The 57,384-nt window shown below is 51.9% G+C and carries 55 protein-coding genes (2 of these 55 cut by a window edge); 6 read left to right on the top strand and 49 right to left on the bottom strand.

Features of this window, described 5'->3' with window-relative positions; genetic code table 11:
• The 4 genes from PAECUDRAFT_RS04410 to mobA form a co-directional block, all read right to left on the bottom strand.
• Positions 1-96, bottom strand: partial view of a Crp/Fnr family transcriptional regulator gene (locus PAECUDRAFT_RS04410; protein ID WP_006036904.1) — the beginning only. Its footprint begins 615 nt before the window's first position; the window shows 96 of its 711 coding nt (coding positions 1-96); the start codon lies at positions 94-96; its stop codon lies beyond the left edge, outside the window.
• A gap of 182 nt (positions 97-278) precedes the next feature.
• On the bottom strand, positions 279-1,016 hold the full coding sequence (pflA, locus tag PAECUDRAFT_RS04405; RefSeq protein WP_006036903.1) for a pyruvate formate-lyase-activating protein: 738 nt from the start codon (positions 1,014-1,016) through the stop codon (positions 279-281).
• A 52-nt stretch (positions 1,017-1,068) separates the two neighbouring features.
• The gene (gene pflB, locus PAECUDRAFT_RS04400) at positions 1,069-3,339 is read right to left on the bottom strand and encodes a formate C-acetyltransferase (RefSeq protein ID WP_006036902.1); all 2,271 of its coding nucleotides are present in this window, start codon (positions 3,337-3,339) and stop codon (positions 1,069-1,071) included.
• 94 nt (positions 3,340-3,433) lie between these two features.
• A complete protein-coding gene (mobA, locus tag PAECUDRAFT_RS04395; protein ID WP_006036901.1) occupies positions 3,434-4,039 on the bottom strand; it encodes a molybdenum cofactor guanylyltransferase in 606 nt (201 codons plus the stop codon).
• A 397-nt stretch (positions 4,040-4,436) separates the two neighbouring features.
• Between mobA and PAECUDRAFT_RS04390 the strand changes: the two genes are divergently transcribed.
• On the top strand, positions 4,437-4,862 hold the full coding sequence (locus tag PAECUDRAFT_RS04390; protein WP_006036900.1) for a hypothetical protein: 426 nt from the start codon (positions 4,437-4,439) through the stop codon (positions 4,860-4,862).
• 425 nt (positions 4,863-5,287) lie between these two features.
• Here PAECUDRAFT_RS04390 and adhE read toward each other — a convergent pair whose 3' ends face one another.
• The 14 genes from adhE to PAECUDRAFT_RS04315 form a co-directional block, all read right to left on the bottom strand.
• Positions 5,288-7,894, bottom strand: coding sequence for a bifunctional acetaldehyde-CoA/alcohol dehydrogenase (gene adhE, locus PAECUDRAFT_RS04380; protein WP_040711493.1), 2,607 nt, complete (start codon positions 7,892-7,894; stop codon positions 5,288-5,290).
• A 38-nt stretch (positions 7,895-7,932) separates the two neighbouring features.
• Entirely contained in the window at positions 7,933-8,514 is a 582-nt protein-coding gene (locus tag PAECUDRAFT_RS04375; RefSeq protein ID WP_006036898.1) for a hemerythrin domain-containing protein, read from the bottom strand.
• Position 8,515: 1 nt separating this feature from the next.
• Positions 8,516-8,902, bottom strand: coding sequence for a nitrite reductase small subunit NirD (nirD, locus tag PAECUDRAFT_RS04370; protein ID WP_006036897.1), 387 nt, complete (start codon positions 8,900-8,902; stop codon positions 8,516-8,518).
• A 30-nt stretch (positions 8,903-8,932) separates the two neighbouring features.
• Entirely contained in the window at positions 8,933-11,383 is a 2,451-nt protein-coding gene (nirB, locus tag PAECUDRAFT_RS04365; protein ID WP_006036896.1) for a nitrite reductase large subunit NirB, read from the bottom strand.
• A gap of 138 nt (positions 11,384-11,521) precedes the next feature.
• Complete coding sequence (gene ric / locus PAECUDRAFT_RS26610; protein WP_006036895.1) at positions 11,522-12,769, bottom strand: iron-sulfur cluster repair di-iron protein; 1,248 nt, start codon at positions 12,767-12,769, stop codon at positions 11,522-11,524.
• 87 nt (positions 12,770-12,856) lie between these two features.
• A complete protein-coding gene (locus PAECUDRAFT_RS04355; RefSeq protein WP_006036894.1) occupies positions 12,857-13,153 on the bottom strand; it encodes a hypothetical protein in 297 nt (98 codons plus the stop codon).
• Positions 13,143-13,478, bottom strand: coding sequence for a hypothetical protein (locus PAECUDRAFT_RS04350; protein WP_006036893.1), 336 nt, complete (start codon positions 13,476-13,478; stop codon positions 13,143-13,145). Before PAECUDRAFT_RS04350 ends, PAECUDRAFT_RS04355 begins: the two co-directional genes overlap by 11 nt.
• A 21-nt stretch (positions 13,479-13,499) precedes the next feature.
• Entirely contained in the window at positions 13,500-13,688 is a 189-nt protein-coding gene (locus PAECUDRAFT_RS04345; protein ID WP_006036892.1) for a hypothetical protein, read from the bottom strand.
• The gene (locus PAECUDRAFT_RS04340; protein WP_006036891.1) at positions 13,678-14,220 is read right to left on the bottom strand and encodes a QcrA and Rieske domain-containing protein; all 543 of its coding nucleotides are present in this window, start codon (positions 14,218-14,220) and stop codon (positions 13,678-13,680) included. Before PAECUDRAFT_RS04340 ends, PAECUDRAFT_RS04345 begins: the two co-directional genes overlap by 11 nt.
• A gap of 19 nt (positions 14,221-14,239) precedes the next feature.
• Positions 14,240-14,803 (bottom strand): 4Fe-4S dicluster domain-containing protein, encoded by a 564-nt coding sequence (locus PAECUDRAFT_RS04335; protein WP_006036890.1) that lies wholly within the window; start codon positions 14,801-14,803, stop codon positions 14,240-14,242.
• Positions 14,800-16,998: a molybdopterin oxidoreductase family protein gene (locus PAECUDRAFT_RS04330; RefSeq protein WP_006036889.1), complete on the bottom strand. Its 2,199-nt coding sequence runs from the start codon at positions 16,996-16,998 to the stop codon at positions 14,800-14,802. The genes PAECUDRAFT_RS04335 and PAECUDRAFT_RS04330 overlap by 4 nt, the downstream gene beginning before the upstream one ends.
• On the bottom strand, positions 16,985-18,025 hold the full coding sequence (locus PAECUDRAFT_RS04325; protein WP_006036888.1) for a hypothetical protein: 1,041 nt from the start codon (positions 18,023-18,025) through the stop codon (positions 16,985-16,987). Before PAECUDRAFT_RS04325 ends, PAECUDRAFT_RS04330 begins: the two co-directional genes overlap by 14 nt.
• 77 nt (positions 18,026-18,102) lie before the next feature.
• Positions 18,103-18,477 (bottom strand): DUF3147 family protein, encoded by a 375-nt coding sequence (locus tag PAECUDRAFT_RS04320; protein WP_006036887.1) that lies wholly within the window; start codon positions 18,475-18,477, stop codon positions 18,103-18,105.
• A gap of 35 nt (positions 18,478-18,512) precedes the next feature.
• Positions 18,513-18,875 carry a DUF3147 family protein gene (locus tag PAECUDRAFT_RS04315; protein ID WP_006036886.1) on the bottom strand — a complete coding sequence of 121 codons (363 nt, stop codon included), beginning with the start codon at positions 18,873-18,875 and terminating at the stop codon, positions 18,513-18,515.
• 217 nt (positions 18,876-19,092) lie between these two features.
• Between PAECUDRAFT_RS04315 and PAECUDRAFT_RS04310 the strand changes: the two genes are divergently transcribed.
• A complete protein-coding gene (locus tag PAECUDRAFT_RS04310) occupies positions 19,093-20,427 on the top strand; it encodes an MFS transporter (RefSeq protein WP_006036885.1) in 1,335 nt (444 codons plus the stop codon).
• A gap of 68 nt (positions 20,428-20,495) precedes the next feature.
• Here PAECUDRAFT_RS04310 and PAECUDRAFT_RS04305 read toward each other — a convergent pair whose 3' ends face one another.
• The 10 genes from PAECUDRAFT_RS04305 to PAECUDRAFT_RS04260 form a co-directional block, all read right to left on the bottom strand.
• A complete protein-coding gene (locus tag PAECUDRAFT_RS04305; RefSeq protein ID WP_006036884.1) occupies positions 20,496-20,825 on the bottom strand; it encodes a YnfA family protein in 330 nt (109 codons plus the stop codon).
• A 47-nt stretch (positions 20,826-20,872) separates the two neighbouring features.
• The gene (locus tag PAECUDRAFT_RS04300; RefSeq protein ID WP_006036883.1) at positions 20,873-21,877 is read right to left on the bottom strand and encodes an NAD(P)-dependent alcohol dehydrogenase; all 1,005 of its coding nucleotides are present in this window, start codon (positions 21,875-21,877) and stop codon (positions 20,873-20,875) included.
• A gap of 148 nt (positions 21,878-22,025) precedes the next feature.
• Positions 22,026-22,412, bottom strand: coding sequence for a MerR family transcriptional regulator (locus PAECUDRAFT_RS04295; protein ID WP_006036882.1), 387 nt, complete (start codon positions 22,410-22,412; stop codon positions 22,026-22,028).
• A 50-nt stretch (positions 22,413-22,462) separates the two neighbouring features.
• Positions 22,463-23,503: an NAD(P)-dependent alcohol dehydrogenase gene (locus PAECUDRAFT_RS04290; RefSeq protein ID WP_006036881.1), complete on the bottom strand. Its 1,041-nt coding sequence runs from the start codon at positions 23,501-23,503 to the stop codon at positions 22,463-22,465.
• 56 nt (positions 23,504-23,559) lie between these two features.
• A complete protein-coding gene (locus PAECUDRAFT_RS04285) occupies positions 23,560-24,540 on the bottom strand; it encodes an aldo/keto reductase (protein ID WP_006036880.1) in 981 nt (326 codons plus the stop codon).
• A 229-nt stretch (positions 24,541-24,769) separates the two neighbouring features.
• Positions 24,770-25,528 carry a phytanoyl-CoA dioxygenase family protein gene (locus PAECUDRAFT_RS04280; RefSeq protein WP_006036879.1) on the bottom strand — a complete coding sequence of 253 codons (759 nt, stop codon included), beginning with the start codon at positions 25,526-25,528 and terminating at the stop codon, positions 24,770-24,772.
• Between the two features lie 39 nt (positions 25,529-25,567).
• A complete protein-coding gene (locus tag PAECUDRAFT_RS04275) occupies positions 25,568-26,938 on the bottom strand; it encodes a long-chain fatty acid--CoA ligase (protein WP_006036878.1) in 1,371 nt (456 codons plus the stop codon).
• 11 nt (positions 26,939-26,949) lie between these two features.
• Positions 26,950-28,353 (bottom strand): acyl carrier protein, encoded by a 1,404-nt coding sequence (locus PAECUDRAFT_RS04270; protein ID WP_006036877.1) that lies wholly within the window; start codon positions 28,351-28,353, stop codon positions 26,950-26,952.
• Positions 28,334-29,734 (bottom strand): alpha/beta hydrolase, encoded by a 1,401-nt coding sequence (locus tag PAECUDRAFT_RS04265; protein ID WP_006036876.1) that lies wholly within the window; start codon positions 29,732-29,734, stop codon positions 28,334-28,336. The genes PAECUDRAFT_RS04270 and PAECUDRAFT_RS04265 overlap by 20 nt, the downstream gene beginning before the upstream one ends.
• 314 nt (positions 29,735-30,048) lie before the next feature.
• A complete protein-coding gene (locus PAECUDRAFT_RS04260) occupies positions 30,049-30,933 on the bottom strand; it encodes a LysR family transcriptional regulator (protein ID WP_006036875.1) in 885 nt (294 codons plus the stop codon).
• A 111-nt stretch (positions 30,934-31,044) separates the two neighbouring features.
• Here PAECUDRAFT_RS04260 and PAECUDRAFT_RS04255 point away from each other — a divergent pair, with 111 nt between their 5' ends.
• Entirely contained in the window at positions 31,045-32,433 is a 1,389-nt protein-coding gene (locus PAECUDRAFT_RS04255) for an MFS transporter (RefSeq protein ID WP_006036874.1), read from the top strand.
• Positions 32,434-32,493: 60 nt separating this feature from the next.
• On the opposite strand, the gene PAECUDRAFT_RS04250 is transcribed toward PAECUDRAFT_RS04255, so the two are convergent.
• The 6 genes from PAECUDRAFT_RS04250 to PAECUDRAFT_RS25600 all read right to left on the bottom strand — a co-directional run bounded on the left by PAECUDRAFT_RS04250 (position 32,494) and on the right by PAECUDRAFT_RS25600 (position 41,080).
• Positions 32,494-32,952 carry a DinB family protein gene (locus tag PAECUDRAFT_RS04250; RefSeq protein WP_006036873.1) on the bottom strand — a complete coding sequence of 153 codons (459 nt, stop codon included), beginning with the start codon at positions 32,950-32,952 and terminating at the stop codon, positions 32,494-32,496.
• A 14-nt stretch (positions 32,953-32,966) separates the two neighbouring features.
• Positions 32,967-34,958 carry a pentapeptide repeat-containing protein gene (locus PAECUDRAFT_RS04245; RefSeq protein WP_006036872.1) on the bottom strand — a complete coding sequence of 664 codons (1,992 nt, stop codon included), beginning with the start codon at positions 34,956-34,958 and terminating at the stop codon, positions 32,967-32,969.
• Positions 34,959-34,970: 12 nt separating this feature from the next.
• Entirely contained in the window at positions 34,971-38,261 is a 3,291-nt protein-coding gene (locus PAECUDRAFT_RS04240; RefSeq protein WP_040711489.1) for an NHL repeat-containing protein, read from the bottom strand.
• Positions 38,262-38,430: 169 nt separating this feature from the next.
• Positions 38,431-39,939 (bottom strand): malate:quinone oxidoreductase, encoded by a 1,509-nt coding sequence (locus PAECUDRAFT_RS04235; RefSeq protein ID WP_006036870.1) that lies wholly within the window; start codon positions 39,937-39,939, stop codon positions 38,431-38,433.
• A gap of 480 nt (positions 39,940-40,419) precedes the next feature.
• Complete coding sequence (locus PAECUDRAFT_RS04230) at positions 40,420-40,713, bottom strand: DUF3817 domain-containing protein (protein WP_006036869.1); 294 nt, start codon at positions 40,711-40,713, stop codon at positions 40,420-40,422.
• A 100-nt stretch (positions 40,714-40,813) separates the two neighbouring features.
• The gene (locus PAECUDRAFT_RS25600) at positions 40,814-41,080 is read right to left on the bottom strand and encodes a hypothetical protein (RefSeq protein ID WP_144266436.1); all 267 of its coding nucleotides are present in this window, start codon (positions 41,078-41,080) and stop codon (positions 40,814-40,816) included.
• An 86-nt stretch (positions 41,081-41,166) separates the two neighbouring features.
• Between PAECUDRAFT_RS25600 and PAECUDRAFT_RS04220 the strand changes: the two genes are divergently transcribed.
• Both PAECUDRAFT_RS04220 and PAECUDRAFT_RS04215 read left to right on the top strand, forming a co-directional pair.
• A complete protein-coding gene (locus PAECUDRAFT_RS04220) occupies positions 41,167-41,640 on the top strand; it encodes an SRPBCC family protein (protein ID WP_006036867.1) in 474 nt (157 codons plus the stop codon).
• 367 nt (positions 41,641-42,007) lie between these two features.
• A complete protein-coding gene (locus PAECUDRAFT_RS04215; RefSeq protein WP_006036866.1) occupies positions 42,008-42,586 on the top strand; it encodes a hypothetical protein in 579 nt (192 codons plus the stop codon).
• Positions 42,587-42,624: 38 nt separating this feature from the next.
• On the opposite strand, the gene PAECUDRAFT_RS04210 is transcribed toward PAECUDRAFT_RS04215, so the two are convergent.
• The 4 genes from PAECUDRAFT_RS04210 to PAECUDRAFT_RS04195 form a co-directional block, all read right to left on the bottom strand.
• Positions 42,625-43,005, bottom strand: a complete 381-nt coding sequence (locus PAECUDRAFT_RS04210) for a VOC family protein (protein ID WP_006036865.1) — start codon at positions 43,003-43,005, stop codon at positions 42,625-42,627.
• Positions 43,006-43,058: 53 nt separating this feature from the next.
• Entirely contained in the window at positions 43,059-43,574 is a 516-nt protein-coding gene (locus tag PAECUDRAFT_RS04205) for an SRPBCC domain-containing protein (protein WP_006036864.1), read from the bottom strand.
• A 32-nt stretch (positions 43,575-43,606) separates the two neighbouring features.
• Positions 43,607-43,948 carry an ArsR/SmtB family transcription factor gene (locus tag PAECUDRAFT_RS04200; RefSeq protein ID WP_040711618.1) on the bottom strand — a complete coding sequence of 114 codons (342 nt, stop codon included), beginning with the start codon at positions 43,946-43,948 and terminating at the stop codon, positions 43,607-43,609.
• A gap of 213 nt (positions 43,949-44,161) precedes the next feature.
• Positions 44,162-44,914: an SDR family NAD(P)-dependent oxidoreductase gene (locus PAECUDRAFT_RS04195; protein ID WP_006036862.1), complete on the bottom strand. Its 753-nt coding sequence runs from the start codon at positions 44,912-44,914 to the stop codon at positions 44,162-44,164.
• Between the two features lie 252 nt (positions 44,915-45,166).
• Here PAECUDRAFT_RS04195 and PAECUDRAFT_RS04190 point away from each other — a divergent pair, with 252 nt between their 5' ends.
• The gene (locus PAECUDRAFT_RS04190) at positions 45,167-46,903 is read left to right on the top strand and encodes a fibronectin type III domain-containing protein (RefSeq protein WP_006036861.1); all 1,737 of its coding nucleotides are present in this window, start codon (positions 45,167-45,169) and stop codon (positions 46,901-46,903) included.
• Between the two features lie 65 nt (positions 46,904-46,968).
• Here PAECUDRAFT_RS04190 and PAECUDRAFT_RS04185 read toward each other — a convergent pair whose 3' ends face one another.
• The 11 genes from PAECUDRAFT_RS04185 to PAECUDRAFT_RS04135 form a co-directional block, all read right to left on the bottom strand.
• Positions 46,969-48,231: an erythromycin esterase family protein gene (locus PAECUDRAFT_RS04185; RefSeq protein WP_006036860.1), complete on the bottom strand. Its 1,263-nt coding sequence runs from the start codon at positions 48,229-48,231 to the stop codon at positions 46,969-46,971.
• Between the two features lie 141 nt (positions 48,232-48,372).
• The gene (locus PAECUDRAFT_RS04180; protein ID WP_006036859.1) at positions 48,373-49,236 is read right to left on the bottom strand and encodes a sugar phosphate isomerase/epimerase family protein; all 864 of its coding nucleotides are present in this window, start codon (positions 49,234-49,236) and stop codon (positions 48,373-48,375) included.
• The gene (locus PAECUDRAFT_RS04175; RefSeq protein WP_006036858.1) at positions 49,226-50,185 is read right to left on the bottom strand and encodes a hypothetical protein; all 960 of its coding nucleotides are present in this window, start codon (positions 50,183-50,185) and stop codon (positions 49,226-49,228) included. The genes PAECUDRAFT_RS04180 and PAECUDRAFT_RS04175 overlap by 11 nt, the downstream gene beginning before the upstream one ends.
• Positions 50,186-50,212: 27 nt before the next feature.
• On the bottom strand, positions 50,213-51,355 hold the full coding sequence (locus PAECUDRAFT_RS04170) for an AMP-binding protein (protein ID WP_006036857.1): 1,143 nt from the start codon (positions 51,353-51,355) through the stop codon (positions 50,213-50,215).
• Positions 51,352-51,612 carry an acyl carrier protein gene (locus PAECUDRAFT_RS04165; RefSeq protein ID WP_006036856.1) on the bottom strand — a complete coding sequence of 87 codons (261 nt, stop codon included), beginning with the start codon at positions 51,610-51,612 and terminating at the stop codon, positions 51,352-51,354. The genes PAECUDRAFT_RS04170 and PAECUDRAFT_RS04165 overlap by 4 nt, the downstream gene beginning before the upstream one ends.
• A complete protein-coding gene (locus PAECUDRAFT_RS24425; protein WP_006036855.1) occupies positions 51,584-53,170 on the bottom strand; it encodes a class I adenylate-forming enzyme family protein in 1,587 nt (528 codons plus the stop codon). The genes PAECUDRAFT_RS04165 and PAECUDRAFT_RS24425 overlap by 29 nt, the downstream gene beginning before the upstream one ends.
• Positions 53,167-54,927: an ABC transporter ATP-binding protein gene (locus PAECUDRAFT_RS04155; protein WP_006036854.1), complete on the bottom strand. Its 1,761-nt coding sequence runs from the start codon at positions 54,925-54,927 to the stop codon at positions 53,167-53,169. Before PAECUDRAFT_RS04155 ends, PAECUDRAFT_RS24425 begins: the two co-directional genes overlap by 4 nt.
• Complete coding sequence (locus PAECUDRAFT_RS04150) at positions 54,914-56,272, bottom strand: glycosyltransferase (protein ID WP_006036853.1); 1,359 nt, start codon at positions 56,270-56,272, stop codon at positions 54,914-54,916. The genes PAECUDRAFT_RS04155 and PAECUDRAFT_RS04150 overlap by 14 nt, the downstream gene beginning before the upstream one ends.
• A complete protein-coding gene (locus PAECUDRAFT_RS04145; protein WP_006036852.1) occupies positions 56,269-56,529 on the bottom strand; it encodes an acyl carrier protein in 261 nt (86 codons plus the stop codon). The genes PAECUDRAFT_RS04150 and PAECUDRAFT_RS04145 overlap by 4 nt, the downstream gene beginning before the upstream one ends.
• A 2-nt stretch (positions 56,530-56,531) precedes the next feature.
• Positions 56,532-56,801: a phosphopantetheine-binding protein gene (locus tag PAECUDRAFT_RS04140; protein ID WP_006036851.1), complete on the bottom strand. Its 270-nt coding sequence runs from the start codon at positions 56,799-56,801 to the stop codon at positions 56,532-56,534.
• Positions 56,798-57,384, bottom strand: partial view of an AMP-binding protein gene (locus tag PAECUDRAFT_RS04135; protein WP_006036850.1) — the 3' portion only. Its footprint extends 670 nt past the window's final position; the window shows 587 of its 1,257 coding nt (coding positions 671-1,257); its start codon lies off the right edge, out of view — the gene reads right to left on this strand; the stop codon is at positions 56,798-56,800. The genes PAECUDRAFT_RS04140 and PAECUDRAFT_RS04135 overlap by 4 nt, the downstream gene beginning before the upstream one ends.

Below are 57,384 nucleotides of genomic sequence, written 5' to 3'. Positions count from 1 at the left end.
CTTTTGCTTCACATACATAATGCTTTGCAGCTTCTCGAAGCTATCTTGAGATAAAACCGGAGCCAAACCTTCCGCACGCTTGATTGGATTTGCCATGGCGTTCGTTCCCCTTCCGATCGTTCATTTGTATCCATCATACCTCTGCCTGCAAATTTGAACCATCGGGGAGTACACTGATCTTTGGCGGGAAAAACCCTTAATCTTATGTGAGGAAAAATACACTAGGGCTGCATGGACAAAGAAGAAGAGGCGCAATGCTGCACCTCTTCTTTCACACCTTATCGGTTGATTCCAATCTGCTTCATCGCCGTATCGATTAGCGCTCTAGCCCGATTGACCTCGCGATCGGTTGGCGTCGGAACGCCTTCGAGCGGATAAGTCCGGCCGAGCTGCTGCCATTTGTACACGCCCATTCGATGATAAGGAAGCAATTCGATCTTCTCGATATTCGCCTGCTGACCGATGAACGCGCCAAGCGATGTCAGATCCTCCGTACTGTCCGTAATTCCCGGGATTAGCACATGCCGGAGCCAAACTGGTTTATGAATCGTCGACAACCATCGGGCGAATGCCAGAATCCGTTCATTGGGCTGCGAAGTGAGCCGTTCATGCTTCGCGTTATTCATCTGCTTCAAATCGAGCAGCACCAGATCGGTATAAGTCATCAGCTCGACTGCATGGGATGGATCGCAAAAACCGGAGCTGTCCAGCGCCGTGTGGAGTCCGAATCGTTCCTTGCACGCTTTGAACAGCTGGGCAACGAACGGGGCTTGCAATGTCGGCTCCCCTCCCGTTACGGTAATGCCGCCGCCAGACCCTTTATAATAGGCTAGATAGGGTTCAATCTCATTGAGGATTTCATCAACCGTTACTTGGCGGCCCGTTGCGGGGTCCCACGTGTCCGGATTGTGGCAAAACTGGCATTGCAGCGCGCAGCCCTGCATGAACAGGACAAAGCGGATGCCTGGCCCGTCCACCGTCCCGAATGTTTCCATGGAATGGATACGCCCTTTCATGAGGGTCACGCTCCTTGCTTAAATTGGATAATGTGCGTGCAGCAGCTTCGTTTCAGATTTCACCGTGGAACGTACGATTAATGACGTCCAGCTGCTGCTCGCGAGTCAGCTTGATAAAGTTAACCGCATAGCCCGATACACGGATCGTCAGCTGCGGATAATTTTCCGGATGCTCCATCGCATCCATCAGCTGCTCACGGTTGAAGACGTTGATGTTCAAGTGATGCCCGCCGCTTGTCGTATAGCCATCGAGCAAAGCAGCCAGATTGCTGAAGCGAGCTTCATCTTCCTTCCCGAGCGCCTTCGGGATAATCGAGAACGTATTCGAGATGCCGTCCAGGCTGTGCGCATACGGGATTTTGGCGACCGATGCCAACGATGCGAGCGCCCCTTTGCGATCACGGCCATGCATCGGATTCGCCCCAGGCGCGAACGGTTGGCCCGCCATCCTGCCATCCGGCGTACTGCCGGTCTTTTTGCCATAGACAACGTTCGACGTGATCGTCAAGACCGACATCGTCGGAAGCGCCCCGCGATACGTCCTGTGCTTGCGCAGCCGGTTCATGAAGCCTTCCACCAGCTCGACGGCCAGCTGGTCGACGCGGTTATCGTTGTTGCCGTATTGCGGATATTCGCCTTCGATATCGAAGCCGATTGCGATCCCTTGCTCATTGCGTACCGGCCGAACCTTCGCATAACGGATGGCGCTCAAGCTGTCTGCGACGACCGACAAGCCGGCGATGCCGCAAGCCATCGTGCGCAAAATATCCCGGTCATGCAGCGCCATCTCGATGCGCTCGTAGCTGTATTTGTCATGCATATAGTGAATGACGTTCAGCGTGTTAATATAGAGCTTCGCCAGCCAATCCTGTACGACGTCGAACTTGGCCTTCACTTCCTCGTAGTCCAAAACTTCCGATGTAATTGGTGCGGTGACCGGGCCGACCTGCATCCCAAGCTTCTCGTCCACACCGCCGTTAATCGCGTAGAGCAGCGCTTTGGCCAGATTGGCGCGTGCGCCGAAAAACTGCATTTGCTTCCCGATCCGCATCGCGGAAACGCAGCAGGCGATCCCATAATCGTCTCCGAAGTGCGGACGCATCAGATCGTCGTTCTCGTACTGGATCGAGCTAGTCTCTGCCGAAACGCGCGCGCAGTAACGCTTGAAATTGTCCGGCAGCTTCGCCGACCAAAGGATAGTCAGGTTCGGCTCCGGCGCAGGACCAAGATTGTACAGCGTATGAAGGAATCGGAAGGAATTGCGCGTGACGCGCGTCTCGCCATTTAGCCCCATGCCGCCTACCGATTCCGTCACCCATGTCGGATCGCCGCTGAACAATTCATTGTAATCCGGCGTTCGCAGAAACTTCACGATGCGCAGCTTCATCACGAAATGGTCAACAAGCTCCTGTGCTTCGCTTTCCGTCAAGATCCCCTCGTTCAAATCGCGCTCGAGGTAAATGTCGAGGAAGCTGGAGACGCGCCCGAGGCTCATCGCTGCGCCGTTCTGCTCTTTAATTGCCGCAAGGTAAGCAAAGTACAGCCATTGCACCGCTTCCTTCGCTGTTGCAGCCGGAAGGGACAGATCATAGCCATAAGCAGCTGCCATCGCCTTCAGCTCTGCGAGGCTTCTGATTTGCTCGGACAGCTCTTCCCGGAGCAGAATGACGTCTTCGGTCATCGGCTCATTCTCTAGCTCAAGCAGCTCTTGCTTCTTGCTTTTGACCAATCGATCTACCCCGTACAGCGCGACCCGGCGGTAATCGCCTATGATTCGGCCGCGGCCGTAAGCATCCGGCAGGCCAGTAATAATTCCCGCTTTGCGGGCTGCCCGCATCTCGGTCGTGTAGGCGTCGAATACCCCTTGGTTATGCGTCTTGCGTATTTCCGTAAACAATCGCTCCAGTTCCGGATTCAGCTTATAGCCATAGGCATCGCATGCATCAATCGCCATCCGAATCCCGCCGAAAGGCTGAACGGCCCGCTTGAGGGGCGCATCCGTTTGCAGCCCAACGATCTTCTCTTTGGCCTGATTGATATAGCCGGGTTTATGGGACACGATGGTCGAGACGGTATTCACATCAACGTCATGCACGCCGCCTCGTTCGCGCTCTTCCTTCAACAGAACGCACAGTTGCGCCCATAGCTCCTTCGTATCGTCGGTCGCATCCTCCAGAAACTGCTCATCGCCTGTATACGGTGTAACATTTCCTTCAATAAATGAATTGACGTCGATGTGCTTCTGCCAATTTCCTGAGGTGAATCCGTGCCAGGCGTCCAAGACTCCTACCCGATCTTTTGCTTCGCTTTCCTTCATCGCCATGATCAAGCACCTCCGTTTTCTATCTTAAGGTTACTTGTTTCGACAGCTCCCTACTATGACATTGCTCACACTTTTACAATGAATTTGATTCGCGTCAGCCGCATTGCGAAATCTGTGTGATCAACCGTTCATGATCCTGCGCATCATGGATCGACTCGATGAATCTGCTGCTGATGCCATGCTCGGTAAAAACAGGCTCATACACTTCTGACCATTGGAGCGTATGCAGCAGAGCAGAGACTTTCATGCTGCCGCCGTCTAGCAGCGTCCCGACCTTATCCACGCATGAACGATCATAGATGCCATGCAAGGGATGGGCACTGCTGTTAATCCAAGGCATGACGGCTTCCGCCCCTTCCGGCTTCTGTGCCGCCAGCAGCAGTGCAGCGTCCGCGGAAGGAAAAGGCATATGGCAGCCGAGAATCCAGACATGGCGGTTTTTCGATAAGGACAGCCCCGCGTGAATGCCGCTTAGCATTCCTTTGCCCGCGTAGGAATCGGTTATGATCCGGATCTCCCGATCAACGGCGCGAAGGAAAGGGCGCGGATCATTCGTGACGATCGTAATCTCGCTGCAGCAGCTGCTCATTTCCCGGATTTGCCGCTCCAGCAGCGTCTCGCCATCCAGCACGAGGAAAGCGCGGTTTTCCCCGTTCGTTGCATGGTGGCTGCCTCCTGCCAGAATTACGCCAGACAGCATTCCTACCACTCCTCTCTTCTACAAAAAGGCGAATGCGCTTCGATAGCTCAATTACACCACAACTTAAGCGCGTTTCGCTGTGAGATGCATCACGGACTAACTCCGGAAGCATTGTTGCGAGGCACAACATAATGTGGTCCCGTGCGATAAAACCCGTTGTGACCAGATAGAACCCGATGGTATCAAAAAATAAAGTGTTAGACTAAGAAAATAACGTTGTACACTGGAAAAGAAAGTAGTAAAGTGGAAAAGACGTTAAGCTAGTGGACAAGCATGGATATTACAAACATTTAAGTTGCGGGTTTTTCGGCGAAACGTGTAAAAATATAACTATACGTTATATAGATTTATATGAATTACTAGTTAAGTTGATAAATCAACTGAAGCGAGGTCGCAGATGAAGCTGTTTTTATCGAAACGAAAAGCAATATTAATCGTTGCTGTGCTTACTCTTATATTAGCGATTTACTACACTTTTCTTCGAGAAAATGAAGAAATCCCGAATTACGAAAATCCGAGCAGTATTGTGGAAAGCTATTCTAAAGCAAGATTATATGCTGAAACAGACCTTGTGATTGCGTGTATAGTTCCCGAGAAGCGCTCAGAACCAATGTTAAAGCAGTTTGCTGGAGGAGTGCACAAGGATTCTCACTATTCGATTAAGATTCTCAACGTGGAGCTTAATGGGAATAAAGGGAATGTGACCTATCACGCAACTTTGAAATGGGGGGAGCCTTTGAATACAGCAGAAGAATTAAACGAGACGGCTCCCGTTGTCAAGGTTGATGGAAAATGGTACATCGATAGAGAAGAGGCTTGGTAACTAACCCAATCTAAAACTATATTTTCTTGGACAGATGGTACCTCTCCTCTCCTTGCCATGTCGTTGCACTTTATACAACGAACAAGGCATGAAAAGCCGGCCCCGAGCGTTCCCCTTGCAGTTCATGCAACGAGATACGGTCCATAAGGGACGCGTTGTGCCAAAAACAGTTTAAGCCGCCTTCCCCGTTGCGCAATATGCAATGGCATCTCCCTATTTCCGCGCTGCCGCTGATGTCATTGTACGAACTGCATTGAGCAAGCTGCAGCATGCCCCGACGCTGCGTTACATGCGAAGAAAGCACACCACAGTCCGCAATCCCGCAATCCCGCAATTCCAACGCCAACCGCTTCCAGCACAAAAAATAGGGCTGTCCCTCAGCCGTCGTGGCTTTTGGGACACCCTCTAATCACACATGGTCGAGCCTAGAATCTACCGTAGAACGCATTGCGGTAAATGTCTGCCAGTTCCGTCACGAGCGGCATGCGTGGGTTGGCGGTCGTGCATTGATCTTCGAATGCGCGATCAGCCAGTTGGTCGACGTTCGCTTCGAAATCCGCGGGATTCACGCCGAGCTCCTGGAATTTCTCTGGGATGCCGAGCGACTGATTCAGCTTGCGTACTGCCGCGATCAGGCTGTTCACGCCCTCTTCCGTCGTCTTTGCCGGAAATCCTAGCATGCGTGCAATTTCCGCATAACGCTGATCGGCAACGAAGTGGCCGTATTTCGGGAACGAAGCGAACTTGGTCGGCTTCTGCGCATTGTACCGAATGACATACGGCATAAGAATGGCATTCGTCCGCCCGTGGGCGGTGTGATATTGCCCTCCCCATTTATGCGCAAGGCTGTGGTTAATGCCTAGGAACGCATTGGCGAATGCCATGCCCGCGATCGTCGAAGCATTATGCATTTTCTCGCGTGCGAGAGGATCTGCCGTATGGTACGACTTCTCTAAGTTCTGGAAGACGAGTCGGATCGCATGCAGCGCAAGGCCATCCGTATAGTCGCTTGCCATAACCGATACATAAGCTTCAATCGCATGCGTTAGGACGTCCATTCCGGTGTCCGCTACAGCTCGCTTCGGCAAGCTATAGACGAATTCGGGATCGATGATCGCCACATCGGGCGTCAGCTCATAGTCCGCGAGCGGATATTTCGTATGCCCATCCTTCTTGTCTGTGATGACGGCGAACGAGGTGACCTCCGAGCCTGTACCCGAGGTCGTCGGGATGGCGACGAATTTCGCTTTTTCCCCAAGGCGCGGATATTTGTAGACACGCTTGCGGATGTCCAGAAACTTCTGTTTGAGCGAATGGAAGCTGGTGTCCGGGTATTCGTAAAAGAGCCACATCGCTTTGGCAGCATCCATCGGCGATCCGCCGCCAAGCGCGATTATGCAATCGGGCTGGAAGTTTTCCATCAAGGTCGTTCCGCGTTCGACCGTCTCGACCGAAGGATCGGGCTCGACATCGGCAAACACTTCGATCGATACCGGATTCGTCCGTTTGCGCAAATAATACTCCAGCTTCTCGACATAGCCGAGCTTCACCATCATCGCATCCGTAACGATGAGAATGCGCGAGATGTCCGGCATTTTCTCAAGGTACTGTGTCGCGCCTTTCTCAAAATAAATCTTCGGCGGAATCTTGAACCACTGCATATTGACTGTCCGGTAAGCAACCCGCTTGATATTGATCAAATTGACAGCCGATACATTCGAAGTCGTTGAGTTATGGCCGTACGAGCCGCAGCCTAACGTTAGCGACGGCAGATTCGTATTGTAGAGATCGCCGATCGCTCCGTGTGTCGAAGGCGAGTTCACGATAATGCGGCCGGTCTTGAGCCGGTTCGAGAACGCTTGGATCACGGCATCATTGTTCGAATGGATGACCGAGGAATGTCCAAGTCCGCCGAAGGCTACAACCTCCACTGCGCGATCGATGCCCTGCTGGGCGGTTTTGACTCTGTAGCACGCAAGGACGGGACTAAGCTTCTCGGCGGACAGCGGGAATTCCGTGCCTACCCCCTGCAGCTCGGCTACGAGAATCTTCGTGTCTTGCGGTACTTGAATGCCTGCCATCTCCGCGATCTTCACTGCTGGCTGGCCGACGATCACCGCATTAACCGCACATTTATCGGCATTGATGACAAGCTTCGAAACAGCTTCCGTTTCCGTCTTGTTCAGGAAATAACAGCCGCTATCCTTCATGAGCTTGCGTACTTGCTCGTAAACGGCCTCTTCGATGATGACGGCTTGCTCGGAGGCGCAGATCATGCCGTTATCGAACGTTTTGGACAATATGAGATCAGTCACGGCCTGCTCAAGGTTCGCCGATTGCTCAATCAGGCACGGAACATTGCCGGGGCCGACGCCCAGCGCTGGTTTTCCGGTGCTGTAAGCGGCTTTGACCATCGCGGAACCGCCTGTTGCCAATACAAGCGCTACATCCGGGTGGTTCATCAACAGCTGGGTCGCCTCCAAAGATGGGCATTCGACCCATTGGACGCAATGCTCCGGCGCTCCGCTCGCGACCGCTGCATCATGGAGAATCTGAGCAGCTAACGTGCTGCACTTCTGGGCCGACGGATGGAAGGCGAATATGATTGGATTGCGCGTCTTCGCGGCGATTAACGTCTTGAACATCGTCGTCGATGTCGGGTTCGTAACCGGCGTTACGCCAGCGATGATCCCGACCGGCTCTGCGACGGCCTTGTAATTCTCAAAGGTGTTTTCTTCGATAACGCCGACGGTTTTGTCATACTTAATGCTGTGGTAAATGTATTCGGTCGCGAAGATGTTTTTGGTGATCTTGTCTTCATACACGCCGCGGCCCGTTTCCTCCACGGCCATTTTCGCCAGCCTCATATGTTGATCAAGCCCCGCGAGCGCCATAGCATGCACGATCGCATCGATTTGCGCTTGATCCATCTGCAGGAACGCTTCCTGGGCGATTTTGGCACGTGCCACCAACTGATTCACTTCTTCTTGAGCGGAGTAACGAGCTTCTAATTTGTTTTCCTTCATTGCCATCATTCTCTCCTCCTTGGAGACATAATTGGGATCGTTATTTATGAGAATAAATAGTCGATATCGGTCAAGATTTCTTCCGCCAGCGGAAAGATCAGCTCCTCCTCCATCTGAAAATGGCTATTCAAAATGAAGCACCCTTGCGTTAAACAATGGCAGCCTTCCTTTAGTTCTTCGAAGAATGTCGGACCGATCGCCTCCTCGTCCATTGCTAACAGATTGAGCTGGGCATAGCTTGCATGCAGGAACGACTCGAAAAACTGCAGCGCCAGCTCATGATCCTTCTCAAGCACCCATAGGGAGGGTTGGATTGTCGGTTCGATCGTCTTCTTGTAATACCGCGTAAAGACCGGGAATAGCGTCTCATCCTCCCATCTGGAATGCACGGACAATTCACTAAGCAATGCAGCAGTCCGATCGCGCAGCACCGTGAGCAGGCTTTTGGCCCCCCTTCTGCTAAAGGCTGCAGCTGCCCGTATGCTTAGGTCGCACAGCTCATCGCAGTCCGCCTTCAACTGCTCGTGATCTGATTTTAACTTCTGGAACAGCTGCATATAGGCGCTTGGCCTTGCCGTATTGATCGGATCAAGCAGCAGCTTAGTGGATTTTCTGCCCATCTCCATCCTAGCGCCCTCCGCTTCGGCTATCGGATAATGCCAGCTCAGTGGACTTGTCGTGTTGCCCTATGAGCTCCACATAGACGGTGCCCGCTTCAACCTTGACGTGGAATGTTCGCACTTGTCCAGTATCCGGCTCCTGCACCATCCCATCCTCCAGGTTGATTTTCAAATCCCGCAGCGGACAGTAGATATAGTGTCCGCTTACGATCGCTTCCGCGAGCGATCCGCCCTTACGGTGAGGCGTCCGATTCTCCAGCGCATACAGATCGCCGCTGGTCGTATGGAAAACAGCCAGCTCCTCCATGCCGAGGCGTACTTGCCTCCCCAACCCTTGCGGGAAATCATCCTGCTTGCCGATTGCCGCGTAAACCCGCTTCATTTGATTGGTCATCGCTTCCAACTCCTATCTATCTTACTGTCTCTATTTCACATCAACCTCGACTGCCTGATAATAATCGCGCTGCAGCTTCTCGCTCTCGATCACTTCCTGCCAAGGATCTTGAAGCTCAGCGAGCGCGTCCTCAACGCCTTGAGCTAAGGCTTGCCGGCGTGCCAAGTCATCAACCACGACAGCTCGCACATGCTCGATGCCCAGTCGCTCGATCCATTCCGACGTTCGTTCGCCATAATTGCCGGTTTCCCGATAATGTTGAATGAATGCTCCACAGATTTCCTCCAGCTCTTCATTCGTTTTCACTTTGCACAGGAGCTCCGCTTCCTTCATGCGAATGCCGCCGTTGCCGCCCACGTAGATTTCCCAGCCGCCTTCATTGCCGACTATGCCAAGATCCTTCGTCCCCGATTCCGCGCAGTTGCGCGGGCAGCCGTTGACAGCCATTTTAAATTTGGCCGGCATCCACAGCCGTTCGAACTTCTTCTCGAGTTGGATGCCCATCGCGATCGTATCCTGCGTTCCGAACCGGCAAAATTGGGAACCTACGCAGGTTTTGACGGTACGAAGCGCCTTCGCGTAGCCATAGCCTGACGGCATGCCGAGATCCTTCCAGATCGCTGGCAAATCCGCCTTATGGATGCCAAGTAAATCAATCCGCTGTCCGCCGGTCACTTTGACCATTTTGGCTTCGTATTTGTCGGCGGCATCTGCGATCTGGCGAAGCTGCTCTGGCGTCGTGACTCCGCCATACATCCGCGGAATAACGCTGTACGTGCCATCATTTTGGATATTGGCATGCAGCCGTTCATTGACAAAGCGCGACTGCCGGCTATCCTCGTATTCCGCTGGCCACGCCATGCCAAGATAGTAGTTCAACGCAGGGCGGCATTTCGAACAGCCTTCGCTCTGCTGCCATTCCAGAACCATCATGACCTCGCGCACGCTTGTCAAATGCATGCCTTTGATCGCCGCCACAATCTCGTCTCGGCTGTGTGTCGTGCAACCACAAATTCCTTTCTTAACTGGCTGCTGCTCCTGATAGCTGTCGCCAAGCACGAACTGCAGCAGCTGCTCCACGAGCGGTTTGCACCCGCCGCATGATCGCGTCGCTCCGGTTTTCATTTTGATTTGGTCAACGGTTGTCAGACCGTCGACTTGAATGACGCGGACGATATCGCCCTTGGTTACGCCGTTGCAGCCGCAGACGATTTCGTCGTCCGCCATTGCTTGCACGATCGATTCCTTATTTCCCCCGCCGCAGCATGCAGTCCCGCCGCCGAACAGCTCAGCGTAGCGTTCATCGGTCATCAAGGCGCCATCTCGGATCAGTCGCGTGAGCAGCGGGGCATCCGACACTTCACCGTACATGACGGCGCCGACGATCCTCTTATCGCGAAGCAGCACTTTCTTGTAATGACCGTGCCAGTCATCGTGAATGCGCAAAACCTGATGATCAGGCCGTTCCAGATATTCGCCTGCCGAGAAAACGTCGACGCCAGAGATTTTGAGTTTCGTCGATACCGACGAGCCTTCGTACGGTGCGGCTTCAATGCCCGCAATCGTTTTGGCCAACACCGCGCCTTGCTCGAAGAGCGGTGCAACAAGGCCATAACAAACGCCACGGTGCTCGCAGCATTCACCGACTGCGTACACATCCGGTGCGCTCGTCTGCATAAAATCATTCACGAGGATGCCCCGGCCTGTCTCGATTCCGCTCTCCTTCGCGAGTTCGATATGAGGCACAATGCCTGCCGACATGACGACCAGCTGCGCCTCAAGCTCCGTACCGTCCGCGAAACGCAGGCCGCTGACCTCGGAACCGCCTAGCACCTCCGTCGTTTTCGTTCCCATCCGGAAGCGGATGCCTTGCCGTTCCAGTTCTGCCTTCAGCATGCCGGAAGCCACCTCGTCCAGTTGGCGCTCCATCAGCGAATCCATCAGATGAACGACCGTTGTTTCCATGCCGAGCTGCACAAGCCCTTTGGCCGCTTCAAGTCCAAGCAGACCGCCGCCGATCACTGCCGCTTGCTTGAATGTGCGGGAGGCGTCGATCATCGTCTCGCAATCCGCAATATCTCGGAATCCGATCACGCCGTCTTTATTCGCGCCAGGCACCGGAAGGATGAACGGCTTTGAGCCTGTAGCAATGATCAGAACGTCGTATTCGGCGGTTTCGCCCTCTGCTGTATAAATTCGTTTGTCCTTCGTATCGATCCGTACAACTTTCGTTCCCGTATGCAGCTGAATGCCGTTCTCCTCGTACCATTCGCGGCTGTTCAGAATGATGTCGTCGATGCGCTTGCTGCCCTCAAGGACGTATGAAAGCTGGATGCGGTTATAATTCGGGTAAGGTTCTTCTCCGTACACGCAAATGTCGAATGCATTCGTCAGCTTCAGGATTTGCTCCAATGTATTTACGCCTGCCATGCCGTTGCCGATCAGGACCAGCTTGCGGCGTTTCATGTTGGGTTCAGCCATCCTCAATCACTTCCTTGTCGGTAGTTATGGCTTGATTATAACGAAGGCAAAACCGTCTGCCTGTGACATAAATCACCATGTAAAAAAATAAGTCCGCATGCCTTCCTTTACGGAAGATAGCTGCGGACCCAATACCCGTTATGATACAGAATGAATGCTTAATGCGTTAAACTTGGCGGCAAGCTCCTCCATCTCGATGGGCGTAAACAACCGCTGCGCCATCGGGAACAGCACCGTTTCCTCCTTCATGAAGTGGCCGGTTAGAATGTGATAAGCTTCGATCAAATCCGCAGCAATGTCCGCCGCTGCTGTCGCAGAAACGGTCGTTCCGAGCACCAGCGCCGACACAGCTTCAAGATACTGCTGGAGGTGGAGCTTCGCCTGCTCATGCTCGAACTCCATCACTGCGACTGGCCCTGTCTCGTAACCCACAAATCGGGCAACCATCGGGAATAGAATATCTTCCTCCTTGGCGGAATGCGGCTCCAGCTCTCGAACAAACGCTCTCACCATCTCCTTCAATACAAACAAAGAGGCCGTCCAATCCGCAATTCCGTCAGTTGCTCCGATCTGCTGCGCGATTGCGTAGAATTGTTCCATCTGTTCGCGCAAAGGAATATGCTCCTGCATAAGCGCTCGGAGCGGTGCGCTTAACGTCTCCTTCTCAGAGGCGGACAGTTCGGCAAGCCGCTGAAACAACACGTTATTTTCCAGATGGATATGTTCGAAAAGGTCGCTTTCCAGTTCAACAAGCTTCTGAAACGTGACGGTATACGTGCGGCAAGCGCCGTCCGGCAGCGTATAATCGCTCGTCACGGCTCTCATTTCCTTCAAGAGATCGCCGACTTGGCTGTGATCGGATTCCAGCTCATCGACCTTCTGAAGCGTTCCCGCCAGCTGTTCTGCTGACGGCGCAGCCTCATACGCTTGAATGAGCGGAAAGACAACCGATTCTTCGACAATCAAGTGCTGCTCGAGCTCGGTCTTCATCTGATGGAACAGCGTATGCAGCTTCACGAGCCGATCGCCTTCCTCTTCGTGATGGCCATGAACACGCAGCACCTTCGTTACGAATTCGCTGAGCAGCGGCAATTCCGCCTGTAGGTAAGCATGGTGTTTGGTTACGATGTGATCGATCATCTCGGACAAGCCTGCCTCGCGCCAATCTCTCGCTTCATGCTGCCGCTGCTGCCAGCTTGCGAAGCTTTCTTGAAGCGACGCAAGGAACGAAGGCTCATCAATCCCCTTCAGTTGAAGCACCGAACCGAGCGGTTCGTTACCGCCGCAGCAAAAATCAATACGGTGGGCCTTAAACAGATTGCTAGCGCCTGGAAAAGCGGTCACGATGTCGCCAATCTTATTCGATCCGTCGAATCTGATCTCCATCTTTCCTGCCTCCTCTTTACATCCGTGTTTTAGCAAATCCATCATATCCCGGCGCAAATCCTCCCGCTGTGCGGGCAATCACACGATTTATGACGATTTCCAGAACATCGTATATCGAAGCTGTCCGTGCGAATCCTCGGATACGAACGTCGTTCCGCTTGGCCCATCCAGTGTCAGCTTCGTCCGTTCGTCGCCGAATACAGGAATCGATAGAAATTGCGTCACATTCAAATAACATTGCAGATGCGTCCCTTCCGGGAGCAGCTTCACACGCAATAGCTCAAACGTACGTGGAGGGGCGACGGGGTCACGGCCAGCGAGGTCTTCGATGCACACTTCTACCATTCTGCCGCACAGCGGCCTGATCGCTGCTTCAACATCCATTCCAGCTCCCCCTTTTCTTCAGCAGACACGGCCCTGCATCTTCCTTCTTCAACACGTTCACCTTGTAGCCAGCAAGCCAATTCCACCACGATTCCGGCAGCGCGGCATCCAGCCAATCCAGCAAATCCTCTTCGTTCTCCCAAACGGCAAGGCCGTTCACCTTCGCGACGGCCACGTCTAATCCTTCTTCCTCTGCAGGCTCCACGTCCGTGCGGGCTCCTGTAAACAGGTGGCGCATAAGCTCGCAAACCTCTTCCAGCAGCGATGCTTCCCCCCGACTGCGAGGACGAATAAAGCAAAGCTCCACATCGTATTCGCAAATCATCCAATCCCTCCTCACTAGCTGCTAGCCAGCATTCCGTTCCCTTCGGTAAATCCAGATGGCGAGCGGAAACAGGATCACATTCAAACCCGCGAACAACAGCACTTTCTCATATTGCTCATAGAAAAAAGCATTCACGACCTGCTGCGTAAACACGATATTGGCGAGCAGCACCAGGCTTAAATAAATGACGCCCCTGTAACTACGTTTCATAGCGCTTCACCCCTGTCGCATACACCGTCCCGCTCTCCACAGTGAGCTGGATTTCGGGCAGCGGCCGCTTCGGCGGACCAGCAGTCGGCTTCCCTGTATGAACATCGAATAAGCCGTGGTGGCAAGGGCATACGAGCTCCCGCTGGTCCTTGCTCCAGAAGACCGGGCATTTCAAGTGGGTGCATGCATTCTGATAGGCTTTGAAAGTGCCTTCCGAAAGACGGACCAGAAGCGCCGAATCATGCTCGCCCGGATAGGCGAACTCAACCGCTTCCCCTACCCCAATGTCGGTGAGCGCTGTTATTTTGTTTTTCGGATAGGCACGTTTATCTCCGTTGACCAGATGCTTGGCAGCGATAGCCCCCCACGGCAGCGTCGAAATCGCGAACACGCCCGCGGCGCCGGCCATCGTTTTCAAGAAGCTGCGCCGATCCAGCTTCCGCTCATTGTCTTTCCGGATATTGTGCGTGTAATTATCCTCGTCGTATGGAACCGCAGCATTACGATTCACATTCTCGTTTTCATCGATCATCGCAAGCCCTCCTCTTGCCCTAGAACAGCTTTTGTTTCCCTTGCAAAATGCCCGGGAGGCTAATCTTGACGTTGGTTTCTCCCTCAAGCGGATCGAGCGGCATTCGGCTGGCCGTCCACTTGCCTAGCTGGTGCTGATCCTGCTTTTGCTTCAATTCCTCTTCAGACAGCCATTGCAATGTATTCGTCGGACAAACCGAAGCGCACATGGGAGGAATACCGTCCTTCGTGCGGTCATAGCAGAGGTCGCATTTGTACATCAGGTTTTGCTCCTGATCGAATTTCGGAATGCCGTAGGGACAAGCGATCGTACAGTTCTGGCAGCCGATGCACTTCTCCACCAAAGCGGAAAGAACCGCGCCTTCAGGCGTCACCTGTATCGCTTGGGCCGGACAACTTCGCGCACAAGCCGGGTTAACGCAGTGCAGGCACATGAGCGGAATGGTCTGCCGATTGACGAGCGGGTTCACGTCATACACATAATTCCGGTTACGCTCGTCATGACCGCCGCACTGCGTACATGCCGCCAAACAGCTCCGGCAGCCGATGCAATTGTCCATTTCGATATATAAATGCTGCTTCATCGGATAACCGCCTCGTTTCGTGATGGCTGCTTCGACTGGGGTTTTGCTGCCTGATGAATTTGTACCGCGCAAACTTTAAACTCCGGCATTCTGGACATCGGATCAAGCGCGGCAATCGTAAGCAGATTAACCGACTCATCATGGCCGAAGTGATACGGCACGAAAACCGTGTCCGGGCGAATCGCCTCGGTCAGCTTCACCTTGAAGAACGCTTCTCCTCGGCGGGTAACCAGCTTTACGAGCTCTTCATGCTCGATTTGATACAGCTGGGCGGTTGCCGGATGCACCTCGACGAAAGGCTCCGGGCACATCGCGTGCAGGAACGGAATGCGTCTCGTCTGATTGCCCGATAAGTAATGGTAGACGACACGCCCCGTCGTCAGGCGCAGCGGGAACTCCTCGCACGGCTCTTCGGCTGGCGCCCGATACGGCAGCGCGCACAGCTTCGCTTTCTTATCGGGATGGTAAAATTGCTTATCCAGAAACATATGGGGCGTCCCCTCGTCCGATTCGTCCTTGCAAGGCCAAAAGACGCCCTGCTGTTTGTCGATCTTCTCCCACGTCGCGCCGTAGTAGTCGGCATAGCCTCCCTTGGAAGCGAGGCGAAATTCATCATTGATCGCCCGGGGGGATCGCAAATGCCGGAAATATTGCCCTCTGCCGAGCCGCTCGGCCAGTTCTACCTGCATGAGCCAATCGGGCTTTGATAGGCCGATCGGTTCCTGTGCTTTATTGATTTTAATGATGCGGCCCTCCAGATTCGTGACGGTTCCCTCATCTTCGCTCCACGTCGTCGACGGAAGAACAACGTCAGCATATTCCGCCGATTCAGACAAGAAAATATCGGAGCATACCATAAAATCAAGGCTCATAAGCGCACTGCGCACCTCGTTCAGATTCGGGGCGGACACCGCCGGATTCGAGCAGAGCAGGTAAAGCCCGCGAATCGTCTTCTCCTTCATCAGCCCAAACATTTCATAGGCGGAGACGCCCGGTTGCGGCATTTCCTCAGGCGGAATGCCCCACACCTTGGACACTTCCTCCACATGCTTCGGATTCGTGATTTTCCGATAACCCGGCAGCGCATCCGCTTTCTGGCCGTGCTCCCGTCCGCCTTGCCCGTTGCCCTGCCCTGTAAAGGTTGCGACGCCGGATTTGGGCCGGCCGATTTTGCCCGTCACCAAGCACATATTCGTGTAGGCGGATACATTATCCGACCCTTTATGCTGCTGTTCAATGCCCCGGGCGAACATGACGACCGCATTCGGCGCTTTCCCGTAAATTTCGGCAGCTCGGATCAGCTTCTCCGGCGCAACGCCCGTAATTTCGCTCGTATATTCCGGCGTAAAGCTGCTCACAAGCTCCTCTAACTCTGCGTAACCGCTCGTATGCTCAGCGATAAACCGTTCGTCGGCGTAGCCGCCCTTAATGAGCAAGTGAAGCATACAATTGGCAAGCGCCAGATCTGTGCCCGGACGAAGATCCAGATGCACATCCGCCCGTCTTGCGATCGGCGTCTCCCGAGGATCCACGACGATCAAATAGCCGCCCCGGTTCTGAACCTCCCAAATCCGGAACATCGACGTCGGGTGGCATTCCGCCGTGTTGCTCCCTGCAATGAAAAGGCAATCCGTCTCGTGCAGATCCGTCCATGGAAGCGTTGAACCTCGGTCAATGCCGAAGGTGCGTAAAAATCCGGCGGCTGCGCTCGACATGCAGAAGCGGCCGTTGTAATCGATATATCTCGTACGTAAGCCGACTCGCGCGAACTTGCCTGTCAGGTAGCATTTTTCATTCGTCATGGACACGCCGCTGAAGACGGATAAAGCATCCGGACCATACCCCTGCTGCAGCTCCTGAAACCGGCGAACGACCAGATCATAAGCTTCCTCCCATGTCGCTTCGCGGAAGCCTTCTTTCGTTCCTCGAAGCGACCGGTCGTCCCGGATCAAGGGCTTCAACAGGCGATCTTCATGATTCGTTTGCTGGTAAGCGGTTACCCCTTTCGGGCACATTTTGCCAAGCGAAACCGGCCAGTCATATCGCGGTTCGACGCCGATAATTTTGTTAGAACCGGTATCCACTCGCAAATTCATGCCGCACTGCATGCCACAGTAAGAGCAATGGGTCGGCACGAGCCGCTCGCCGGGATGCTCCTTATTCGCAATGACCTTAAAAAATTTATCCTTTGGCATTCTGGTTCGCCTCCTTGACTCGGATTTGATGCGTTGGGATGCCGGTTATACGCGATATGCGATATTTGCGGCGGCAAGGCAGGCACAACTCAGCCAGATGGTAGCCTTCTTCGGTGATGAATGCCATTTCGCTATGTTTCAGCACGTCGACAACATCCTGCGCTTGTTCGGCGGATACATAATGCGCCCCGCAAACCTTGCACGCCTTCGGCTCCGTCGTCCCGTAATGCTCACGATAGTTTCTAGCGAGCAGGCTCATCGGGCGGAACGGGATATGCGCAAGCTTGCCAAACGGCAGGTAAATCAGCGTAATAATAACGGACCATTGGTGGATCATCGACATGACCGGATGGCCGAACCCTTCCAGAAACATGTTGTTGAACGTGAGAATGAGCCCCGTTACTGAGATAAATAAAAGCAGATACAGCGGCAGAAAATCATACGCGAACGATTGCTCAGCCCGAGCCTGCATGTTGCGCAGTCGGCGATTTAATGCCATGCATACGCCCCCGATTACCATAAAAGCCGTTATATTCAAGGCATTGAAAAACAAGTAGGCGATGATGCCGTCCGCCTCGATCCGCATCAGATTAATCCCGAACATCACAACGGTATAGTAGCCATTGTCCGCCATCGTGAAGTACATCCAGCCGAAAACGAGCGGGAATGTGACGAATGCGGACAGGATGCAGCCCCATCCCAGCAAAACATGCTGCAGCCATCGGTACCACCCGCGATTCCAAATAAACCGGTAGACGACCAAGTGGTCGGCTGCCGTCGCAGGCGTCGATTTGCGCAATAACAGCTTGATTCCTTTACGCAAAATGATTTTGGTCGGCGGTCGATCCGCCCAAGCCATAAACCGGTAGAAAAAGCCGCAAATGAAAACAACCGTGCCAACCATGTAACCGTAAAGCGCCAGATCGATGTGTGTAAAAAACCGCGACCCGATGTACATCAAGACGATCAGGCCGCACACCGTCATACACACATTCCGTGCCCATCTTGAAGCAAATGCACGTTCCATCCTCATTGCCCCTCGCTCTCGAAGTTTCCTTATGCACGTATTAGAACACAAAGAAAAGAACCCGGCTGTGACACAAATCACAAGGTTCTTTGATGGGCTCTCGTTTTCGCTGCATGCCGCAGCTTGTAGATCAGAAAGGCGCTGCTGAACCAGCAGATTAGGCCAAGCACCATGCTTAACCACCATAGGCCCGTCGCCTGAAGCATGCCAAGAACCGTCAACACGCATACCGCGCAGCCGCTCATGCCGAATACGGAGCCTTTGGCGATTTCGGCAGCCTTTTGGGAGCCCTGCTTCACGCCAACCATTAGAACGGCCACGACCATAACGGCTGGGAAGGTAGCAAAAATGCCGCCTAGCGCTTTCCACGGAAGCGCTATGGAAGCGAAATAACTGAGGACAACGGCTATCCCGCCGAGCAAGAAACGCAGTGCCGACTCTTTGAAACCCATGATGATCCACTCCTTTGTCATTTGCATGCTGAGCATTACGTGTTGAACAAAACGTACGAGATGGAGACGGATACGATCAGCCAGCCGCAAACGGATAAGGAAAGTCCCTTCTTCCAGCCTTTACGAACGCATAAGGACCCGACCGCCACTGCGCAAAGCATATTGATCCCCATACCGATCAATGCGCCCTTGGACAAATCGATCGATCGATGGATCAAGTCACTGCCGCCATAATCCATTCGCATCGTCAGCATTGCCGCCAGAAATACAGCCGGAAATGCAGCGAAAATGCCGCCAACCGTTCCGCCGACGCGTTTGGCTATAATGGAAGCGGCAACTACGGCCCCGCCGCCGAACACAAACCGAAGCAGCATGCCTTCAATCGATAAATGAAACATACAAACATCTCCCCCAGTTGAATGTGAAATATTTCACTAGATGTTGCCGATTGATTTCGACTGCTATCATCATAATGCTGCACGAACCGCTCTGTCTGTGATAGCGATCACTGTGATAAAAGGCACAGCGGCAAACTCCTCGAGTTGCTACACTCAGGTCATCAAAACCATGAGAGTCAGCCATTCGGACGATTCTTATATAGGGGAGGAAGTTACTATGGCAAGAATCAATCAATGGAATCCGGAAAATGCTGATTTCTGGCAGTCCGAAGGGAAACGCCACGCCACACGCAACCTATGGATTTCCGTTCCATCGCTTATGCTCGCTTTTATTGTTTGGCAAATCTGGTCGGTTGTCGCCGTTCGGTTGAACGATGTCGGCTTCTCGTTTACCGAAAATCAGCTTTTCACGCTCGCGGCCGTTCCGGGTCTGGTTGGAGCAACGCTCCGATTCGTCTATACCTTCGCAGTCGGCATTGTCGGCGGCCGTTACTGGACCGTCATCTCTACCTCTGTTCTGCTCATCCCGGCAGCCGGGATCGGCATCGCCGTGCAAAATCCGGATACGCCGTATGCTATCATGCTGCTCCTCGCTGCGCTTTGCGGGTTAGGCGGCGGTAATTTCTCATCCTCGCTGTCTAATATTTCGCTCTTCTTCCCTAAGAAGGAGAAAGGGACAGCGCTTGGGATAAACGGCGGCCTTGGCAACATGGGCGTATCCGTCGTCCAGTTCGTCACGCCGCTCATCATGACAGCGGGCACATTCGCAGCGATTGGCGGAGACGGTCAATTGCTGAAGAACGGCCAACAGGTCTGGCTTCAAAATGCCGCCTTCATCTGGATCATTCCAATCGTTCTGATGTCCGTCATCGCCTTCTTCGGCATGGATAACCTGCCCGGCGCGAAGCAATCGTTCGCTAGCCAGTTCGTTATCGTCAAACGCAAGCACACTTGGGTCATGACTTTCCTGTATGTCGCGACCTTCGGATCGTTTATCGGATTTTCCGCTGCTTTCCCGCTGCTGCTGAAATCGCAATTCCCAAGCCATACATCGCTCGCTTTCCTGGGCGCTTTCCTTGCAGCGGCGGCACGACCTGTCGGCGGCTTTATCTCGGATAAAATTGGCGGCGCCAAAGTCACCTCCATCGTCCTGTTCATGATGGGCCTTGGCTCGCTGTCGGTCATTTATTTCATCCAGCAAGGCAGCTTTGCAGGCTTTCTGATCTCGTTCCTTATTTTATTTCTGGCGGCTGGCACCGGCTCAGGCTCCACGTTCCAGATGATTCCTTACATCTTCCCTGCCAAAGAGGCGGCGCCAGTGCTTGGCTTCACGGCCGCATTCGCAGCGTATGGCTCCTTCTTTATCCCGAAAATGTTCGGCTGGTCGGTGAAGGAAACCGGCTCCTACGTTATGGCCTTTTACATCTTCATCGGCTTCTATATCGTCGCGATCACGCTCAACTGGCTCTTCTATCAGCGAAAGCGTGCGGAAATTACGACCTTCGTCGTGGCTAAGCAAGCCACCTCGCAATCCATCACGCCTCAAAAATGACATAAAAAAACGGCAGTCCGGGACAAACGCGTCCTTGACTGCCGTTTCATTTTTTTAATTGGAAGTGCTTATGATGACCGCGGTGCCCACAGAATGACCGACACGCCAACGAGACAGATCGCTGCGCCAAGCCAGTCGTACAGATCCGGCGTTTTTTTATCGACAACCCAGCCCCAGAGCACCGCAAGCGCGACGAACACGCCGCCATATGCTGCGTACACCCTGCCGAACGACGGGAAGCTTTGCAGTGTTGGGATTATGCCATACAAAATGAGAATGACACCGCCAACGACGCCAAACCACAAAGGTTTCGCTTCTCTAATCCATAGCCAGACGAGATATCCTCCTCCGATTTCGGCGAGACCCGCAGCAATAAATATAATGATAGCAAGCAGCATAGCCCCATCCTCTTTTCGTTCCCCATACCCGCAACCAATCATTTGATTTACGTCATGGCGGGTTCCATATAGACCACAACTTTCCCTTTCACTTTACCTTCCCCGAGAAGGCGAATCGCCTGCGCGGCATCGTCTAATGCATACCTTCGATCAATGATAGGCTTGAGCCGCGCTTCTTCAACAAGCGACTTCCAAACCAGCTGATCGTCATGGTTCGGCTTATGGACGAGAATCGACATTTTCTTTTTTTCGAACAGATGAATAAACGGTGACAGCAATAAAGCCTGAAGAAGACGTGGTATTGTTCCGCCGACCATCACATACGTGCCGCCAGCTTGAACGGCTCGCTTCACCGCATGAATGGATCGGTTTCCGACAACATCGAGAATCACGTCATACTGCAGGCCGTTTCGGGCAAAATCCACCTTCGCATAGTCCAGCACATGATCAGCGCCGACTGCCCGCATAACATCCAGCTTCTCGGCGCTGTCCACGCCGGTCACCTCTGCGCCGAGCAGCTTGGCGTATTGGATCGCAAACGTGCCCACACCGCCGCCCGATCCATTAATGAGAAGACGGTGCCCTTGCCGCAACTTGCCTTTATCCCTTAAGCCTTGCAAGGCAAGAACAGCCGCCTGCGGGATGGCTGCCGCCTCCTCGAAGCTCAAACCTTCAGGCTTTGGCGTTAACGTATCTTCGCGGACACTTACCAATTCGGCAAACCCGCCCCAACCGCTGCCGGATATGTCCCCGAACACCTCGTCCCCCACCTTGAAGCGGGTGACGCTTTCGCCCACAGCAGCTACATGACCCGCAATGTCTGCGCCAAGCGTACGGAAACGAGGCTTTCGAAGGCCGCCGATCCGGGTTATGTAAGGTTTTCCGCGGAGCAGATCCCAATCCCATGAATTGACAGATGCAGCATGCACCATGACCAGCACTTCGTTGCTTTTGGGAATCGGGATCTCCACCTCGGCAATTCGTAAAACATCGGGCAAACCGTAGACTTCATAGACAAGCGCCTTCATCATACGCGTCCCTCGCTCTCGCATCCTCAACCTCCAACGGTCATTCATTGACCTGCTTATTTTACAATAAATAAAGGATCAGCTTCCCGATCAGGTACCAACAGCATAAAAAACGCCCTATAACATGTATAGGGCGTTCTTACAATAACTTATGTTCAAAATTTCCGCGCAATCATTCGCTCGAGCGCTGCAGCGATTGCTCCTTTTTACGAACGGTCTGTTCATATCGTTCGATCTTAGTGTCAAGTCGCTCCAGCGTCTGCTGCATCTCTTCTATACGTCCAGCGAGCAGCTCCCGCTGTTCGACTAATAGCTCTTTTCGAGCCTCTTCGGTTTGCTCGCCTAGCTGAAACAGCCGCACGTATTCAATTAACGCTTCAATCGGAAGGCCCGCATTCCGCATGCATTTAATGAATTCCACCCAGTTTAAATTGTCCTCAGTATACTCCCGAATCCCGTTAGAATTGCGGTTTACCTGTGGAATGAGGCCGATACGTTCATAATATCGGAGCGTATCTTGTGATAGACCGAACTTGGCACTCACTTCAGCCATTCGCATGGGATTTCGCCTCCTAAACCTTATCTGCCCTATCGTACAACGACGAAAGGTTACAGGGTAGCAATGTCAATGACAAAGCGATACCGCACATCGCTGCGCAAAATACGCTGGTACGCCTCGTCGACCTGATCCGCTCGAATAATCTCAATTTTCGGGCCAATGCCGTGCTGCGCGGAGAAATCGAGCATCTCTTGCGTTTCTTGAATGCCGCCAACGAGCGAACCGGCGATGCTGCGACGCTGCATAATGAGCGAGAAGACGTGATAGCTGTCTGCTTCCGCTGGCGCGCCGACATTTACAAGCGTGCCATCCACACGTAGCAGCGATAAGTAAGCATTAACATCAAGATTGGCTGCGACCGTATTCAGAATAAGATCGAACCGATTCGCCAGCTCCTTGAACGCAGCAGGATCGCTCGTTGCATAATAGAAGTCCGCGCCTAACTCGTGCGCTTCTGCTTTTTTGCTCATGGATTGGCTCAATACCGTAACTTCAGCGCCTAGCGCATGTGCATATTGAACAGCAAGATGGCCAAGCCCGCCTAAACCTACAATGGCAACCTTCTTGCCTGGTCCAGCATTCCAATGCTTTAACGGAGAATAGGTCGTAATGCCTGCACATAATAGCGGGCTTGCAACGTCCAATTCCAGGCTATCAGGAATTCGGACAACGAATCGTTCGGTAACGACGATTTTTTGGCTGTATCCGCCATAGGTTCGGTTGCCCTCGTAGTCAAGTGCATTATAGGTGCCCACAACGCCCTTCGTGCAATATTGTTCTTCGCCCTTCAGGCAATATTCGCATTCTCCGCAGGAGTCAACAAAACAACCGACACCAACCCGATCGCCAACGGCGAATTTCGTAACCGCCGCGCCCACCGCTTCGACAACGCCGGCAATTTCATGACCGGGGACCATCGGGAACATCCCACCGCCCCATTCATCCCATGCGCTATGAATATCGGAATGGCAAATTCCGCTGAATTTAATATTGATCAAAATATCGTCAGAACGCAGTTCTCTGCGTTCAATTGTCGTCTTCTCGAATGGCGCCTTTGCGCTTGCAACACTTAATACATGCGTTTTACACATCGTTTTCTCTACTCCTTTAATTCTAATGAAAATGAACGGATCGTTCGCTTTCGAGTTTACAGGGCGCCAACGACTGGATGCGGAACATACAGCTCTTCCAACGATTTAATCTCCTCTGGCGTTAACGTGATCGCAAGCGATCCCGCTGCCTCCTCAAGCTGATTGACATTCGTAGCGCCGATGATCGGTGCTGTCATCGCATCCTTCTGCAGCAGCCATGCTAGTGCAATTTGCGCACGCGGTACGCCGCGTTGTTCTGCGATAGCGGTTACTCGATCTGCAATTAGCCGATCTGCGCTCGCGGTTGCATCGTATTTCATTTTCTGCGCCTGATCGGTTTCGGAGCGATACGTCGTTTCCGTCCATTCGCGCGCCAGTCGACCTGAAGCGAGCGGACTGTAAGGAATCACACCGATTTTTTCCGCTTTGCAAAGCGGCATCATCTCCCTCTCTTCTTCGCGATAGATGAGGTTAAGATGATTCTGCATCGATACAAACCGGGTCCATCCATGCTGATCCGCTGTATGCAGCGCCTTCAGAAACTGCCAGGCGTACATGGCGGATGCGCCGATGTATCTGGCTTTTCCCGCTTTGACTACGTCATGCAGCGCCTCCATCGTTTCTTCGATCGGCGTATTGTAATCCCACCGATGAATCTGGTACAAATCAACATAATCGGTGCCAAGCCGTTTCAGGCTGTTATCGACTTCATTCATGATGGCTTTGCGGGAAAGGCCTGCGCCATTAGGTCCTTCTTGCATCCGGAAAAATACTTTCGTTGCAATGACGACTTCATCGCGATTGGCATACTCCTTTAATGCTCGTCCAACGATTTCCTCGCTTGAACCAGCCGAGTAGATATTCGCTGTATCAAAAAAATTGATGCCCATATCCAACGCTTTTTTAATAATCGGACGGCTGTTCGTCTCATTAAGCACCCATGGATGTGTCCAACGCTCCGCTATGCCAAAGCTCATGCAACCGAGACAGAGCCGTGATACGTCCACGCCCGTATTGCCCAATTTCACATATTCCATCGATAATACCTTCTTTCCATATGGTCTCTTTGATCGGCCGCCTTTGATATTATCGCACTTGGAGTTAACTCCAAGTCAAGAGGGAAAAACGATTGACGGAATTTTGGCGGCAATGTCCGCTTATCCCATCGTAGGAATGCACTACGCCCATAAAAAACTCCGCTGAAATGCAAAATCGCGCGAAAAAAAGCAGCCGGTACATTCGACCGGCTGCTTCCCACTAAACATTTTAGAAAATTTGCTCGTTATAGCCCATCAGTCGACGACGGCGTGCGTTTGCCCGCTGCGCGATGTGCTCAGGCACTTGATAAACCGCATTGTTATCGTGGGACATATGAGGAACGATAAACTTTTTGCGATAGATGATTTGCTGTACATAACGCGGATTGTCGCTTTGGTTCGGTGCGCCGCGATGCCAAATTTGGCTGTTGAAGATCAGGCAATCGCCTGCTTTCGCGAGTACGGAAACCGGCTCTTGGCCTTTGTAAGGCTCAATCTCCTCGGTGAACTTCAAGCTCTTGCCTGCTCGATGCGATCCCGGAACGACCTGCGTCGGACCCAGCTCTTCGGTAATGTCGTCAAGGTAGTAGAGCGCGTTCACCAGATAGACTGGCATCTGAATGCTCGGATCGATCTCAACGCCGTCTGGCAGCGGGAAGAACAACGCTTCGTCCACATGCCACATGCTGACACCATTGTTTTTCATCGTCCGCATTCCGTTCATGCTGCTAAGCTGGCATTCCGTTCCGAGAATTTCTTCAATAAAGTCGATTACGCCAGGTTGGTCTACCAATTGCTCGAATACTTCGCCTTTCTCGAACATCGGGCCTTGCAGCATGACATTATCGCCTTTTCCTTCGAACGCTTGGCGGATTCCTTCTTTCACTTCCGCTACTTGCTTCGCATCCAGCGCATTGCGGAAAATGACATAACCGTCCCGGTGAAGCTGCTCCAGCTCTTTCGAAAAACGTCCTACTGTCGTTTGCATGATAATAACCACCTTATCGATTAATTTTTAATTGCTTATTTAGGTTTGCGATTGCGGTGTTCGTATTTTCTTCATGCGATTGCCCATTAACGACTCTTCGGTAATCACGATTTTTTGCGGAATCTTATAGGATGGAAGCTCATTTTGGCAAAATGCCCAAATGCGGCGGCGGAGCTCGCTCAAAGCTAATTCCTTGTCGCGGAGCTTGACCGTCGCCTTCACCATTTGCCCTGTAATGCTGCTCGGCTCCGCGCTGACGACAACCTCTTCGATCTCGTCCATCCGATGGAGCACATCCTCCACCTCGGCTGGATACACCTTCTCGCCTCCGATGTTGATGATCTCCGAGCGGCGACCAAGAATGCGGATGCAGTCGTCCTCGATGACAGCCTCGTCGCCCGTTCGCAACCAGCCGTCCTCTGTGAACGGATTCGGCGCATTCAAGTAACCAGCCATGGCGGACTCCGTCTTCACTTCGAGCATGCCGTCCACAATCCGGTAACGCACCTCATCTCCCCTCAGGGAAAACAACAGCGAATCCGAGCCTTTCGATTTGGTTGGAAGGATGCCGAGCTCTGACATGCCGTATGCCTGTACCATCCTGACATCCGGGAACTGTTCGTTCCACGCCGCCAGCGTGCTCGTCGGCATCACCTCCGAACCATAGGAAACGACCTCCATACTCGATAAATCGAATTCCTGATGCGCGCCGCTGAGCAGCAGCAAATTGAGAAACGTCGGTGACACGGGCAAAGCTTGCACCCGATAACGCTCGATCGTCCGGCATACCTCGGCAGGAGCGCGATCCTGCAGCATATACAGGCAGCCTCCGCTCGATAACGTTTGAAGCAGCGTATTCAGCCCGCCGATGTGATCAAACATCATGAACGGAATCGTCCGCAGTGCTCTGCTTTGTTTTGCGTATTTGCGCAGCAGCCGATCCGCACGGTGAACAGCCGCTTTGCTCTTGCCGGACGAACCGGAGGAGAAGATGACCAATCCTGCATCCCCTTCTTCAAGCATGTCATGCAGCAGCGGATGCTGTGCGCTCCCGCGTTCAAGCAGCTGCACCTCAAGGCGGTCCGCCGTATCCTTGATTCGTGCCTGCGCCTCGGCGATGCTCAAATACTCCTCTTTCTTGGCTTCGACAAGCTTCCGATCAAGCGGCAGGACGATACAGCGCTGCTCTAACAGGGCAAACATAGCGGCGACTGCATAGGGGGAATAATCCTCCTCAAGCGATACGACAGCACGTTCGATTCCCTGCTCGGCCAATTGGCGCTTCATTTGATTGATTCGATCCAGCAGCCATTCATAAGAGAACGGTACATCCTGCCATACGAAAGCCGTCCTTGATTCGTACTGACGGAACCGCTCCATCAGATCAAATGGATTGTTATGCTCGTGCATATTCCGCCTCCTTATCCCGCTTCGGGCATTCGATCGATCAGATAATCGACGAACCCTCCGACCGTACGGTAAGGACTGTCAGGCATTCCTGCAGATGCGATTTCCGATAACGCAATACCGATGCCCAGCTCCTCCTGGATGCTTTGCTCGACAGCGGCTAGCAGCGAAACAAGCCCAAGCGAATCTAGATTTCCGTTCCGTCCGTAGAGCGGCGCTTGCAAGCCGAGCTCGACCGGAATCGACCCTTTATGAAACTGGTTCAGGTCCATGCAGCTGTCCAGAACGATTTTAGCCAACATTTCACGCTGTTTGGATTTGGCGCCTTCCGACTCGGAACGCTTCTTGCCGAAAAGTCCGATGTTTCGATGCTCGGCCCACATCGACTCGTATAGCCGATGCTCCCGTAATCCAAGCTGCTCGACGAAGCTGCTGACCAAACGAATGCGTTGGGATGCTTCCTCTTGCGACCAGCGGCCCTGCATCATTTTATGCGCTTGTTCCCACTCGCCTACAATAAGCGCAAATTCGGCTGCATAAGCGTCGTACGGAGCTCCTAGAATGGCACCCATATCATTCAGCAAATCTCTAAAGAAGTAGCGGCTCCAGCGCATATCGAACAGGAATGTCGAAATCGCGCTGATTTCCGTTTCCCCGTTCACTGCACCGAGATGCAAACGTTTGAGCAGCTGCAGAGTAACGGCGTTGCCAAAATAGTAGACACGCCCGTCCCTATGAATCTCCTGACCTGCCAAAAACTCGTATACCAACGTTGCGAGCGTTTGCTGCATTGCCTCCCTAAATGCCGTAGGCGTAAGCGTCGCTTCCGACTCGACATCAACGGTGCAGTAGATATGGAGCTCTTCTTTCCGTTTGGCCGTCGCCAGCTCGGGGATGCTCTTGTTCCCTCTCCAGAAGTCGCCGAACGCTTGACTGGACAGCGGTCCTGCATAGCGTGACGGTACTGGATCGTAGATGAGCATTTGATCATCGCTAACGCCATAAACGGCAAGCCAATGGTCAACGAGATAACGGCGGGAATCCGGGTCGACAAGCTTCGCGATGTAATTGGGATTCAGGTAATCTTCGCAGTACGGAAGGTAGTAGCTTGTCCCTGTTGCGAGGAACAGCTCCCCGTCGTTGATGCGGCTGCGGATTTCCGCCACGCCTGCTTCATAGCTGGGAAGTTCTCGCTTTCCTTTCTCCAGCCAAACGGCGTCCTCGTAATCCAGCTTGTTAAAGTATTGCTTTACCAGTCCCAGACTCGAGCATGCAGGCAAGCCGTATAACCGGGAGTTGGCTAGCAAACTAAGCCGGCTCTCCGAGCCCTGCCGTTTCAACACCTCATGAACGAGCGGAAGATTGCATGGGTAGTAATATGGAATGTCCATGATCGGATCAAAAAGTTGGATCTGCATAGCTCCTCCTAACCTGCGCTTGGGCGGAAGCGCCATCCCAGCGCTCGATTTGATAGTAAAGTGTCATGTCCTCGCAGGCTCGGAACGAACGATTCGGAAGCGTGTTTCCTACTGCATCTAATTCGAATTTTCGGAAGCCTCTCGTAAATCGGAATCGATATCCGCTGTCTCGCGGTACAATGAATGTACCCGTGTAGCGGTTTTCGCCCGTGAGTGCCAGCTTCATTCCCATGCCGCCGAAAATGTAATCCGCCATCTCTGGTTCAACTGGTACTTCCGCGTCCATCCGAACCGTGACGAAATGGGACATTTCTTCAACAACAGTGATCGTCTTGGACGTCTCTAGGCCGCCTGCGTATAACGTGATGACCGTCGAGCCCGTTCGCTTCGGCACAATCATGCCATCGGGCAGCACCGTCAGCACATCGGGATCTTCGACTCGATACGCACCGTCCAGGATCGTCATGGCCAGTCCGCTGTCATACTGAAGCAAGGCGTTCAAATGTGATTGCATCCCCGTGAGGCCAATGACATCTCTTCCTCGCAGCTCTAAGCTGATCGCGTTTCCCGGCCGACCGAACATGTACAGCAGCGGGATATGGACCCGCTCTCCCCAATCTGCTTCTTGATGCGCCGCATCAGGCTGCTCCAGATAGGCTAACTCCTCGCCATACTTGAAGCCTTGCGCCATCAGCCCGCTGGCAAAATCGCGAATATGCCTCGGCAGGAAAAGCCCTTCGGCATCCCCGATATCGAGCCAGAGCTTCAACGGCGGCTTGGGCAGCCCGTCGAACGAGCGGTACAATTCCTCTTCTCGCAGCTTCGTTTCGGATGTCTCGTCAAGCTGTGCCTTCACGAAGTACGGCGAGAGCATGATCAGCTTGCCGAATACATCGGGTCGGCGAAATCCTGTATGATACGTGGATAACGCGCCAGCAGACGAGCCGATAAGTCCCGTATTCGCCGGATCCGATAACGTCCGGAAATGCTCGTCGATATGCGGCTTTAGATCATGAACGAGAAAATCCTCATAATCGAGGCCAGAGCAGCGAATGCCAGCTTTCATTTCCTCCATGGGCGCGGAAAAGTGATAATACTCGTTGCTCTCGACAGGCCGCACGTGAGCGATAGCGACGATGATGATTTCCTCCATCGCGCCTTCCGATATCAACCGATCCGCCGCGAGATGAATGTTCCATGATTCCGTCCCAGGCGCAGCAGGCGCGAACGCGCGCTGGCCGGCGTGCATGTAGAGGACAGGGTAACGCTTTGATAAATCTCTCCCATAGCTGGGGGGCAAATATACGAATATCCTTCTTTCGTTGTTTAATTTGCGGGCATGAAAATTGTCGATCGTGACGATGACAGATTGGTCTGGCAACGTTCAAACGCTCCTTTCCCGTAATTCTTGAAGTTCGATTCTAATGTCACGCTCCGATTGCGATCCTTTCCACCTCCCGTTTCGCAGACAATGAGGGCCTATTGCACTACGCATAAGTTCTTAGGACGCCAAACAACCCCGCCACTCGGTTAGGAGCGAACGGGGTTGTTTTAAAACAACGTTGTGTTTTAAAAGGCATGGCCCTCAATTTGTCGTGTTATACTTAACATGGTAACGCCTAGTCCCGCTTTTGTAAATATCGGTTAAATTATATATTTTCTCCTTTTATTCGACAATTTTCGAGTTTCAACGCGCTATTCTAATGCTCGCAATGTTTCAAAATATTGTACAACGACGTCGCGAAATTGCTGGGCAGCCCGCGAAATATACCGGTCTTTATGCCATAACAAGGCGATGTCCCGCACCAGCTCATCATTCTCAACTTGCAGGTATCGAATCTGTTCCCGGGCAAACTTGGCCGTGCTTGGGATGAAGGCGATGCCGATTTCCGCTTCTACAAGCATGCTCAGCCTTGCAGGCTCATCCCCCTCGTAAACATAGTTGGGCAGAAACCCCGCCGATAGGCAAATATCGTCCACGAGATCACGCGTGCCAAAGCCCTTCTTTACGCCAACAAACCATTCATCCTTAAGCTCAGTTAAAGCAACGCTGGTACGATTTGCGAGCCGATGCCCCAGTGGAACCGCGATAAGGATATGATCCGTATAGACGATTTGACATTCGATTTCATCCCCTTCCATCGGCGGCGAAGTCAAGCAAAAATCGACCTCTCCCCGTTGCAAAACCGTGACCATTTCTTGCGTCGATAACATCTGTACATGAAACTGAATGTCAGGCCTCTGCTTGCGAAATTCCCGCAAAATAGCTGGCAATGTACTTGCCGTTGTCACCGCTAATTCAAGCGTGGCTGGCTCCGTGTCGCGCCAATCATTCAGCTCCTGCCTCCCTTGATCTAATTCAAACAAAGCCCGTTCGGCACGGCGAAGAAACCGACTCCCATTCGCATTAAGCCGAAGCTTTCTTCCGACTCGATCAAATAATTGAACGCCTAGGTCCTCCTCCAAGCGTTGAATCGTTTTGCTTAACGACGATTGCGTAACATGCAAGCTTCGTGCAGCCTCCGTCACATGCTCCGAGCGAGCTACCGCGAGAAAATATTGCAGCTGAAGAAGCTCCATTTCGCCCCTCCTTTCATTCCTTTAAAGTAATGAAATCATAACATGAAATGCGTTGGAATAAATAAATCAATTCATGTACGATGGCTTCAAGACGATTAGGGAGGATTAGAAATGAACGTTCGCAGCAGGTTATTGTTGATATCCATTGGGCTCGGCGTGCTCTTGAACCCGTTAAATTCTTCGATGATTGCGGTCGCGCTTACTCGACTGCAGCATGCTTACCAACTTGATTTCACAGAGGTTTCGTGGATCATTTTCTCTTTCTACATTGCAAGCAGCATAGCCCAGCCTGTCATGGGCAGAGCCAGCGACTTATTCGGCCGCAGAAAGCTGTTTCTGGTCGGCCTTGCCGTAGCCTTCGCGGCATCGCTAGCAGCTCCGCTTTCCCCAGCCTTTGGTTGGCTCATCCTGTTTCGCGTTGTGCAATCCATTGGAACGAGCATGATGGTATCGGTAGGAATGGCCCTGATTCGCATTCATATTACAGAGAAACAAGCAACGGCACTGTCCATCTTGTCCATCTTCATATCTGGCGCAGCGGCCATTGGGCCTTTTATTGGCGGTGTATTGCTCCAGTGGTGGGATTGGCCTGCCATCTTTCTTGTCAACATTCCGTTCGCTGTAGCGAGCTTTGCACTGGCATGGCGGACGATTCCGAAGGATGCACCGCCCGCATTCAGCACACGCAAAATGTCCGTTAGCCAATGGCTTAATCTGGTTGATGCATCAGGCATTCTGCTTTTCACAGTTGGTCTGGTTGCCTTGCTTGCAGGCGTATTGTCGGCAAAATCGTCCGGGGAACTTACGATTGCTCATATTGCCTTCGGGTTGATTGGGCTCTCTGCATTGGGTATTTTTGCCTGGCATGAATGGCGCGCAGCATCTCCACTTATTCCGTTGCGCACATTCGCCAAATACCCGGCGATGATCAAAGTCAACATTCAATTCGTCCTTGTTAACCTGCTCTTTTATTCCATTTTCTTCGGGCTCCCGTCTTACTTGCAATTGATGCGGCATATGAGCGAATTCCATACTGGCCTTCTTATGTTAAGTCTAGGTATATGCTCGCTCGCCATTTCTCCAGCGGCAGGACGTTGGATCGATCGCGTCGGTCCTCGGCCAGCATTGCTTGCCTCCGGCGTTTTGATGGCCATAGGGTCCGTATTGATCGTGACGATGCATGAACAGATGCCTGTTAGCCGACTTTGTTTGGCTTTAGCCGCCTTCGGCATCAGCAACGGCTTAAATAATGTCGGGATGCAAGCCGCCTTGTTCCAAGCCTCTCCGAAAGAAATAATCGGCGTCGCATCCGGCATCTTTATGACCTCACGTTACATGGGGACCATCCTCTCCTCTCTGCTGTTGAGCATCGTAATGGGAGATCGGTTCACCACGGGAGCATTTCGTTTGTTAGGCATTATTCTCTTGGTTGTTGCGCTTGCATTTGTATTCATGAGCTGGCGGCGGCAAGAGACTGCGCTATCGGAATCAAAGCGCTGAGAAACAACAAAAATCCCTGACCTCTGTAAAGGGCAGGGATTTTTGTTATCTTGGTTTTAATTAGGACAATCTTGAAAATAAAATAAAATCAACGGCTTCCGGCTGAACAGACGATTCCCGCAGCACCCGATTAATTTGTCCACGATGGTATTGTCCGTGAAGGGCGACATGCGTCAGAATGTCCCGAATTGACGTTTGAAACGCGACTCCGCTCTGATTCACGTAGGTGATCATGTCGTCCAAACTCTCTTCAGTCAATCGTTCCATATAATCGCCATAACGCTGTTCGTTGCTGGCGACCGCCTCCTCCAGCGAAGCCAAATCCGCGTCATCGGTCCAGAGTCGAAGGTGTGTGCTGCTCTCCCCGTTCAACCGCATGATCCATGCTTGCTCCGCAATCACATAGTGGCGGAATAGGTTAAGCGCTTCTTGCGCTTGCCCGTCACATCTTTGAATCGCGCTCAGAAGCTCGCGATTCGCCCATATTTGGTGCTCAAGCATACGTTTTATCGTTTTCATCCCGTTCGCCTCCTTTATTCAGAGCGCTCATTCTGTGTCGGCCACTTATGCATCGGAGCATTGTCGCTATGAAGCTTCTCGCCGATGCACGGCCCAGATTGGCTGCTCGGGCATTTGGTCGCATGATCCGTCGCCTTGGACGGAATGCGGGTTGCCGCGTAAGGGACAGGCATCGTGATCGGTTCGCCTTCGATCACTATCGTGACTTCCAGAATGCCATCTGCTTCGGAAATTGCCGCATCATTCATATTGGCTGCATAGAGCACGCTATCCTCGAAGTCGACGCCTTGAAGACAAGCTCTAGCGAGTGAGGCATTGGCCCCATAATAGGGAGATAGATTGGACCCCCGGATGACGCAGTTGACCAAGCAAGCATCAGAGAAGTTCGCGCCTCGCAAATTGGATACGTTCTTGAAATTCATGCCCGCCAGATAAGCGCCATTGAATTTGACAAGCGGCATCTCTGCATTCGCAACGCTCGCCTCTTGCCCGTAGAAATAGCAGTGGGAAAAATCCGCCCCTGTTAAATTTGCGCGGCTAAAGTCAGCATTCATCAAGCTTGCTGCAAAAAATACAGGTGCCGGCATATCGCCAATCCCGCCCGCAAGAGCGCCGGTAAACTGCGAAAAATCGAGATTGGACTTGCTGAAATTAACGCCCCTCAGATCGGAATCCTGGAAATTGGCGAATTGCATCGTTTGCTTCTGCAGCTCGAGACCCGACAACACGGCGTGTCGAGCCTCCAGCCGATTGTCAACATCGGATAAAACGTCTGGTAGATCCGTAAGGCGCGCGTTGCTTAGATCCAAGAAGCTCCATCTTCGTTTAATGACAGAAAACGGAACGACGGCTTTGCAAAATTTGGTCAAATTGCCGGCAGCGCACGAAAACTTCGGGTATTCATCGAATAGCACATGCGTCAGATCAGTTTCAGAGAAATCCGCGCCATCGAGATTCGCGCCTCGAAAATCGCAGCCGTCCAGCCGTGCGCCACGGAATACGGCTTTGGTCAGATCTAAGTTAGCAAAGCTCGAATTCGTCAAATCCGAATGACTATAATCGACGCCTTTCATACACGTGCTTGTATCAAATTTTGCCCGGCTCCAGTTTACATTGCGTAAATTCGCCTCTGTCAAATCCGTTCCGTAAAATTCCGTTGCATCCAGCTCGGCGCCATTCAAATCCGCACGCGTCATATTCGCATGGTTGAATCGTGTACTGGTAAGCTTGGCACGGGACAGGCTTGCTTGCTTGAAGCTCGCCCGCTCGAAGGAGCTGCGGCTCAAATCGGCATCGCTCCAGTCCGATTCGCTAAAATCGTTGCCGTTCAGCATGGAGTCCTGAACCTGAATGCTCGTAAGCTTCGCTTTTCGCAGCGTACACTTCATCATAAAAGAATGATTCATCTCGGCATGATTAAAGCTTGTTTCATCCAGATTAAGCTCGAACAATTGGCGACCGGAAAAAGGCAGCGAGTCGTAATTGCATCCCTTGAAGCTGCGCCCCGGAATGAGCGGCGGCAGCGTATATTGCGGGTAGGAGCGTGGAAACAGCTCCTTCGAGACGGAGAAGCCATTCGGCACGGAGACAAACGCTAATCCGAACACGTTCTGTTTCTCGCCGTTGATATCCGCTTGAAAGACGAAGCCTTTCTCCGGCTCGTTATGGGAATCATATTGCAGCGATACTGGCGTAGCCTCTCCTCTTAAATAAGTCGTAAAACCCTGCTTGATATTATCTTTCCAGTCGCGGAACCCAATCCACCTGCCGTTGGATGCTTGAAGATAATAGGTCCCGCCCGTTCCGAATAGCGTTACAATACTTCCTGCATTCGGCTGATCGGCAAACAGAACTTCCTCGTCGTTGACGAGCGTTAAATATTTGAGGCCCCATTCGATCTGCCTCGTAAATAGGTCGACCCCCACTGCTGTCGCCAGTCGAAAATAACCCCGGGATACGAAATACAACGGCATCTCGTTCATGCCTACATCCAAGTGCTCTTGCAATTCCAGTCCTCCCTACGACGGTTTCGGCGCCGGCGGAATCCATAAGCTGATCGACGGTTCCGGACGTCCACTCGGCGCATAAATCGTTTCGTAATTGAGCGCAAACACGTTGCGGATGAGATCGACGGTAATTTTGGACGCCGCGACGCCTTTGGTACGAACGAGGAAAGATCCGTCCGGCTTATAGATGTCCAACCGATAATCATTCGGGTCAGCGCCTTCGCCTGTATAAGACAGAACATAAATATAGCCCTTCGCTTCCATTGCAAGGTCCAAGTAATTCGTCTTCGCGCCTGGATCGACAAGCGGGAACCAGGAACGCTCTTTGCTCTCCTGTCCGAAGCTCTTGACCGGATTGCCGTGAATATCGAATGCCTGCACGCGGTTATTAATGCTTTCCAGTATCATAATACGCCCGTCGAGCGATGTTCCAATGCCCCTCGGCCCATTGATAAGCCCTTCACGGAAGCCCTCTCCTGATGCTGGCACGGCAAAGGTTGCATGCTCGTCATCCGATGGCGCTCCCGGCAGCTGGAGAATTTCCAGTTTGTTAATTGTATAGTTGATGCCGATAACATATCCCTGCGGATGAACAACAAAGCGATCAAGCGGGCTGATGAACCGTCCCCAGCTCTGTTTGCCATCCGTCTTTGGCTTCTCGTCATGCTTCAGCTCCAGCTTGCGCAGATGGAACCCGCCTTGCGGATTGTTATAACCATCGTAGGTACCGTTCGAAGAATCGATGTAGAAGTTGCGCCCTGACTTGTCCTCTGGACTTGCGACGTCATAGACGATGCCGCTTGGCTGGCTGAAGCCAACCTCAGGATGCCAGTGCGAACGCGACGGCTCCTGTAAAGTAGATAGATTTTGTACCGTGTACATCGCTTGATCGGAAACAGGCGCATCAGGGCGATCCGCTGGCAAATGCAGCCCGGTCGCTTTCCAGCTGTAACCGACCATCGCAGGCTTCTGCGTCGTCGTAATGTGGCCGTTCTGCACATCGATGGCATGCTCGGGATCAGCCGATGCGTTCTTAATCGTCTGCTTCGGCGCCTGAGCCGTTGCTTCCCAGACCGGAATGCCTTCGCGATACGCGATTTTTTGCTTATGCTCATAGATCGAATCTACGGTAAGCGGCACAGCGTGCGTTCTGATCTGAATGTTTGTCGTCAGCAGCGGTCCGTCCGTCCCTTTGGCCTCCATCCAGCCGCCGCTCTCTCCTTGTCCGGCCAGCCAGCCGTTCTTGGCATAGAAGAACACGTAGATTTTGAGCTTGCCTGCTGCGGGAACATCCTTGAACGTGACCGTAAACGGGTCGCTCCGCGTCGGTCCTGTCAAATCGTATTTCTGCTCGACCGCAGGTGTGGTCACGTTCGTATCGTACATGACGGCGATCCGGTAGCTCGTGGCAAGATCCGGGAACTTATGCGTGGACGGATCTGGCGTCAAGTTGATTTTCAGATCGATCGTGCGGGTAAAGTCCGTCTTGTAAATGCTTTGCGTGGAAAGACAAGCGATCGTCGTCTCCAGCAGCTGCGCAGCGGTCGTTAGCCCATTGAACACATTCATCGCCAAGTCAGCACCCGGAAGAATTCTGCCAAGCAGCTTGCCGAGCGCGCTCTCCCCCAATTTTTCCAGCAGATAGGGACCCAGCTTCGTAATGAGCAGCTTCGGGAGGACGAAGCCAATCCATGGCGCTACGGCATTGATCACGTTCCGATCATGTGCGATGTCATATAAGATTTTTCCAGTAGCAATCAATATGCCAATTTTTATAATATCAGCGACCGTCTTTTCATCCTTCATAATTTCCTTGACGATTTTGTTCGTGACGGCAGATGATCCGATGATGAAAATCGAGATTGGAACGATCACGTCGATAATAATCGTAAGCAGCGCTCCGACCAATGCGATGCGGATTTCCGGGTCATTCATGACATCTCCGATATTGAAGCCAAGGCCTCCCCATAAAATCCGAACTGTAGAAATGTGGGTATCGAGCACAGGCAGTTGGAAATGCGTCGGGTCGGGCATCAGCATGCCGATTGGTAAGCCGCAAACCGTTGTGACAGGCCCTACAGTTCCAACGAATCGAGTCTCTTTGCGAGGCTCAAATTGATCGAAAAATTCGGCTGGCAAAATGCTGCGCAGCGTCGAATGAAGCACCTGATTCCACTGCTCGTCGGATAGCTCAATTCGTTCTCCATTCGGATTTAAAAACTCGACATAGGCGGATAAATGTCGCGCCAGCCGGTTATAGCCCGTAACGTTCAATACCTTTTTTTCTTCATCGAAGACCGGATCGCCTACGGAGATGCCCCATGACGTTTTCGGCCCCTTCACGCCCCAACGCACGGAAGCATCCTTCTGTTCGCCAGCTTGAAGCGGTGCCGGCTTCGATTGGCTGATATGCTCCGCTTCTGCATTATAGCTATCCGACGTAACGCCGTAATGCGCTTCCCACATTTGTCCTTCGAGCTGCTTCGCGTCCTGCGCTTTCTTAAGCGCCCAGCTGAGCGGCCCGTTCAGCGCTGCCTTGACGGCAGGATGAAGCGTCCGCGTATAGAGAAACTTGCTTTCGTCATCTGGGTCTTTGTAAGGCTCGCCGTTCTCGTCGACCACCTTCTTCCACTCCGACCAGTCCTCTTTCAGCTTGTAAATCGTAAGCGCAAGATCCTGCAGATACGGATTCTGGTTAAGCAGATGCTCATGCACCCACGCCGGATACTCCGAATTGCCATCCAGATGAAGCAGGCCGGGATGCTGATACAAGAGTGCAATCGCCGTCTCTCGCGCTTCCTTGAAGCTGAAAGCCTGTACCAATAGCTGAGCGGGGTGAATCGGCTCATTGACGGCGGAAAGCTGCATCGAATCTAGGCCGTATTGCACCAGCTTCGGGTGGAGCATGCCGTTACTTCCCTGATTGGAAGCAGAATGCTGCATCATTCGGAAGCTCGTTTCCGGAATATGGACCGACATGGCGACCGGCAAGTCTAGCTCCTGACCATCGACTACGACTTTTTTGGTAATGCTCATAAGGGCGACGAGATCGGCGGATAACTCTAATTCATCCGTATAATGAGTCAAATGGTCATCCGGAACAAATCGGTAAAACGGCTGGTTCGATCTTGTTTGCCGAATAGAATCGGAGTCATGCCGCTTGAGCGGATATTCACGCAGCCCGATCTGCAGCGTATACGCTTCTTCCAGATCAATATGCTGCAAATCAAAATGAAAGGCATGCTTTAAAAGAGCTGTGGCATTATTGGACTGTTGCATGAAGTGAACATACCCTTTCTGCATTGTAAATTCGCCCATTAAATGGAATGAGCGTAAATCTAGTTTAGCATATGAAATGGTAGAGTAGTAAATTGAAAATCCAAAAAATGCAATAAAAAAAGCCGCAATATTTGCGGCTCTTGAATAGTCGAACAATATAGCGAATGACCGTTTGCACGGTCATACGTTGTCATTAGTGTTGTGCAACTTCTAATGGTTGGTTCTGGCTCAAGCCCAGCGTTTGTGCCGTTGAAGCATGGATTTCCTTCAGAAGCTCAGGGTTTTCCATCAACGACTTGCCATACGATGGAATCATTTCTTTAATTTTCGGCTCCCAAGCTTTCATGTGCTGCGGGAAGCATTTGTTCAGAACTTCAAGCATAACGTGAACCGCTGTAGATGCCCCTGGCGAAGCTCCCAATAAAGCGGCGATCGATCCGTCTGCCGCGCTGATCACTTCTGTGCCGAATTGAAGCGTGCCTTTGCCAGCTGGCGTATCTTTGATGACCTGCACGCGTTGGCCGGCAACGACCAGATCCCAATCCTCGACTTTGGCTGTCGGGATAAACTCGCGCAGCTCCTCCACGCGTTTCTCCTTCGACAGCATCACCTGTTCGATCAGATATTTGGTCAGCGACATGTTCTTGGCGCCTGCCGACAGCATCGTCACGAGATTATCCGGCTTAACGGAGGTGATCAAATCGAACATCGAACCGTTTTTCAAGAATTTTGGAGAGAAGCCGGCAAATGGGCCAAACAACAACGATTTTTTGTTATCAATAAAGCGTGTATCCAGATGCGGAACGGACATTGGCGGCGCTCCGACCTTTGCTTTGCCATATACCTTCGCATGATGCTGCTCGACAATTTCAGGCTTGTTGCATACCATAAACAGTCCGCTTACCGGGAAGCCGCCGATATGCTTGCCTTCCGGAATGCCGGATTTCTGCAGCAGATGCAAGCTTCCTCCGCCGCCGCCGACAAAGACGAATTTCGCGCGATGCGTCTCCACGATGCCGCTTGCGTTGCGCACTTTCAATTCCCATTGGCCATCGTTCGTACGCTTCACTTTGTTTACGCTATGATTATAGTTTATCTCGACTTTTTTCGATTTAAGGTGATCAAACAACATGCGCGTTAGTGCGCCGAAATTGACATCCGTGCCGGAGTCGATTTTGGTTGCTGCGATTGGCTCATTCGCCGGGCGATCCTTAAGAATAAGCGGAATCCATTCCGCCAGCTTTGCAGGGTTATCGGAGTATTCCATTCCTGCAAACAATGGGTTATTGGACAACGCATCAAAACGTTTCTTCAAAAACTTCACGTTTTGGTCGCCAAGCACCATGCTCATATGAGGGATCGGCATAATAAAGTCTTGCGGATTTTGGATGAGCTTGCTTTCCACCAGGTAAGACCAGAATTGCATGGAAAGCTGGAATTGCTCGTTAATTTGGATTGCCTTGCTAATATCGACGGTTCCGTCTGCTTTCTCTGTCGTATAATTAAGCTCGCATAATGCAGCATGCCCCGTACCTGCATTATTCCATTCGTTCGAGCTCTCTTCTCCTGCGCTTTCAAGCTTCTCGAATACTTTAATGTCCCAGTCCGGTACTAACTCCTTCAGTAGTGACCCCAAAGTTGCACTCATAATACCGGCACCAATTAAGATAACGTCTGTTTGTTTAGTTTGTATGCTACTCATATTTACCGTCCTTATATCTACGATTTGCAGAAAGGATGCAGGCGATCCTGCTTAGGCACCGCCGCAAGCCAAAGCGCGGCATTGTTGCCCTTCATTTCTGTATCAAAATTTAATATCGATCAAATAATAACCTTATCTAGTGTATCACTATTGGTTGTAGATTTAAATGATTGCGCAAATCCTTGTTTCATTTTTTTTCGTTTATTCACCTGTCCGTCACAGGTCGCTTCCACTTCATAAGCCGCTTTCCAAATACCATCTAAAAGCCAAAAAGAATGCCAATGCCATAATGGACTTTATGTCTTTCTAGTATGGTTCAGCCTCATGATGTCGTATACCTTATTCCTATCCATATTCGCTCGTACATGTTCTGCAAAGCCGCTCCAATCCATGCAGCAAAAAAGCCCTGCGCGAGAGAAGTTCGCACAGAGCCAAGCTGATGGTGCCAACATAATTGTCGAGTAACTGAACGTGTAAGCTTTACTTGGTATCCCGCATGATACGGCGCTCCAGCACGAACGGTCCAAAAGGCAGGAAGGCTGCCAAAATTCCGCCCGCAATGCGCAGTACCTTCCAGCGGTATAGAGCGGCCATGACAAAAATCCCAATGATATAGGCTGCGAAAAACACGCCGTGAATCATGCCAGTGACGGTAACCATTTGCGGTTGATCCGCAGCATATTTCAACGGAATCGCAATGCCGAGCAGGATCAGAAACGAAATACCTTCAAGATAACTGATGTAGCGAAACGATTTGAGTGCCGCCTGCTTCATTTGAATAGGAACATCCCTTCCATTTTGCTAGAATTGATTTTTGCAAGAATCTTTACTATTAATATACCGACCCTAGCGAATGAAAAGCAAATCGGCAGCCTTATTGCCTTTCACGAAACTTGCGAATACATACCGAACAAGCGGACCTACAAGCAGCAGTTGAAGCGGAAAAGCAAAAATGACATTTTGGAAGACGAGTCATAAGTACCATTCCGCTCACCATCAAGAAGGCGAGAATGAGAATAACGAGCAGCTTCTTGGATTTGTCATAGGGCAGCGCAAAGGCAATCTTCTTCGCAATCGGGGCACCGATAAACAGCTCTACGATCGACGCGATCATAAAGACCAGCAGCAGCTTTGTACGCACGATTATACGACTCATACTTGCATATTGAAAGTACGTAGACTATACTCACTAGTGAAGTTAACCAAAATTAGGAAGGTGTTGCCCTAATGAATCCGAACTACAGTACTTCTTTTACCGTAGACCAAAGTCCCGAAGAAGTCTTCGCCGCCATCAATAACGCTCGGGGATGGTGGTCGGAAGATCTAGAAGGCAGAACCGATGTGCTTGGCGAATTTAAGCACCATTACCAAGACATTCACCGCTGCACCATCCAAGTGGCTGAGCTTATTCCTGGCGAGAAGGTTCGTTGGCACGTGACAGACAACTACTTCAACTTCGTAACGGACAAGAGCGAATGGAAGGATACCGACATTGTCTTTGAAATCGCCAAAAATGGCGACCAAACCGAGGTCCGCTTTACGCATGTTGGTCTAGTCCCCTCGTACGAGTGCTATAACGTATGTTCAGACTCATGGGGCACTTATATCAATGGAAGCCTGCGCAGTTTGATTACGGAGGGTAAGGGCCAGCCCAATCAGAGCGAGCGAATCGCAAACAAACATGGTTTGGAAAACGCTTAGAAATCCCCCTTTGATACACTGATGCTCGGCGCTTAGCAACTATGGTTATACCAAGCGATTTCGCTGCCTCTTTTGAAAGCGTCGAGCAGAGTTTTACATGCCTATATGTTAGCTCTGAATGGCGGAGACCTCGGTTTGAACGCAGGTTCATCGCTCTCTTTGGATCGTAAAAAACGTATCGACCCCGCCGCGTATCCAAGCTTCATCCACTTGGAAAACCCGCTCGACATTGGCGGAGATGATTACTAAACGGGGAATGTCCAGTAGCTTGGCATTGTGTGTGGATCGCATTTCGTACAGCAACTTGGCCTTTCAAATTAAATCATAGACGGGTGCTATCAATCTTCGGAAGGTGTGAAATCGGGATATGATCTATTTGAAACAAAAAACCGATCATGAGGTTTGGTTTTTTGAAGTGGATGATACAGGTGCGGCTTATCGCCAGATGCTGGTAAGCGACACAATCAGTAAGAGCTCCAATCGAAAGCAAAGCGAATTCTTTCTTTCCGATCAATCCCTGCCGCTTGATGATCCTAGCCTAATTCAGATTAATAAGGCAGAATTTGATACGGTATGGTTCGAAATAAACAGCCTTCAGCAGGAGTCTTGGCTTAAGCTAAAAGAGCTGCTTCCAGTCGGAACGCTAGTTGAAGGGTACATCGAAGCTCTCTATCCTCAAGGGGTTATAGCCACGATCCCCGATTACGAAGCTTTAGCCATTGCCGAATATGAAGACTGTGCTGCTAACTCTGCATCAGCCAATCTGCATGTAGGGCTATTCCTCACTGCAATAGTTGTCTGGTATGACGATGTGAACGACTGGATATGCTTGGGCGCCCCATCGATTCTCGGTCATGAGCATCCTGACTTCTTAAAGCAACAAACAGAAGCGCTCCATGCGCTCATGAACCGTCCAACGCAAAAACGCCACCGCGCGAAGCAGTGACGTTTTAATCCCCATATTCAATGCCATGAATAATGCGATTACTTCTTTTCCATTACCGCAAAGTAGTTGTTCTCATCGTCGGCAAAGTTGAACACGCGCCCGCCAGGAATGCTGACCAGATCTCCGACCGTGATGTCTTTTTCCTTGAACGATTGATACAGGCTATCAAGCTCGTCAGTGAACAGCATGATCGATGGCGTTCCGAGGTTAAGCTCCGGCTGCATCTGCGCAATGAATTGTTTGTTGTGCAGAACGAAGGTCGTTTGCGCACCCTTTACTGGGGCAATCTCAATATAACGGAATCCTTGGCCGTTGTCCTCTTCCGAAACGACGACAAACCCGGCCTTCTCCGTCCAAAATCGTTTTGCTAAGTCTTGGTCATTCACATACAGCATAATTTGGCCAATTTGATTAATCATGATAAACACTCCCTATTGTTTAGATAATAGCTATGATCATGCCTGTCATGCAGCTACTTGACTTCGTTTAAGCGCTCTTCCAGACGGTCCCACGTTTCGGTAATGCCTTGCAGCATGCCCATGTCCATAACGGTTTTGAGCGCCTCTGCCGAGACATACACGCCACGGTTGACCAGTCTGGTTTTGCCGCCTTCCTCAATAAAGGTTAGCGTAACATCGGTAGACGGCATTTCCGGATTTTGGCTCCCTTCCGCATCCGAGAAATAATCGGTGTAGCTGAACATATCCGGTTCGGCAATCTCCCTATAGATTCCTTTGCCCCAAGACTCCATGCCGTAGAAATCGCCATGGCTCTTATCTACACACTTCATACAATAATGCCATACGCCGCCCGGACGAAAATCGACAGTGCATACAGGAAGCTCCCAGCCTCTCGGTCCCCACCAGCGTTTAAGATGCTCAGGCTCCTTGAACATTTGGAATACGAGCTCGCGAGGCGCATCGAATACGCGCTCCAGCACCAGCACATTTTCATTTTCTACTCTTGATACCATCGCTTGATTTGACATTGTAATTCCTCCTCATTGAATGAATGATTGGTTTATTTGTCCTTGTTTTGCAGTTCCCTTAAGTATTCCTCCAAATTGTCGAATCTTTCTTCCATCAGCTTCCGAAATGAGCTAAGCCAACTATCCAGCGCTTGAAACGGTTCGAGCCGAAGCTTGTAAATCCGTCGATTGGCATCCGCCTTCACTTCCAAAATCCCGCTTTCGCTAAGCACCTTCAAATGCTTCGAGGCTTGTGGCTGGCGCAGCTGTAACCGGTCGGCGATTTCCCCCACGGTCAGAGGCCCATCACGCAAGAGCTCGACGATTGCCATACGATTAGGCTCAGCTAATGCGCCTAGCGTCGTCACTTCCTTGCCCGAATTGTTCTCTGGCATGCCGCTCACCCCGTTATGTACTCGTTTCCCTTATTCGCTTCAGCTCCTTCGACGCATTGCTGTTTTCTTGTTGAATTGAATATACCTCATAAGGAATATTCCTGTCAAGGAATATATAAAAAATGTCAAAGGCGCGCCGTTTCCAACGCACTCTTGTTGACCGTGGGCATTTGCTACTTTTGCTCATAATCGAAATTCAATCGCATTAATTCTCTACTCCTCATAAATCATCTTACTAGTCATGCCTCCATCAACGACCAGATTCGTCCCTGTCACGAAATCATTGTCCGGGTCGGTCAAATAGAAGCACGCGCGTACGATATCATCCGGCTTGCCTACACGCTGGGCAGGATGCTGGCGATGGTCAATCTCTCTCAATTGCTCGTAATCCCCCGTCTCGATCCATCCCGGGCTAATCGCGTTCACGCGAATCCGGTCTGGACCAAGCGAAACAGCCATGGCATGCGTAAGCGCAACAATCCCGCCTTTGGAAGCGGCGTAAGCTTCCGTGTCAGGCTCTGACATGAGCGCACGCGTCGAAGCCAAGTTGACAATGGCGCCAGCGCCAGCTTTCTTCATAAGCTTGGCTGCTTCTCGCGCGCATAGAAACGTTCCCCGCAGATTCGTATTCAGCACGCTGTCCCATTCCTCAATCGTCAGGTCAAAAAGCGATTTCGTAATACCGAACCCCGCGTTATTGATCAAAATATCCAGATGCCCGACTGTTGACTCCAACCAGACGAAGCAGGCCGCAATCGCGTTCGCATCACTCAGATCTACAACCCGCCATAAGGGCTCCACACCTGCATGCTGAATAAGCTGGACGGTCTGGCGCAACGCCTCCTCTTGCTTATCGACGAGTATGACATTTGCGCCATGCTTTGCGTATGCGAGCGCTAATTGTCTCCCGATGCCAGCACCAGCGCCTGTGATCATTACGTTTCGGTTTTGAACATTTATTTTCATGAAAGAATAGCTCCTTTGCTGCTGTCCGATAGGGTTTGTTCCTATGCTTTGTAATGGCTTACTTCCATCTTACTTCGTTCTCCAACCGATTGCCACGATCCCTCTGCTCCGCATGAAAGTCCAGTAAATCCAGCGCGTCACTAGATGAATAAATTGTATCCCCGAATGAGATATTTTTCCTCTTGAGAGCTAGTCTTTACCATTTGATAATATAACCGCAAGCATAATTCCAAATGAAGACAGGAGGAGTTTATGTTGAAAGCTATTCAAGATTTACGCATCACACGCACCTTATTAACGCTCGTACTATCCATCGCACTCGTGCTCGTATTCATTCCAGCCGCGGCATCTGCCGCCGATCGGGGCGCTTGGGCGCCCAATGTCTCCTATGCTGTGAACGACACCGTCACGTACAGCGGCACGACGTACAAATGTATTCAAAGCCATACGTCGCTGGTTGGCTGGGAACCGCCAGTTGTACCCGCGCTATGGGGACCTGTAGCTGGCGGCGGCGACGTGACGCCTCCAAGCGTGCCGACGAACTTGCGCGTCACCGCAACGACTTCATCCAGCATTGCACTCGCATGGAATGCATCGACGGACAACGTCGCGGTTACCGGCTATGATGTGTACCGCGGTTCGACGCTCGTAGGCAGCACGGCGAGCGGAACGCTTGCCTTCACCAACACTGGCCTGAGCGCCAACACCTCTTACTCGTTTACCGTTAAAGCGAAAGACGCAGCAGGCAACCAATCTGCAGCAAGCGCTGCGGTATCTGCAACGACACTCACTTCAACCGATGTAACCGCCCCTTCCGCGCCAACGAACCTTCATTCGACCTCTACTACTTCTACCAGCGTATCCTTAGCATGGAATGCTTCGACAGACAATGTCGGCGTAACGAGCTATGATGTGTACAGAGGCTCCACGCTTGCCGCATCCGTTTCTGGCACTACGGCAGTCGTGAGCGGCCTGTCCGCTTCAACCACTTACTCCTTCACCGTTAAAGCCAAGGATGCAGCGGGCAACCAATCCGCAGCAAGCTCCGCATTGTCCGTGACGACCGGGCCGACCGATCCGGGCGGCGGCGTCCTTCCGAAGCATACGCTGACCGGCTACTGGCAAAACTTCGTGAACGGCGCGACGAACCTCAGACTTAGCGCAGTTCCGAGCCAATACGATATTATCGTCGTATCGTTCGCCGATATGGATGTGAACAATCCGGGCGGCGTTACCTTCAACGTTGACTCCGGCTTGTCTGCCGCGCTTGGCGGCTACACGAACGCTAATCTGATTAGCGACATTAGCCAGAAGCATGCGCAAGGCAAGAAAGTCATTTTATCGATCGGCGGCGAAAAAGGCAATGTGAACCTCGGCAGCGCCTCGCCGAACGTCAATAACTTCGTCAACAGCATGTATGGCCTGATCACGCAATTCGGCTTTGACGGCATCGACATCGATCTGGAAAACGGCTTGAATGTCGCGAACGTCACATCCGCCGTACGCCAGCTCCAGCAAAAGGTCGGCTCCAGCTTCATCCTGACGATGGCGCCGCAGACGATCGACATGCAAAGCCAAAGCTCAGCTTACATGCAGCTCTATAACAATTTGAAAGACATTACGTCGGTCATCAATGTCCAATACTACAACTCCGGCTGTATGCTCGGCCGCGACGGCAAATGCTATTCCCAAGGAACGGTCGACTTCCTGACTGCCCTGTCCGATCTGACGCTGCAATGGGTTGCGCCATCGCAATTGGGCATTGGCGTTCCGGCTACCACGTCTGCGGCTGGCGGCGGTTATGTAAGCCCTCAAGTAGTCAACCAAGCGCTCGGCTGCTTGGCAACGGGAACGAACTGCGGCTCGTATAAGCCAGTTGCCAAGTATCCGGACTTCCGCGGTGCGATGACGTGGTCGGTAAACTGGGATGCTTCGAGCGGCTACAATCTTGCGAATACGGTGAAGCCGTTCCTCGTGAGCATGCCGTAGTTTCTTGGGAGCGCAAAGCAAGCTAGCACCGAACAGGTGCTAGCTTGTTTCATTCGATATAAGCACTAAGGGTGTACGACCATTTTAGACAAAGGTGTCAATGCATGCGTCTGATCAAAGTAAATAAACGCATCATATCGCTTCGAAATAACGGTTGGCACATAATTGCCTCGTTCGCGTTCCGGATGATAGACGACGCCGATCGCCCGGTGGCCGAGTGTGACTTCATCTAGCTCCTTCGCGCGCTTATCGAATAAAAGAATCTTATCCTCGGCTCCTGACCGATGAAGGAGCTCCTCCCAGCTGTTCGAAATCGCTTTAGGAACCTTCATTTCGGACAGCGGCGCTCCCCATGATCTTCCGGCTACGACGGTGCCTTGGTACGTGCCATAACCGATTGCAAAAACCTCTTCATTATATTTCTCGCGCAGCAGCTGACCTACATTCACCATGCCTTCTTCCGCCATATCCGTCCATCGGGCATCGCCGATATGCGTATTGTGCTCCCAAACAATGGCGCGAGCCTCATTGCCGTGAAACGCCATCAGCTTCGCTAACGCTTCGACCATATGGCGATCTCGAATGTTCCAAGACTCCGCATCATGCCGGATCATTGTGCTATAATAAGCCTCGGCCCCCTGCACGGCGAGTGCATTCATTTCTGCGCTCAGCGCTTTCTCCCGATCATCCTGCCCTACTTCCTTCCACTTGTTTTGGAGCGTGCGAAGCAAATCCACAACCTCCCCGTGGCAGCCTTCACCATACAAGGATGCGGATACGCCATATCGCTGCTCATCTCTGCCATGCGGCTCAAAGCACTCAAAAGCTCGTTTGGCAGCTTCCAAATCTGAACCCGGCTTCGATTCGAGATACTTCATAATCTCATCCAATGATTCCCACAGGCTGTACATATCCAGGCCATAAAATCCGACCTTCTCTGCATCCGCCTTGTCGGCATTATAGCTTCGAAGCCATTGCGCCAATTCGGCAATCTCGCGATTTGCCCACATCCAGGACGGCCAACGGACAAAATCCTGCAAGGCGTCGCGCACGTCATCCCCTGTATTGGAATAGCCTTTGACATACCGGTTCAAGGTGTAACAAGAAGGCCAATCTCCCTCAACCGCAATAAACCGAAACTTGTGATCGGTAATGAGCTGCTTGGACCATGCAACACGATCGGTATAAAATTCAGATGTGCCATGCGATGCTTCACCCAATAAAACAAAACGCGATTTACTCGCTCTTTCCATGACGCTTGTCGCTTCTTCCGGTCCCGTGTAAGTCCTAGCTAGTCTAGCTATGGCTTGCAGCACATGGTGTTCCATGCTTAACTTTCCCTCTCTTCTCTATCCCCTGAATTTAACAAATGAAGTTTGTTCCGATACGCATTTGTTTATTCAGATCAAACAGAAACCCCGCCTCCGGTCTGGCCGGAGTACGGGGTTGTTCGTTTCATTCAGCGCAGCTTAACCGATTCGCGTCACGGTCTTTCCGATTTCATCCTCTACCTGCCTAAGCCAACGCATTTCTTCCTTCAACTGATGGTAAGGATCGTCCCCGAACCACTCAATCGAAGCGGAAAATGGCGTCTGGTCCAGCTCCAGCAGCTTCACGATCTCTGAGAAGGAAAGCGCGCCTTCACTTAAGGAGACGATTCCTTGCCGATGTCCGCTTGGCGAATAGACATTATCCGGAGCGAACACGCTCAGGCTATCGCGGTCGCGGACATTTTTGAAATGAAAATGGTGAACCCAAGGCTTAAGCTTTCGATAAGCCTCCTCTGGCGAGCAGTCTGCTTCCCACATATGAAGAAAATCGAGATTCAGCCGAATATACGGATGATCGGTATCTTCCAACAGCTTAAGGACGGATGGCAAACAATCGGCGTAGGTCATCGGATGTGTTTCGACGATCAGGTAGATGCCGTACGCTGACGACATATCCGCCAAATCGCGAAGCCGCTTCATGCAGCGCTCCCATTCCTCCCTCGACGCCGATTCGCTTGCCCGGTTGCCGGCAAAAATCCGCAGCTTGTTCGTTTGGAACAAGCGGGCTAAGCTAAGCAGCTCCTTCCACTTGGCTTCCTGCTCTTCGAAGCCTTCAGGCGTCAGCAGGTCAAGATAATCGCTAATCATGCCCACTTCAATCTGAAGACGCTGCATCTCCGGCACCAATCGGGCTAATCCGATTGGATCATGGCGAATGAGCGAGCGGGCATGCACGCCCCATAGCTCGATTCCGGTATAACCCGTTTTATTCGCAAAAACAACTAACTCGCGTAACGAGACAAGCTGATGGCGAAAGGAAATCGTACACAGGTTATACTTCAATCCGTTCACGCCCCTTCAGATGCAGGAAATCGAGAAACGCTTTCTCTAATGCTTTCACCGCTTCAAGCCGTTGGCGTATCGAATCGGTTAGTCCCGCCTGCGCAGGGTTGCGTTTAAATTTGATGAGCAGGAAATTGACTGTCGTCCATAGCTTGATGATCTGGTCGATCGAGCTGGCATAATGACGCAAGTCTTCCTCCTCCAACAAATGAAACGAGCGATAAATTTCGCCGATCAAGCCTCTGCTCTTAATGACCGAAGAGATCGAAATGTTGTTCCGGTCGATCCACGCATTGCGCTCGTCTACGGGACGCTCCGCCATGGCTGTCAAATCGATGCTGAATTGATCGATTGCATTGCCTTCGGCATTTGCTTCATCCAACGTATAACAGGACAAATTACGCTCCGTTTCCATCCGAATGATTGCCAGATGATCCGGTTGCTGCCTATCCGTCGGGAAAACCAAGCGATAGTACCGCAGATCTTCACGGACGCTGCTCGCGTATAATGCCTCCTCCGTCATCCCGCCGATATAATCGGCAATCGGATCAATGATCAGGTACTGCTTGGACACAGCGTCATAGCCGTAGATCAATATATAATGCTGGAAGCCTTCGGCTTCAAGCGACAGCTCGTTTCTTGGGAAAAAATCAAGCTTGGACGCATGGCACAGCATAAGCACGATCGACTGTTCATCCAAGGACTCCCGAAGGCTCACTGCCGATCCTGCATGGAGCGTTTTTTGAATGCCGAAAACCGATTCGAGATCAAGCTGGCGAACATGCTTGCCTGACATTAGCGTCCCGGCGTAATACGTTAAATTCCAATAACCGAGCAAAAAATAACGGTAATCGCAGCCGAACAAATTTAGAGCCGTCGTGATGCAAGAAGCGGCGCATTCCATTGCCGCCAGCTTTATGATTTCGTCAGGGGCTACCCTTTTTTTCATACCCGTTTTCCCCTTTCGCTCCCTCGTCTAAGACACCATGCTGACAAAAGGCTGGAATTTCCCGCTGACCGGATGCGGCGGTATCGCTGCGACGCGTTCGATCACGATGCTCGCCTGATCGGTAAGCAGGCACTGCTTAAGAAGCGTTTCCAATTTAAGCGCCGCATCATGCAGCACCTCGTCTTGCACCTCATCGGCCACGATGCGCAATCGGAATGTCGTATACGTTTCCTGCACCATCTGGAACTGCTTCATCCCGGAATCTTCAGCCAGCTGCTTATAGAACTGATCCAGGTAACGGAAGATCGAAGGCGATACGGATCGATCGGGCAAAATGATTTGGGAGCCGCGGAACGGCAATAGCTCCAAGATCAGGTTGTTCTCGGCATCACGCTTCAGCCGGCCCAAATCTCCCGTCCGGTACCGCACGAATGGCGTGCTTTTCATCACGAAGGAAGTTACGACTAAGTCTCCCGCTTCGCCCTCTGGCAGCGGCTGGCCCGTAAGCGGATCCAGCACCTCCATATACACGCTTTGCTCGTTGATTTGGAGCTGCTTGTCCTTGTTCGTGAAGGCAATGAGCCAAAGCTCTTCCATGCCGTAATAATCGAGCAGAGGAACACCGAATACCTCTTCGATTTTTTGGCGCTGCACGGGTTGAATGAGCTCTCCCCAATTTTGAACGAATCGCAGGCTGTCCGGCACGTTGAGCCCCTTCTCGGCCATATAGCAGGCGACCAAGTAAAGCGCAGAGCAGCGTCCTTGGATCATATGCGGTGCATTTCGCTCGATTTGATAGGCAAAGGAGGAAACCATGCGCGGCTCAGCATAAAGCGAGTTGCCAAGCAGCACCGAACGGTATCGCATCGGCAGCCCCCACTTTAGGCGCTGCCGCTGGATAGCCATTGACAGCTCCGCCTGCTCCTTTACCGTTTTGATGCAGCGAAATGGAATGCCTGTGCTTCCTGAAGTGAACGATTCAACCGTTGGTTCCGACATCGCTCGCGTGAATTGCTCGCGGTTCTCATTAATCATGCGTTTATCGATAAGCGGCAGCTCGTGAAACGGCAGCGACTCCCTGTCGAGTGCCTGGTAATAGGGATAATGCTGAACAAGCTCTTGCACGAGGCCTTGCAGCTTTTCCTCTACGGAAGGTGGCGACGAAATCATGCCGTTGCTCTCCCTTGAATAAAGCGAATGATCGCTTGCGCGGATTGGAAGCGGTCAGGATGCATATCGTCAACATCAAGCTCAAAGCCGAATTGCTCCTCCAGATTCGCCAACATGTCGAGAAACTGGATCGAATCCATTCCAAGATCAGTCGTCAGATTAGCGTCTGCCTCAATCGTGGCGGCCTGGCATTTTAAAATATCAGCAAGAATACTCTTCACTTTTGCTTCAAGCTCGTGTGCTGTTGTTTGCTGCATATTCCCACTCCTTAACGATGGATTGCAATGCTTTGCGGTCAAGCTTTCCCGTTGTCGTCTTGGGCAGCTGCTCGGCAATGTAGATCGCTTTGGGCCGTTGTACGGAGGTCAGCTGCGTCTGGCAAAACGCGAACAATTCGCTTCTCGCCTGCTCTGCATCCATGCAAGACAGATCCGCTACGATGACGGCAACAAGCCGCTGCCCCCACACGGAATCGGTAATGCCCGCCACTGCCGCTTCTTGTACAAGCGAATGCTCAGACAGCTGTTTTTCTACCGCTTCCGCAAAAAACGTATGTCCGCCTACATTTAACGCATTATCCTTACGCCCGGCAATAAAGAGGAAGCCTTCCTCGTCGAGATAACCCATATCGGACGTACATAATCCATGTTCGGACAAGACGGCTGAAGTGGCGGCCGGGTCGTCCCAATAGCCAAGCATAACGTTAGGGCCCTTAACGACAACCTCGCCGATCACGCCGATTTCTGCCCGAATGCCATTGGAATAAATGCTAATTTCAACGCCATCCACTGCAATGCCCACAGATTGCGGCTTATCGGCAAGCCGATGTGCGGGCAAGTACGTCACCCGCGGTGACGCTTCGGTCTGGCCATAGCAAGGCATGATCGATGTCCATGGCAGCAGCTTCTGCAAGCTGACAAGATGCTCAGGCGACACCGGTCCGCCAACGACGATCAGCTGTCGCAAGCTTCGGAGCGCTTCCGGGTCCCAGCGATTGGTCTTCAACAGCGGAACGAGCACCGATGGGACCGTACAGAGAAACGTCGTTTTGTAATCTCGAATCAACCGAACGAGCTGCAGCGGATGAAAAATGCCCTGCGTGAGATTGATCGTGGCGCCCGCCTCCAATGCGAGCAGCCATTCTCCCGTAATGGTAGAGCTGTACCCGAATGATTTGGCGATCAGCACCCGATCCTCGGGCGTCAGTTTCAAATAGCCTTGTATTGCATCAACATTGGATATAAGGTTGCGATGGCTCAGCATAATCCCCTTCGGGACGCCCGTAGAGCCGGACGATAGAAAGATGACAGCGGTATCCGGCGGCGCTTGGAAGCCGTTCTCGGCATCTAAGCTTGATTGCACATGTGCCTGCTCCGTTCCGAGCGAGTCTCCCGTTTCCCCATCAACAAGCAAGGGACCATCTGCCAGTCCTGATGAAAGCCCCTCGCCTTTCTCTCCCAAAAATTCGGCGCTCCGTGATGCCGATGTCAGCAAAAAATCTGGCTTTAAACGGCTAAGGATCGGTTCAACCTCATGCTTCTTGTAATAGGCATGAATCGGAATCGGTATGCCGCCCGCAAACACGGTAGCCATAAAGGCGATAAAGCAAGCCGGCGTTTGCTCCATCCAGATCGCCGCCATCATGCGGGAACGCGGTTTATGATGCTTCAGCTTATTTGCAATTTGCTCTGCAGCTTCCGCCATCTGAGCGTAGGACATCCAATGCGTTACCGCTGGTTCGCCGCTTTCATAATAAATGCCTCGGTCATCACGAGCGGTACGTTTGAAAAACTGCAAGAGGGACTCATGCTTCATCCGATTTTCTCCAGCAGCTCTTCTTGCTCTTGGCCAGCGACCAATGCTGCATATTTCCGGCATCGTCCGACAAGCTCCTCATGCGTTCCGCAATCAAGCACGGTTCCCTGATCCATCACATAGATGATGTCGGCATTGCGGATGATATCGAGCCGATGCGTGGAAATCAGCAGCGTTTTGCCCTTCATCGCTTGTTTGATTTGAACCATAACCTGCTCCTCCGTCTCACGGTCAAGCGCAGAGGTCGGTTCATCCAAAATAAGAATGTCTGGACGCTTCAGCAGCGCGCGCGCGATGGCAAATCGCTGGCGTTGTCCGCCGGATAACTGGAACCCTTGATGATCCACGACCGTTTGCAGCCCGTTAGGCAGCGTATCGAGCAACGATTGCAGGCTCGCTAAGCGCGCCGCCTCTTTGATCTCGTCCTCGGTAGCATCTAAGCGCCCGATGGCGATATTCTCGTATAACGTACCAGAGAACAAATAGCTGTCTTGCGAGAGGATAGCCATATGCGCGGTTAAATCGCTGCGGCTCATCTGGTTCATCGGCAGATTGCGGATGCGAATATCGCCTGCCTCTGCTTCCATGAATCCGGCAAGCGTTTTAAACAACGTCGATTTGCCCGAGCCGCTTGGACCGACGAATGCGGCCACTTGCCCTTTCCGAACCGTAATATCGATGTCTCTCAATATTTGCGTGCCTTCATAAGAAACATGGACCTGCTTGCACGATACCTCTGCGCTCTCTCCAGGGAAAGGAATGCTAACCGCCTTGTTCTTCTGCTGCGCAGCTTGCTCGACCGGCGATTCGAGGAATTGCTCGATTCGTTTCATGGCGACTTCGCTTTGCTGCATTTCGCCGAAGAAATTGTTCATCACTTGAATCGGCTGCAGTGCGTTGTTGAGGTATTGAACAGCTGCTACGAGCATGCCGACCGACAAGGTACCCGCTAGAACCTGCTTGCTTCCCATGCTATATACCGCGATGAGAATGAAGCTAAATGCGAGCGTGCCCGTTTGGCCCGAGAACATGCGAAACAACGTCTCTTTGGTGCTTACCGCCACCAAATCTTTGTACATCGATTGGTTTTTTTTGCGTTCCCAGCCTTCCAAGCCATATGCTCGGATTTCCTTGGAGCCCTCGATGCTTTCATACAGATAGGTGCCTACCTCTTCATTGTGGGAGCGTACGCCGTCCGCATATTTTTTCATCGGTTTGACGAAAATTCGCGGAATCGCCAACAGCACAGGGATGCTGGCAACCGTAATCCACCCGAGGCGCGCGTCCATATAGAAGATCATCGAAATCGCGAACAGCATTGTAAACCACTGCGTAACCATTTCAACAACGATATGGTTGAGGAAATTGCCCATCGAGGCTGTATCCCAGCCAAGCAGCGCGGAATACTTGCCTACTCCGTGCTTCTCAATCTCCGTCAGCGGGATTCTGCGAATATGAGCCAGCAGCACATCTCTTAAATCCAGCATGTGGCGAATGCCGAGGTAACGGAATAGGCCGGTGCGAATGATCGATAGCACAACCGAGCCGAGCGCGAAGCTTCCGAATAACGTGAGCAAGAAAACTAGCTTCTCTTGATGCCCTGCAATCAACACCTCGTCAATGAGATACGAGAAAATAAACGGCTGCGCCAAATTTAACGTTAACGCCAGTATGGTGCATAGGTAAGCCAAGCTCGTCAGCTTCCAATTGACGTTAATGTAAGAGGTTAGGCGCATAAATAATTTAATGCTTTGCATGACTGCACCTCCCTGCAAAATGAGCAATGATCGCTTTGGCCTGCGGCATCCATTCCTGCATCGGGGTATCAATCGGCCCGGAAGCGATGGAAACCGGTTTCTCTAGCATGCATAATAAATGATGAAGATTCTCGTTTCGGTAAATCTCCCTTAATTCGTTTACCGGGGTCATGGCTAAAGCTTTAGCATCGCGGATGGGGTAAACAAGCTGTTTGGATGCATGCTCAAGCGCTTGAACGATTTCTGGAACGATACGTTTGTAGTCGTAACGTTCGGCTGCCTTAATGGCATTAGCAGATAAAACGTTCCGCTCAATCGAATGGTTCAGCAATCGCAGCGTATGATGAATGACTAGATCGTTATCGATCTGCGGCATGCTGTCGTCTTCGTCCCAGCTGACATCCACGAGCAAGCCGTCGACACCGTCCTCCACAATATCCCGGAAACCATTCCAATTCGTGCAGACGACCGGAATTCCCCATGCTTTGGCTTCCAGCAAGTTAAATCCGAACGTTTCACCGGGATCAGTCGATAGATTAATAAGCAGGTCGGATGTTCGAAACAGCTCGATTTTGGCTTCGCCCTCGACCGGACCATGGAAGATTACGCTGTCTTGCAGCTCGTGCTTCTCCATCAAGCGCTTTAGCTTCTCCCGATACCGCTCAATCTGTTCCGATGAGTGGCCCGTATATTCGCCTGCAATGTGCAGCTCTGCATGAGGCGCATGTTCGCGAATGCTGGCAAAACATTCAAGTAGGACATCGATATTTTTCACATCTTCCAACCGACCAATCGAGAGAAGCTTGCGGCCCGTTCGGCTTGCTCTCGCAGCCTCGGTCGTTTCGCTAGCAAGTTGCTCAATGCATAACGGAATCAAGCTTGCCATTTGGTAACGGTCAGAAATTTGCAGGAGCGCTTCTCGACTTGATGGCGTGCTTGCCAGCAACACGTCTCGCTCTGTCAGCCATGGCGCAACCGCAAGCCATTGCCTCAGCCAGAACGGCGATCCAACGGAATGAGTAATGAACAGAAACCCGATATCGAGCCCCGCATAGGAACGAGCCATGAGCAGATAAGGAATCAGAAATGGCAGATTCATATAAAAGGTATTCACTTGATGCCGCTCAGCAAGCTCTTGCAAAGATGCCGCGAGCTTGTCCAGCGATTCTGGAAACCGCTCCAGCCATCGATCGACGCGCCCGCCGAACAATTTAACAAAGCTTAATGGCGGAATGGGAACAAGCTCCGTATGCTCGCCCAGGTATCGAACCCACTGATCGTCAATGGCGCGTTCATTAAGCCGGCCTGAATGCCCGCCGACGCAGCCGATTCGTAAAAGGCTCACGCCCGAGCACCGGCCTTTTCATCGATTTTCGCCATAATCTTATTCAGCGTATCGAAGTTTTCATTGAGCAGCTCGCTATCATCGAACATGACCGCATATTGCTTTTCTATCATAATAACGAGATTAATTAGCTTTACAGAGTCGAGACCTAAGCTTTGCAGCGATTCGTTCTCGTCCAGCGTTTGGGATAGATCGGATCTTCCCAACAATTCAGCGACAGCTTGTCTTAGAGAAGGAAGCCTTGGATCGGTGACCATGCTTAACCCACCTTCGCGCTAACTAGCGATTCAATGAAGGAAATCAGCGTCCCGACCGTTTCGAAGACCGCTTGGTCCAGATTCTCTTCCGGTACCGAAACCTCAAAAGCGTCCTCCAGATCGACGACGAGCTGCAGCACCATAATCGAGTCGATGTTCAGATCATGATAGAGGCGATCCGACTCCTTCAATTGCTCAGGCACTTGAATATTCATATTCTCAACGATAACTTCTCTCAGTTTAGCGATATTCTGCTCTCTCTCCATGCTCATGACGATATCTCCTGTTCTTGGATAAATTTTCGGCTTATTTTGCCTGACGGCAGCCGAGGAATGGATGTAACCAAATCGATGATGCTCGGTACTTTAAACGGCGGCAAATGCAGCAAACACCACGCTTTAATTTCTTCTTTCCCTACCCCCTCCGAGGCAACGACAAGCGCTCGAATCGACTCGCCCCATACCGGATGCCGCGCCTTACAGACGACAACCTCCGACACGCCGGATAGTCGTTCGATGACTGCTTCTACTTCGGATGGCAGCACTTTAAGTCCCGAGACATTAATCAAGTCATCCATTCGACCGAAAACTTGGATTCTGCCTTGCGGGTTCAGCATGCCGAGGTCCTGCGTATGGATCAATTTATCGCCAGTGGATACGACGATTTCCTTCGCCGCCGAACCTTCCGCTAAAGCGGTTTCGTGCAGCGCGATTTGCAAATGCGGGAGCACCTGCCCAACATCATAAGGCGAAGACGGATCCGATCCGAGCGAGATGCAGCCGGCCTCGGTACAACCGTATTGCTGCCAAACCTGCTCGGTGCAAGCTTGCAGACGGTGAAGCAAAGCTTCGCTCA

Source organism: Paenibacillus curdlanolyticus YK9, from assembly GCF_000179615.1.
GTDB lineage: Bacteria > Bacillota > Bacilli > Paenibacillales > Paenibacillaceae > Paenibacillus_T > Paenibacillus_T curdlanolyticus.
The sequence above is the reverse complement of the archived record's forward strand: the minus strand, read 5'-3'. Positions and strand labels throughout refer to the sequence as shown.

Excerpts from the sequence above, each read along its gene's own strand:
- PAECUDRAFT_RS04200 (WP_040711618.1), bottom strand. The coding sequence starts at position 43,948 with ATGCCAGAGAACAATTCGGGCAAGGAAGTGACGACGCTAGGCGCATTA.
- adhE (WP_040711493.1), bottom strand. The coding sequence starts at position 7,894 with ATGGCAATGAAGGAAAACAAATTAGAAGCTCGTTACTCCGCTCAAGAA.
- PAECUDRAFT_RS04340 (WP_006036891.1), bottom strand. The coding sequence starts at position 14,220 with ATGATCGATGAAAACGAGAATGTGAATCGTAATGCTGCGGTTCCATAC.
- PAECUDRAFT_RS04330 (WP_006036889.1), bottom strand. The coding sequence starts at position 16,998 with ATGCCAAAGGATAAATTTTTTAAGGTCATTGCGAATAAGGAGCATCCC.
- PAECUDRAFT_RS04255 (WP_006036874.1), top strand. The coding sequence starts at position 31,045 with ATGAACGTTCGCAGCAGGTTATTGTTGATATCCATTGGGCTCGGCGTG.
- PAECUDRAFT_RS04390 (WP_006036900.1), top strand. The coding sequence starts at position 4,437 with ATGAAGCTGTTTTTATCGAAACGAAAAGCAATATTAATCGTTGCTGTG.
- PAECUDRAFT_RS04325 (WP_006036888.1), bottom strand. The coding sequence starts at position 18,025 with ATGGAACGTGCATTTGCTTCAAGATGGGCACGGAATGTGTGTATGACG.
- PAECUDRAFT_RS04155 (WP_006036854.1), bottom strand. The coding sequence starts at position 54,927 with ATGCAAAGCATTAAATTATTTATGCGCCTAACCTCTTACATTAACGTC.
- PAECUDRAFT_RS04140 (WP_006036851.1), bottom strand. The coding sequence starts at position 56,801 with ATGAGCATGGAGAGAGAGCAGAATATCGCTAAACTGAGAGAAGTTATC.
- PAECUDRAFT_RS04335 (WP_006036890.1), bottom strand. The coding sequence starts at position 14,803 with ATGAAGCAGCATTTATATATCGAAATGGACAATTGCATCGGCTGCCGG.
- PAECUDRAFT_RS04375 (WP_006036898.1), bottom strand. The coding sequence starts at position 8,514 with ATGGAGATGGGCAGAAAATCCACTAAGCTGCTGCTTGATCCGATCAAT.
- PAECUDRAFT_RS04350 (WP_006036893.1), bottom strand. The coding sequence starts at position 13,478 with ATGATTTGCGAATACGATGTGGAGCTTTGCTTTATTCGTCCTCGCAGT.
- PAECUDRAFT_RS04170 (WP_006036857.1), bottom strand. The coding sequence starts at position 51,355 with ATGATTTCGTCGCCACCTTCCGTAGAGGAAAAGCTGCAAGGCCTCGTG.
- PAECUDRAFT_RS04270 (WP_006036877.1), bottom strand. The coding sequence starts at position 28,353 with ATGCAGATCCAACTTTTTGATCCGATCATGGACATTCCATATTACTAC.
- PAECUDRAFT_RS04310 (WP_006036885.1), top strand. The coding sequence starts at position 19,093 with ATGGCAAGAATCAATCAATGGAATCCGGAAAATGCTGATTTCTGGCAG.
- PAECUDRAFT_RS04290 (WP_006036881.1), bottom strand. The coding sequence starts at position 23,503 with ATGTGTAAAACGCATGTATTAAGTGTTGCAAGCGCAAAGGCGCCATTC.
- PAECUDRAFT_RS04300 (WP_006036883.1), bottom strand. The coding sequence starts at position 21,877 with ATGCGAGAGCGAGGGACGCGTATGATGAAGGCGCTTGTCTATGAAGTC.
- PAECUDRAFT_RS04315 (WP_006036886.1), bottom strand. The coding sequence starts at position 18,875 with ATGTTTCATTTATCGATTGAAGGCATGCTGCTTCGGTTTGTGTTCGGC.
- PAECUDRAFT_RS04355 (WP_006036894.1), bottom strand. The coding sequence starts at position 13,153 with ATGGATGTTGAAGCAGCGATCAGGCCGCTGTGCGGCAGAATGGTAGAA.
- PAECUDRAFT_RS04175 (WP_006036858.1), bottom strand. The coding sequence starts at position 50,185 with ATGAAAAAAAGGGTAGCCCCTGACGAAATCATAAAGCTGGCGGCAATG.
- ric (WP_006036895.1), bottom strand. The coding sequence starts at position 12,769 with ATGGAGATCAGATTCGACGGATCGAATAAGATTGGCGACATCGTGACC.
- PAECUDRAFT_RS04305 (WP_006036884.1), bottom strand. The coding sequence starts at position 20,825 with ATGCTGCTTGCTATCATTATATTTATTGCTGCGGGTCTCGCCGAAATC.
- PAECUDRAFT_RS04280 (WP_006036879.1), bottom strand. The coding sequence starts at position 25,528 with ATGCAAACGACAGTAGGACGTTTTTCGAAAGAGCTGGAGCAGCTTCAC.
- nirD (WP_006036897.1), bottom strand. The coding sequence starts at position 8,902 with ATGACCAATCAAATGAAGCGGGTTTACGCGGCAATCGGCAAGCAGGAT.
- PAECUDRAFT_RS04210 (WP_006036865.1), bottom strand. The coding sequence starts at position 43,005 with ATGATTAATCAAATTGGCCAAATTATGCTGTATGTGAATGACCAAGAC.
- PAECUDRAFT_RS04190 (WP_006036861.1), top strand. The coding sequence starts at position 45,167 with ATGTTGAAAGCTATTCAAGATTTACGCATCACACGCACCTTATTAACG.
- nirB (WP_006036896.1), bottom strand. The coding sequence starts at position 11,383 with ATGGCTGAACCCAACATGAAACGCCGCAAGCTGGTCCTGATCGGCAAC.
- PAECUDRAFT_RS04165 (WP_006036856.1), bottom strand. The coding sequence starts at position 51,612 with ATGCAGCAAACAACAGCACACGAGCTTGAAGCAAAAGTGAAGAGTATT.
- PAECUDRAFT_RS24425 (WP_006036855.1), bottom strand. The coding sequence starts at position 53,170 with ATGAAGCATGAGTCCCTCTTGCAGTTTTTCAAACGTACCGCTCGTGAT.
- PAECUDRAFT_RS04215 (WP_006036866.1), top strand. The coding sequence starts at position 42,008 with ATGATCTATTTGAAACAAAAAACCGATCATGAGGTTTGGTTTTTTGAA.
- PAECUDRAFT_RS04250 (WP_006036873.1), bottom strand. The coding sequence starts at position 32,952 with ATGAAAACGATAAAACGTATGCTTGAGCACCAAATATGGGCGAATCGC.
- PAECUDRAFT_RS04195 (WP_006036862.1), bottom strand. The coding sequence starts at position 44,914 with ATGAAAATAAATGTTCAAAACCGAAACGTAATGATCACAGGCGCTGGT.
- PAECUDRAFT_RS04205 (WP_006036864.1), bottom strand. The coding sequence starts at position 43,574 with ATGTCAAATCAAGCGATGGTATCAAGAGTAGAAAATGAAAATGTGCTG.
- PAECUDRAFT_RS04260 (WP_006036875.1), bottom strand. The coding sequence starts at position 30,933 with ATGGAGCTTCTTCAGCTGCAATATTTTCTCGCGGTAGCTCGCTCGGAG.
- PAECUDRAFT_RS04275 (WP_006036878.1), bottom strand. The coding sequence starts at position 26,938 with ATGCACGAGCATAACAATCCATTTGATCTGATGGAGCGGTTCCGTCAG.
- PAECUDRAFT_RS04235 (WP_006036870.1), bottom strand. The coding sequence starts at position 39,939 with ATGAGTAGCATACAAACTAAACAAACAGACGTTATCTTAATTGGTGCC.
- PAECUDRAFT_RS04230 (WP_006036869.1), bottom strand. The coding sequence starts at position 40,713 with ATGAAGCAGGCGGCACTCAAATCGTTTCGCTACATCAGTTATCTTGAA.
- PAECUDRAFT_RS04185 (WP_006036860.1), bottom strand. The coding sequence starts at position 48,231 with ATGGAACACCATGTGCTGCAAGCCATAGCTAGACTAGCTAGGACTTAC.
- PAECUDRAFT_RS04320 (WP_006036887.1), bottom strand. The coding sequence starts at position 18,477 with ATGGGTTTCAAAGAGTCGGCACTGCGTTTCTTGCTCGGCGGGATAGCC.
- PAECUDRAFT_RS04345 (WP_006036892.1), bottom strand. The coding sequence starts at position 13,688 with ATGAAACGTAGTTACAGGGGCGTCATTTATTTAAGCCTGGTGCTGCTC.
- PAECUDRAFT_RS04285 (WP_006036880.1), bottom strand. The coding sequence starts at position 24,540 with ATGGAATATGTGAAATTGGGCAATACGGGCGTGGACGTATCACGGCTC.
- pflA (WP_006036903.1), bottom strand. The coding sequence starts at position 1,016 with ATGAAAGGGCGTATCCATTCCATGGAAACATTCGGGACGGTGGACGGG.
- PAECUDRAFT_RS04240 (WP_040711489.1), bottom strand. The coding sequence starts at position 38,261 with ATGCAGAAAGGGTATGTTCACTTCATGCAACAGTCCAATAATGCCACA.
- PAECUDRAFT_RS04220 (WP_006036867.1), top strand. The coding sequence starts at position 41,167 with ATGAATCCGAACTACAGTACTTCTTTTACCGTAGACCAAAGTCCCGAA.
- pflB (WP_006036902.1), bottom strand. The coding sequence starts at position 3,339 with ATGGCGATGAAGGAAAGCGAAGCAAAAGATCGGGTAGGAGTCTTGGAC.
- mobA (WP_006036901.1), bottom strand. The coding sequence starts at position 4,039 with ATGCTGTCTGGCGTAATTCTGGCAGGAGGCAGCCACCATGCAACGAAC.
- PAECUDRAFT_RS04145 (WP_006036852.1), bottom strand. The coding sequence starts at position 56,529 with ATGGTCACCGATCCAAGGCTTCCTTCTCTAAGACAAGCTGTCGCTGAA.
- PAECUDRAFT_RS04295 (WP_006036882.1), bottom strand. The coding sequence starts at position 22,412 with ATGCGAATGGCTGAAGTGAGTGCCAAGTTCGGTCTATCACAAGATACG.